At 48.1% G+C, this 57479-nt stretch carries 58 protein-coding genes and 3 tRNA genes (2 of these 61 cut by a window edge); 12 read left to right on the top strand and 49 right to left on the bottom strand.

Annotated features, from left to right (window positions below; all coding sequences use genetic code 11):
* The 6 genes from EST55_RS00570 to bfr (EST55_RS00545) form a co-directional block, all read left to right on the top strand.
* Positions 1–687 carry the 3' portion of a CorA family divalent cation transporter gene (locus EST55_RS00570; protein ID WP_129496141.1) on the top strand. 255 nt of this gene lie to the left of the window's left edge, so 687 of the gene's 942 nt are visible here — the last part of the coding sequence; its start codon lies beyond the left edge, outside the window; the stop codon is at positions 685–687.
* Between the two features lie 102 nt (positions 688–789).
* Complete coding sequence (locus EST55_RS00565; protein WP_129496140.1) at positions 790–2664, top strand: acetate--CoA ligase; 1875 nt, start codon at positions 790–792, stop codon at positions 2662–2664.
* A gap of 42 nt (positions 2665–2706) precedes the next feature.
* Positions 2707–3681 carry a calcium/sodium antiporter gene (locus EST55_RS00560; protein WP_129496139.1) on the top strand — a complete coding sequence of 325 codons (975 nt, stop codon included), beginning with the start codon at positions 2707–2709 and terminating at the stop codon, positions 3679–3681.
* Between the two features lie 85 nt (positions 3682–3766).
* A complete protein-coding gene (locus EST55_RS00555; RefSeq protein ID WP_088768595.1) occupies positions 3767–3991 on the top strand; it encodes a bacterioferritin-associated ferredoxin in 225 nt (74 codons plus the stop codon).
* A gap of 34 nt (positions 3992–4025) precedes the next feature.
* Complete coding sequence (gene bfr, locus EST55_RS00550; protein ID WP_100690518.1) at positions 4026–4502, top strand: bacterioferritin; 477 nt, start codon at positions 4026–4028, stop codon at positions 4500–4502.
* Positions 4502–4969 (top strand): bacterioferritin, encoded by a 468-nt coding sequence (gene bfr / locus EST55_RS00545; RefSeq protein WP_088768597.1) that lies wholly within the window; start codon positions 4502–4504, stop codon positions 4967–4969. Before bfr (EST55_RS00550) ends, bfr (EST55_RS00545) begins: the two co-directional genes overlap by 1 nt.
* Positions 4970–5028: 59 nt before the next feature.
* Here the strand turns inward: bfr (EST55_RS00545) and EST55_RS00540 are convergent, their stop codons facing one another.
* The 7 genes from EST55_RS00540 to EST55_RS00510 form a co-directional block, all read right to left on the bottom strand.
* On the bottom strand, positions 5029–5367 hold the full coding sequence (locus EST55_RS00540) for a hypothetical protein (RefSeq protein WP_129496138.1): 339 nt from the start codon (positions 5365–5367) through the stop codon (positions 5029–5031).
* Between the two features lie 179 nt (positions 5368–5546).
* Positions 5547–5634 (bottom strand) — tRNA-Ser (locus tag EST55_RS00535).
* A gap of 46 nt (positions 5635–5680) precedes the next feature.
* Positions 5681–7312 (bottom strand): methyl-accepting chemotaxis protein, encoded by a 1632-nt coding sequence (locus EST55_RS00530; protein WP_129496137.1) that lies wholly within the window; start codon positions 7310–7312, stop codon positions 5681–5683.
* A gap of 120 nt (positions 7313–7432) precedes the next feature.
* The gene (locus EST55_RS00525; RefSeq protein WP_129496136.1) at positions 7433–8095 is read right to left on the bottom strand and encodes a type 1 glutamine amidotransferase; all 663 of its coding nucleotides are present in this window, start codon (positions 8093–8095) and stop codon (positions 7433–7435) included.
* On the bottom strand, positions 8068–9045 hold the full coding sequence (locus tag EST55_RS00520; protein WP_129496135.1) for an amidoligase family protein: 978 nt from the start codon (positions 9043–9045) through the stop codon (positions 8068–8070). The genes EST55_RS00525 and EST55_RS00520 overlap by 28 nt, the downstream gene beginning before the upstream one ends.
* Entirely contained in the window at positions 9038–10423 is a 1386-nt protein-coding gene (locus EST55_RS00515) for a M28 family metallopeptidase (protein ID WP_129496134.1), read from the bottom strand. Before EST55_RS00515 ends, EST55_RS00520 begins: the two co-directional genes overlap by 8 nt.
* Before the next feature lie 72 nt (positions 10424–10495).
* Positions 10496–12415: a PilZ domain-containing protein gene (locus EST55_RS00510; protein WP_129496133.1), complete on the bottom strand. Its 1920-nt coding sequence runs from the start codon at positions 12413–12415 to the stop codon at positions 10496–10498.
* Between the two features lie 71 nt (positions 12416–12486).
* Between EST55_RS00510 and EST55_RS00505 the strand changes: the two genes are divergently transcribed.
* Positions 12487–13329: an SDR family oxidoreductase gene (locus EST55_RS00505; protein ID WP_100690525.1), complete on the top strand. Its 843-nt coding sequence runs from the start codon at positions 12487–12489 to the stop codon at positions 13327–13329.
* On the opposite strand, the gene EST55_RS00500 is transcribed toward EST55_RS00505, so the two are convergent.
* The 18 genes from EST55_RS00500 to EST55_RS00415 all read right to left on the bottom strand — a co-directional run bounded on the left by EST55_RS00500 (position 13296) and on the right by EST55_RS00415 (position 32578).
* Positions 13296–14732 carry an FAD-dependent oxidoreductase gene (locus EST55_RS00500; RefSeq protein ID WP_100690526.1) on the bottom strand — a complete coding sequence of 479 codons (1437 nt, stop codon included), beginning with the start codon at positions 14730–14732 and terminating at the stop codon, positions 13296–13298. The two genes, EST55_RS00505 and EST55_RS00500, sit on opposite strands and share 34 nt — an antisense overlap.
* On the bottom strand, positions 14732–19198 hold the full coding sequence (gene gltB, locus EST55_RS00495) for a glutamate synthase large subunit (protein WP_129496132.1): 4467 nt from the start codon (positions 19196–19198) through the stop codon (positions 14732–14734). Before gltB ends, EST55_RS00500 begins: the two co-directional genes overlap by 1 nt.
* A 132-nt stretch (positions 19199–19330) precedes the next feature.
* Complete coding sequence (nadA, locus tag EST55_RS00490) at positions 19331–20371, bottom strand: quinolinate synthase NadA (protein ID WP_129496131.1); 1041 nt, start codon at positions 20369–20371, stop codon at positions 19331–19333.
* 96 nt (positions 20372–20467) lie between these two features.
* Positions 20468–20543: transfer RNA gene (locus tag EST55_RS00485), tRNA-Lys, on the bottom strand.
* Positions 20544–20572: 29 nt separating this feature from the next.
* A tRNA-Lys gene (locus tag EST55_RS00480) sits at positions 20573–20648 on the bottom strand.
* Between the two features lie 134 nt (positions 20649–20782).
* Positions 20783–21541, bottom strand: a complete 759-nt coding sequence (gene ybgF, locus EST55_RS00475) for a tol-pal system protein YbgF (protein WP_129496130.1) — start codon at positions 21539–21541, stop codon at positions 20783–20785.
* Between the two features lie 22 nt (positions 21542–21563).
* Positions 21564–22100, bottom strand: coding sequence for a peptidoglycan-associated lipoprotein Pal (gene pal, locus EST55_RS00470; RefSeq protein WP_088768609.1), 537 nt, complete (start codon positions 22098–22100; stop codon positions 21564–21566).
* A 48-nt stretch (positions 22101–22148) separates the two neighbouring features.
* Positions 22149–23498, bottom strand: coding sequence for a Tol-Pal system beta propeller repeat protein TolB (gene tolB, locus EST55_RS00465; RefSeq protein ID WP_100690530.1), 1350 nt, complete (start codon positions 23496–23498; stop codon positions 22149–22151).
* A gap of 12 nt (positions 23499–23510) precedes the next feature.
* Entirely contained in the window at positions 23511–24407 is an 897-nt protein-coding gene (gene tolA / locus EST55_RS00460; protein ID WP_232506947.1) for a cell envelope integrity protein TolA, read from the bottom strand.
* Positions 24408–24409: 2 nt separating this feature from the next.
* On the bottom strand, positions 24410–24838 hold the full coding sequence (gene tolR / locus EST55_RS00455) for a protein TolR (RefSeq protein ID WP_100690531.1): 429 nt from the start codon (positions 24836–24838) through the stop codon (positions 24410–24412).
* Positions 24835–25545 carry a protein TolQ gene (gene tolQ, locus EST55_RS00450; protein WP_100690532.1) on the bottom strand — a complete coding sequence of 237 codons (711 nt, stop codon included), beginning with the start codon at positions 25543–25545 and terminating at the stop codon, positions 24835–24837. The genes tolR and tolQ overlap by 4 nt, the downstream gene beginning before the upstream one ends.
* Before the next feature lie 3 nt (positions 25546–25548).
* Entirely contained in the window at positions 25549–25959 is a 411-nt protein-coding gene (ybgC, locus tag EST55_RS00445) for a tol-pal system-associated acyl-CoA thioesterase (protein ID WP_100690533.1), read from the bottom strand.
* Between the two features lie 387 nt (positions 25960–26346).
* A complete protein-coding gene (gene ruvB / locus EST55_RS00440; RefSeq protein WP_100690534.1) occupies positions 26347–27366 on the bottom strand; it encodes a Holliday junction branch migration DNA helicase RuvB in 1020 nt (339 codons plus the stop codon).
* A 9-nt stretch (positions 27367–27375) separates the two neighbouring features.
* Positions 27376–27993 (bottom strand): Holliday junction branch migration protein RuvA, encoded by a 618-nt coding sequence (gene ruvA, locus EST55_RS00435; RefSeq protein WP_129496129.1) that lies wholly within the window; start codon positions 27991–27993, stop codon positions 27376–27378.
* Positions 27994–28014: 21 nt separating this feature from the next.
* Positions 28015–28551, bottom strand: coding sequence for a crossover junction endodeoxyribonuclease RuvC (gene ruvC, locus EST55_RS00430; RefSeq protein WP_100690536.1), 537 nt, complete (start codon positions 28549–28551; stop codon positions 28015–28017).
* A 6-nt stretch (positions 28552–28557) separates the two neighbouring features.
* Entirely contained in the window at positions 28558–29307 is a 750-nt protein-coding gene (locus EST55_RS00425) for a YebC/PmpR family DNA-binding transcriptional regulator (RefSeq protein ID WP_129496128.1), read from the bottom strand.
* A 34-nt stretch (positions 29308–29341) separates the two neighbouring features.
* Positions 29342–31111 (bottom strand): aspartate--tRNA ligase, encoded by a 1770-nt coding sequence (gene aspS / locus EST55_RS00420; RefSeq protein WP_129496127.1) that lies wholly within the window; start codon positions 31109–31111, stop codon positions 29342–29344.
* A gap of 69 nt (positions 31112–31180) precedes the next feature.
* Positions 31181–32578, bottom strand: coding sequence for a diguanylate cyclase (locus EST55_RS00415; RefSeq protein WP_240665216.1), 1398 nt, complete (start codon positions 32576–32578; stop codon positions 31181–31183).
* Positions 32579–32744: 166 nt separating this feature from the next.
* Between EST55_RS00415 and cmoA the strand changes: the two genes are divergently transcribed.
* Both cmoA and cmoB read left to right on the top strand, forming a co-directional pair.
* The gene (gene cmoA / locus EST55_RS00410) at positions 32745–33476 is read left to right on the top strand and encodes a carboxy-S-adenosyl-L-methionine synthase CmoA (protein ID WP_129496126.1); all 732 of its coding nucleotides are present in this window, start codon (positions 32745–32747) and stop codon (positions 33474–33476) included.
* A gap of 17 nt (positions 33477–33493) precedes the next feature.
* Entirely contained in the window at positions 33494–34465 is a 972-nt protein-coding gene (cmoB, locus tag EST55_RS00405) for a tRNA 5-methoxyuridine(34)/uridine 5-oxyacetic acid(34) synthase CmoB (protein ID WP_129496125.1), read from the top strand.
* A gap of 14 nt (positions 34466–34479) precedes the next feature.
* On the opposite strand, the gene galU is transcribed toward cmoB, so the two are convergent.
* The gene (gene galU / locus EST55_RS00400) at positions 34480–35370 is read right to left on the bottom strand and encodes a UTP--glucose-1-phosphate uridylyltransferase GalU (protein WP_100690541.1); all 891 of its coding nucleotides are present in this window, start codon (positions 35368–35370) and stop codon (positions 34480–34482) included.
* Positions 35371–35473: 103 nt separating this feature from the next.
* On the opposite strand from galU, the gene EST55_RS00395 reads away from it, so the two are divergent.
* The gene (locus tag EST55_RS00395; protein ID WP_100692249.1) at positions 35474–35785 is read left to right on the top strand and encodes a DUF6170 family protein; all 312 of its coding nucleotides are present in this window, start codon (positions 35474–35476) and stop codon (positions 35783–35785) included.
* Here EST55_RS00395 and EST55_RS00390 read toward each other — a convergent pair.
* The 11 genes from EST55_RS00390 to ccmA are packed head-to-tail and all read right to left on the bottom strand — an operon-like array spanning position 35754 to position 44490.
* The gene (locus EST55_RS00390; RefSeq protein WP_129496124.1) at positions 35754–36743 is read right to left on the bottom strand and encodes a response regulator; all 990 of its coding nucleotides are present in this window, start codon (positions 36741–36743) and stop codon (positions 35754–35756) included. The genes EST55_RS00395 and EST55_RS00390 overlap by 32 nt on opposite strands.
* Positions 36744–36798: 55 nt before the next feature.
* Positions 36799–37560, bottom strand: a complete 762-nt coding sequence (locus EST55_RS00385; RefSeq protein ID WP_129496123.1) for a VacJ family lipoprotein — start codon at positions 37558–37560, stop codon at positions 36799–36801.
* Positions 37557–38765, bottom strand: a complete 1209-nt coding sequence (gene ccmI / locus EST55_RS00380; protein ID WP_129496122.1) for a c-type cytochrome biogenesis protein CcmI — start codon at positions 38763–38765, stop codon at positions 37557–37559. The genes EST55_RS00385 and ccmI overlap by 4 nt, the downstream gene beginning before the upstream one ends.
* Positions 38758–39216 carry a cytochrome c-type biogenesis protein gene (locus EST55_RS00375; protein WP_129496121.1) on the bottom strand — a complete coding sequence of 153 codons (459 nt, stop codon included), beginning with the start codon at positions 39214–39216 and terminating at the stop codon, positions 38758–38760. Before EST55_RS00375 ends, ccmI begins: the two co-directional genes overlap by 8 nt.
* Positions 39213–39764, bottom strand: a complete 552-nt coding sequence (locus EST55_RS00370) for a DsbE family thiol:disulfide interchange protein (protein ID WP_129496120.1) — start codon at positions 39762–39764, stop codon at positions 39213–39215. The genes EST55_RS00375 and EST55_RS00370 overlap by 4 nt, the downstream gene beginning before the upstream one ends.
* The gene (locus tag EST55_RS00365; RefSeq protein WP_129496119.1) at positions 39757–41709 is read right to left on the bottom strand and encodes a heme lyase CcmF/NrfE family subunit; all 1953 of its coding nucleotides are present in this window, start codon (positions 41707–41709) and stop codon (positions 39757–39759) included. The genes EST55_RS00370 and EST55_RS00365 overlap by 8 nt, the downstream gene beginning before the upstream one ends.
* On the bottom strand, positions 41706–42188 hold the full coding sequence (gene ccmE / locus EST55_RS00360; RefSeq protein ID WP_088768628.1) for a cytochrome c maturation protein CcmE: 483 nt from the start codon (positions 42186–42188) through the stop codon (positions 41706–41708). The genes EST55_RS00365 and ccmE overlap by 4 nt, the downstream gene beginning before the upstream one ends.
* Before the next feature lie 9 nt (positions 42189–42197).
* A complete protein-coding gene (ccmD, locus tag EST55_RS00355; protein ID WP_240665215.1) occupies positions 42198–42401 on the bottom strand; it encodes a heme exporter protein CcmD in 204 nt (67 codons plus the stop codon).
* A complete protein-coding gene (locus tag EST55_RS00350) occupies positions 42401–43138 on the bottom strand; it encodes a heme ABC transporter permease (protein WP_129496118.1) in 738 nt (245 codons plus the stop codon). The genes ccmD and EST55_RS00350 overlap by 1 nt, the downstream gene beginning before the upstream one ends.
* Position 43139: 1 nt before the next feature.
* Positions 43140–43823 (bottom strand): heme exporter protein CcmB, encoded by a 684-nt coding sequence (gene ccmB, locus EST55_RS00345; protein WP_129496117.1) that lies wholly within the window; start codon positions 43821–43823, stop codon positions 43140–43142.
* Positions 43816–44490, bottom strand: a complete 675-nt coding sequence (gene ccmA, locus EST55_RS00340; protein WP_129496116.1) for a cytochrome c biogenesis heme-transporting ATPase CcmA — start codon at positions 44488–44490, stop codon at positions 43816–43818. The genes ccmB and ccmA overlap by 8 nt, the downstream gene beginning before the upstream one ends.
* A 78-nt stretch (positions 44491–44568) precedes the next feature.
* Here ccmA and EST55_RS00335 point away from each other — a divergent pair, with 78 nt between their 5' ends.
* Positions 44569–46284 (top strand): flagellar hook-length control protein FliK, encoded by a 1716-nt coding sequence (locus tag EST55_RS00335; protein WP_129496115.1) that lies wholly within the window; start codon positions 44569–44571, stop codon positions 46282–46284.
* A complete protein-coding gene (locus EST55_RS00330) occupies positions 46281–46562 on the top strand; it encodes an EscU/YscU/HrcU family type III secretion system export apparatus switch protein (RefSeq protein WP_053952938.1) in 282 nt (93 codons plus the stop codon). The genes EST55_RS00335 and EST55_RS00330 overlap by 4 nt, the downstream gene beginning before the upstream one ends.
* Here the strand turns inward: EST55_RS00330 and EST55_RS00325 are convergent.
* The 12 genes in view from EST55_RS00325 to flhA are tightly spaced (at most 56 nt apart) and all read right to left on the bottom strand, a layout consistent with a single transcriptional unit that may run on beyond the window.
* Positions 46559–46996: a DUF2802 domain-containing protein gene (locus EST55_RS00325; RefSeq protein ID WP_129496114.1), complete on the bottom strand. Its 438-nt coding sequence runs from the start codon at positions 46994–46996 to the stop codon at positions 46559–46561. The two genes, EST55_RS00330 and EST55_RS00325, sit on opposite strands and share 4 nt — an antisense overlap.
* Positions 46997–47017: 21 nt before the next feature.
* Entirely contained in the window at positions 47018–47521 is a 504-nt protein-coding gene (locus EST55_RS00320; protein WP_088768635.1) for a chemotaxis protein CheW, read from the bottom strand.
* An 18-nt stretch (positions 47522–47539) separates the two neighbouring features.
* The gene (locus EST55_RS00315; RefSeq protein WP_129496113.1) at positions 47540–48412 is read right to left on the bottom strand and encodes a chemotaxis protein CheW; all 873 of its coding nucleotides are present in this window, start codon (positions 48410–48412) and stop codon (positions 47540–47542) included.
* Between the two features lie 3 nt (positions 48413–48415).
* Positions 48416–49192: a ParA family protein gene (locus EST55_RS00310; protein ID WP_129496112.1), complete on the bottom strand. Its 777-nt coding sequence runs from the start codon at positions 49190–49192 to the stop codon at positions 48416–48418.
* A gap of 12 nt (positions 49193–49204) precedes the next feature.
* A complete protein-coding gene (locus EST55_RS00305) occupies positions 49205–50365 on the bottom strand; it encodes a chemotaxis response regulator protein-glutamate methylesterase (RefSeq protein ID WP_129496111.1) in 1161 nt (386 codons plus the stop codon).
* Positions 50366–50380: 15 nt separating this feature from the next.
* Positions 50381–52549 (bottom strand): chemotaxis protein CheA, encoded by a 2169-nt coding sequence (locus EST55_RS00300; protein WP_129496110.1) that lies wholly within the window; start codon positions 52547–52549, stop codon positions 50381–50383.
* A 13-nt stretch (positions 52550–52562) separates the two neighbouring features.
* Positions 52563–53312, bottom strand: coding sequence for a protein phosphatase CheZ (locus EST55_RS00295; protein WP_129496109.1), 750 nt, complete (start codon positions 53310–53312; stop codon positions 52563–52565).
* Positions 53313–53325: 13 nt separating this feature from the next.
* Positions 53326–53709 carry a chemotaxis response regulator CheY gene (cheY, locus tag EST55_RS00290; protein ID WP_053953012.1) on the bottom strand — a complete coding sequence of 128 codons (384 nt, stop codon included), beginning with the start codon at positions 53707–53709 and terminating at the stop codon, positions 53326–53328.
* A gap of 36 nt (positions 53710–53745) precedes the next feature.
* Positions 53746–54471, bottom strand: a complete 726-nt coding sequence (locus EST55_RS00285) for an RNA polymerase sigma factor FliA (protein ID WP_129496108.1) — start codon at positions 54469–54471, stop codon at positions 53746–53748.
* The gene (locus EST55_RS00280; RefSeq protein WP_053952947.1) at positions 54464–55336 is read right to left on the bottom strand and encodes a MinD/ParA family protein; all 873 of its coding nucleotides are present in this window, start codon (positions 55334–55336) and stop codon (positions 54464–54466) included. Before EST55_RS00280 ends, EST55_RS00285 begins: the two co-directional genes overlap by 8 nt.
* A 56-nt stretch (positions 55337–55392) precedes the next feature.
* Positions 55393–56748 carry a flagellar biosynthesis protein FlhF gene (flhF, locus tag EST55_RS00275; RefSeq protein ID WP_129496107.1) on the bottom strand — a complete coding sequence of 452 codons (1356 nt, stop codon included), beginning with the start codon at positions 56746–56748 and terminating at the stop codon, positions 55393–55395.
* Positions 56749–56765: 17 nt separating this feature from the next.
* Positions 56766–57479 carry the 3' portion of a flagellar biosynthesis protein FlhA gene (flhA, locus tag EST55_RS00270; protein ID WP_129496106.1) on the bottom strand. 1434 nt of this gene lie beyond the right edge of the window, so 714 of the gene's 2148 nt are visible here — the last part of the coding sequence; its start codon lies off the right edge, out of view; it ends in the stop codon at positions 56766–56768.

Raw genomic sequence — 57479 nt, 5'->3', positions numbered from 1 at the left:
TCTCCTGAGGACATGCTGAGTCTGCGTCTACTGTATTACAAAGGTGCTCTATACACCTTCAGAAAGCGCCCTTTTAAGTCTATTGCTCACCTGCGAGAACAACTGCAGAGCCAGACAGGTCCAGAGTCGTTAATGGACTTTCTCGTCAGCTTGATTGAACAAATTAATCTTAAAATTGAAGATGTAGTCTCGGCTGCTGAAGAGAAGCTCGAGCAAATTGAAGGGGAAAGCTTCGACAATACGGCTCAAATGCAATTGCAGTTAACGACATTGCACCGTCGTTTATTACGCCTAAATCGGTTTATTCGTCCACAGCTTGCCGCTTTAGAAAAGCTAACAACGGAAGCCGAGCGTATTATGCCGGTCGAGTTACATCAGTGGCTGATTAACGAGCGAGACACCACCCAGCGACTGTTCGAGCAAATTGACTTAATGCTTGAGCAAATTTGGATGCAGCGCGAGCAAATACAACAAGCAATAGCCGAAAAAATGAACAGGAATACCTATTGGCTGTCAGTTATTGCCGGAGTTTTCCTGCCATTAAGTTTTCTTACTGGTGTTTTTGGCATCAATATCGGCGGTATGCCTGGTGTTGAACACGAAGATGCGTTTCTTATTTTCTGTGTCGCACTGGTTATTATTGCGGTTGTCGAATTTTTACTGCTTCGACGACTCCGGTTTTGGTAAAACTCTGTAAAAGTAACTCTAGTTAGACCTAAGTCGAATGGGAAATTGCGGGTAACAGAATAAGCTTGAAAGCATGAACATTTAAGAAGTAAGGACAGTGTCATGCAAGCTTATAAAAAGCTTTATTCTGAAGCCCAGCAAGATCCCGAAGGATTCTGGCTTGAACAGGCTCGTCGCCTGGATTGGTTTACCCCACCGAAGACTGCCGCCAACGTGCGCAAAAACGGCATGGCCGACTGGTTTCCAGACGGTCGGGTTAACATTAGTCACTTAGCATTAGACGCCCAAATTAATGCAGGTCGAGGGGACCAGGTTGCACTGTACTACGATTCTCCCGTCACCAATACGCAAGCGAATTACACCTACAGCCAACTCAAAGAAGCAGTCGCCGACTTTGCCGGAGCACTTAAAGCGCAAGGCGTTAACACCGGCGATCGGGTCGTTATTTATTTACCAATGATTCCGCAGGCTGCTATAGCCATGCTGGCTTGTGCTCGTATTGGCGCGATTCACTCGGTGGTCTTCGGCGGTTTTGCGGCCCATGAGCTGGCCGTTCGAATTGACGATGCCAAACCCAAAGCCATTGTCACCGCTTCTTGTGGTGTTGAGGTCAGTAAGGTGCTGGAATACAAACCGATTGTTGATAAAGCCATTGAAGAAGCCACTCATAAGCCAGATGCTGTCATTGTTCATCAGCGTCCTGAATGTGAGGCTGACTTAAGCAACCCTAGTGATATTGACTGGCAGGATGCCGTTAAAAATGCAGAACCAGCAGACTCCGTCGCACTACCGTCAACTCATCCGCTTTATATTCTCTACACCTCAGGCACTACCGGTAAACCTAAAGGGGTCGTGCGAGACCACGGTGGTTATGCAACTGCGTTAAACTTCTCCATGGACTATGTGTACGGATTAAAACCCGGCGACACATTTTTTACCGCCTCGGATGTCGGCTGGGTGGTTGGACACTCCTACATTGTTTACGGTCCGTTAATTTTCGGTTGCAGCACAGTTTTGTATGAGGGTAAACCCGTCAACACCCCAGATGCGGGGGCGTTTTGGCGTATCATCGAGCAATACAAAGCCAAAGCCGTATTCTCAGCACCAACCGCATTCCGGGCGATTAAAAAGGAAGACCCCAACGGTCAGTTTCTAAAAGAGTACGACCTTAGTTCATTAGAGCGAATTTATATGGCGGGCGAGCGGCTTGATCCTGCCACCTATGAATGGACCACTGAGCTAACGGATAAGCCGGTTTACGATCACTGGTGGCAAACAGAAAGCGGATGGCCGATGTGCGCTAATCCAGTTGGCATTGAGCCGGCAAAAGTAAAACCCGGTTCCTCTACCTTCCCCGTACCCGGCTATGAAATATCCGTACTTGATCCACTGGGCAAATCGGTCAATAGCAGTGAAGAAGGTGCTATTTGTGTTCGGTTACCACTGCCACCAGGCTGCCTGACAACGGTTTGGGGAGACGACGAACGCTTGCACAACAGCTACCTGAAAGCTTTCCCTGGGTATTACTGCAGTGGCGACGGTGGCTACATCGACAAAGACGGTTATGTCTTTATTATGGGACGTACCGACGATGTGATTAACGTCGCTGGTCATCGGCTTTCCACTGGAGAAATGGAAGAAATACTGGCCAGTCATCCAGCCGTTGCGGAGTGCGCCGTTGTTGGACAACCTGACGAGCTGAAAGGTGAATTACCCATTGGTTTTGTCATACTCAAAAACTCTGTCGACATTAGCCAAGAGCAGTTACAGGAAGAACTCATTCAGTCGGTCCGCAGCAAAATTGGCGCCATTGCGTGCCTGAAAACCCTACACATTGTGCCGCGTCTGCCCAAAACACGTTCAGGAAAAATTCTGCGGCGTATTATCCGGCAGTTGGTACAGGGAAATGAAGTAGCGGTACCATCAACGATTGACGACCCAACAAGTATTGATGCGTTAAAACAAACACTGAGTTAAACTACGACCCATTGTTTCTTAATGGGTAAAACGTGGATTTCTATGGTGTTATCAATCGTTGCAGTTATTATTGGTCTGGCGGTTCTGGTTTGGAGTGCTGACAAGTTTGTTGAAGGAGCCGCCGCCGTTGCTCGTCATTTAGGCATGGCGCCCTTAGTTATCGGCATGGTGATTATAGGTTTTGGTACCTCGGCGCCGGAAATGGTGGTATCAGCTTTAGCTTCTCTTGATGGCAACCCTGCATTGGCTCTTGGTAACGCTTATGGCTCTAACATTACGAACATCGCGTTAGTGTTAGGTATCACAGCTGTCTTAGCACCTATTGCGGTCAAATCAGTGGTTATTCGCCGGGAAATGCCGGTACTTATTGGTATCACCTTACTCAGTGCTATCTTCCTGCTCGACTACCAAATTACTCGCTTCGAAGCCGGACTGCTGTTACTCGTTTTCTTTGCTTACATGGGGTGGTCCGTCTGGATTGGCTCGAGAAACAGTGACGACGCACTCGCCGCCGAATACACTCAAGAGCTCGACTCACACCCTATTCCCATGAAGCCCGCCGTTATTTGGCTAATAGTCGGTCTTTTACTACTTATTGTCAGTTCCAGAGCATTGGTTTGGGGAGCTATCAATATCGCGACCTCTTTAGGTGTCAGTGATCTTGTCATCGGCCTGACTGTTGTCGCTATAGGTACGTCATTACCCGAGCTCGCCTCCGCTATTGCAGCTACGCGTAAAAACGAACATGACCTAGCGCTGGGGAATGTGATTGGCTCCAATATGTTTAACACACTAGCCGTGGTGGGTATTGCCGGTGCTATTAAGCCAATATCGCTTGAACCACTCGTGCTTAGCCGCGACTGGATAACCATGGCAATTCTGACGTTGCTACTAATGGCTTTTGGCATACGCAAAGCCCGTCAGGGAAGAATAAACCGAGTGCACGGGGCTATTTTCATCGTCTTGTACATTGCTTATACGCTTTACTTACTTAAGACCGGCTTTATTAACCCTTAATAAGTAAAATAAGTACCACTCAAAAGCTATTGCAAATAGTTCGCATTTGAAATAGACTATCACTAACTCGTTGAGGTGATAGTCTATGTACGTATGTCTTTGTAAAGGAGTCAATGATAAAGCCATCCACCAGGCAGTAAGCCGTGGAGAGGTTTCGTCAATGCGTGATCTGCGCCAGCAGTATGGTGTCGCGTCGCAATGTGGCTGCTGCAAAGACTGCGCTAAAAGTGTTCTTAACGATGCTCTTCAGGAAAACTCTCCGAAAAAATCTCAAGAAACTTCGCTGCCAGTATCAGTATGCTACACTTAGTTCATACATTATGAATTAAGAGGTAGCTTAAACTATGAAAGGTGATGCAAAAGTTATTCAGCAGCTCAACAAGGTGCTGACCTTAAAGCTGACCGCTATCAACCAGTATTTTCTGCACGCCCGCATGTACCAGAACTGGGGCTTCAATAGCTTAAATAAAGCGGTATATAAAGCATCCATTGAAGAAATGAAGCATGCTGATGTTATTATCGAACGCATTTTATTTCTTGAAGGTATTCCTAATTTACAAGAGCTAGGAAAGCTGTACGTTGGCGAAGAACCTCGGGAAATGCTCGAGTTAGACCACAAAGTTCAGTTTGGCGATGTCAGTGCCATTCGTGACGCCGTAAAAGTGTGCGAAGAGCACAAAGACTACGTCAGTCGTAAGGCATTAAGAGACATTTTAGACTCTCAGGAAGAACATCTTGACTGGCTAGAAACTCAAATTGATCTCATTTCTCGTCTTGGTAACGAGGTGTATTTACAAACAAAAATGGATGAGGCCGAATAATGCGCAGAGATAACAATGTTGTAGAGCAATTAAACCGTTTGCTTGCGTTTGAACTGACATCAATTGACCAATACACCTCTCACTCTCGTCAGTACGAAGACATGGGCTTGATGAAGCTTTACGAGCGTATTAACCATGAAATTGATGACGAGCGCGGTCATGCTGACTTACTGATTCGCCGCATTCTATTTTTAGAAGGCGAGCCAAACATGAAAAATCGAGAGCCACACACCATTGGCTCAGACGTTCGTGAAATGCTGGAAAACGATTTACAGCTTGAGTACAACAACGCGAAAACGCTTCGTGAGGTTATTGAATACTGCGAAGAAGTTGACGACTACGTTACGCGCGATATGCTCGTTGGTATTTTAAAAGACACTGAAGAAGACCATGCTTACTGGCTTAAAATTCAGTTGGGCTTAATGGACAAATTGGGTGAGCAACTTTACTTACAGAAAATGATGTAAGTGCAGTTACAGAAAAACAAAAGGCGCCATTTGGCGCCTTTTTTAATTTCCCAATAACGTTATAAGCCATAGACAGTGACGTAGAACTCGTCGTTATCGTCCGTTGACTCAACGGTATATTCTACCGGCACATTGCTCTCACCACCCGGGCCAGACATAATTAAATCAGCCGCGCACTGGTAAGTATCAAGCTTTTCATCGTGTCCTTGAGTGCGAATCGCGTCTAATGACATATCAATTACGCTCGCAAATTCGGTTCCGAGTTGCGCAACCAGCTCGTCGTTACTAATTTCTAAAACCAAATCGACGGTTTCTGAATCACTGCACGTGGGCGTACCGCCGCTGCATGCTGATAATATCATTGCGCCTGCCACTACCGGTAAAACTCGTTTAAACATAACTATCCTTATTGGTCTTATTACTTGGCAGGAAAGCGCCAGAACAAAATGCCATATCACACCTTCCCTGGTACTTACCCATTAAACGAATTTTAAAACTACCACCCGGGGGGATTATTGCAATAGAAACAAGTATTGCAGACACAAAAAAACCGCCACAAGGGCGGTTTCTTTATATCTGGCGGAGAGAGAGGGATTCGAACCCTCGATACGTTGCCGTATACACACTTTCCAGGCGTGCTCCTTCAGCCACTCGGACACCTCTCCAGAACGGCCGCTATGGTAGGGGTTTTAGCCGTTCTAATCAAGGGGTTTAAGCAATTTTAAAGCGTTTCATGCCTTTATTTAATCGTTTTGCCAGCTCTCGCAACTCGCGGCTGGCTTCACTGATTTGTTCAGAGCCGGCAGCAGTTTGCTCTGCGGCTTCGGTAATAGAGGTAAAGTTCTGATTAATTTCTTCGGCAACGGCAGTTTGCTCCTCAGCGGCCGTTGCGATTTGGGCGTTCATATCGCTCATTTTCGCAACTGAGGTGTTAACAGACTGCAGTGACTCCCCGGCTCTGCGCGCTTGTTCAACACTTTCTGCGGCTTTCTGACGCCCCTGTTCCATAACATCAACCGCATTCGTTGCACTACCACGCATGGTTTCAATAAGGCTTTGAATGCTGCGCGTTGAGTCCTGAGTTCGATTGGCCAGCGCACGAACTTCGTCGGCCACGACAGAGAAACCACGGCCATGCTCGCCCGCTCGTGCCGCTTCAATAGCCGCGTTCAGTGCCAGCAGATTCGTCTGGTCAGCAATGCCTTCAATAACCTCAAGAACTTTATTAATTTCAGCGGTATTGTCAGACAATTCACCGATAACGGTAGAAGCACTTTCTACTTGCTTCGCCAATTCTTCAATAGAACGCACCGTCGCTTCCACTTCACGGCTGCCGTTCATGGTTTCCTTGTCGGTATCGTTAGCCAGTTGCGCGGCTTCTTCAGTATGTTGTGCGACTTCTCGCACCGTCTGCGACATCTGATGAATAGCAGCGGCGCCTTGGGTCGTCTGCTCCTGCTGCTCAACAACCAGTTTTTGATTGTTATCAGCGGTTTCTGAAAGTTCAGAAGACGCATCCACCAAGGTCGTTGCCGACTCGTTCACTTCTTTCAACAGCCCTTGCAGACGACGAACCATGGTATTAACGTCATCCATCATGCTGCCTTTGTACTTGGAGCGAGTCTCAACGGTTAAATCACCGTCGGCAATCTGCTGCAATACTTCAGCGGCTTCTTCGGGTTCACCACCAATTTTGTGAGTTAAACGGACCACAATTCTCCAGGCCACTAAACCACCGGCAATAATGGCAAAGGCCGTTATCCACCACATTAGTGTCGCAAAGCTTTCGCTTCGCTCCATAACGCCTTGAGTGCCCTTAGAAATACTCGCTTCCTGATAATCAATGAAATCGTTAATTCGATTCAGCCATTCCGCATAAATAGGGCCCAGCTCACGAATGACATAATCCTGCGCTTGCTGACGTCGGTCAGACTGCAGCAAGCGTTCAACCTCAGCAGCAGACTCTAAACCTTGTTGACGTATTTCCGCTATTGCAGCCAGTAAGGACTTTTCCTGACTATTAACAAGGCTCGCGTCAGAAGTGATGCGCTGCATCCCCTGCAGCGACTCTGCGTAGTCATTTTTCAGCTTCGCTATAAGCTCCCTAAGCGGCGGTCGTTCGCTTGCGCGCTCCACCAACACTAAGTCGCGTAACGCAATGGCTCTGTCATGCACGCTGCCACGGTAGTTGATAGCAAACCGTTGCTTCTCGCTACCTACCTCGTTCACCCGAACCAGGGTTTTATCAATTTCGCCTACTTGGTAGGTGCCTATAATGGTGGTTATTGCAAGCAATAACAGAATAAACGCAAAGCCTGCGTATAACCGATTCGCTATCGTCATCTCATACCTCGAAACTGCGGGGCTATATTAACTTGAATGGTTATACAGAATAACTGAGAGGAAGGATCAGAAAGAACGAATAAAATGAGATGAAATTAATCGATTTTTGCGTTTAATAATTTAACGGCTTAATAACCAACGAAAAATTCTTAACTGGCTAGGAACGTAAAACATGTACTCGGGGTGCCACTGTACGCCAATAACGGCTTGTTCTCGCCCGTCACTCTCAGACGCTTGTATAAAACCGTCTAAATCCCAGCCTGTCGCACGCATGCCCACACCAACCCGTTTAACAATTTGGGAGTGCAGGCTATTCACCCTCAGTTTGCGCTTTTTACACACTTCAGACAATAAACAGTCTTTTTCCAAAAACACTTGTTTGGTTGGCAACAAACCGGGACGGTTATACGTTAATTTTCGAAGCTCTTTAATATTCTGATTCAGCTCACCACCAAGCACGACGTTAATGAGCTGAGAGCCTCGGCAAATACCTAACAGCGGCTTTTTATTCTCAAGCGCCCATTGTATCCAGCGAATTTCAATATCATCGCGCTCAGGGTCGTATTCGCCATCTGGCTCAGCCGGCTGATTATAATGAGACGGGCTGATGTCATCGCCACCACCAATAATCACGGCATCAACAGACTCGGCTTCACAACGGTGTCTGACACTCACTCGGATAGGACGCGCACCAAGCAGCCTAAGCGCCAGCCAGGTACACCACCAAGACGGCGACCACTTGCGCGCCGTCCCGGTTACCACCACCCGCGATCGCTGAGCCATTGCGTTAACCTCTTTTTCCAATCATTCTCAGCAACGCCCATAATAGGACGCTCCGCCTTGCGAAAGGCACTTCGCCAGTAACCCAAAGCCTCTTCGTCATTCGCTAAAGCTTCTATCACCCACCATAAATTCCACTCTTCACTGAGCTGCCAGTCCGGGTGCTCGATTTGACAGTTGGGCAAACGGTAGTGAAACGTTGGTCGTGCCTTAATCTTACTGTCTTCAACGGCTTCCATCACCTTATTTTCATCCACATGAGCGAACAGAGGCAGCATATCCAAAGCCCGGTTGCGGGTCGCGTTAAACGATAAGTAATCATCGATGAGGGTCGACATATCAACGTCGTCTTGTGCCATCAGGCGATGCAAATAGTCTTCTGGGTATTTATCAATATAAGGGCTTATCTTTCTGGTGGTATCAACCTTATGTTTCTCAATAAGCCACCATTGCAATACACCATAAGCCTGCATGTATCGCAGTATGGTTGGTGCGTCGACTTTAGGGATTTCCGCGTTAATATGAACACCATAAGCGGCTATCCAGGACTCATCAGTGCCCTTTGCGCCAGCCTGACGAAGCTCATTTACCAGAGGAATAAGTACCTTGCACTGCTCTAATGTTAACGGCGGGCAAACAATTTCAATCGGCACCCAGCGTTCGGCTAAGTTGCCTAGCTCGTTTAACAGACTGGACTCATCAGCATCTTCTGCTTTAGCTTTTTTCTTTAAATAGTCCCAGTCAATTTCAACATTAAAAGTGCCGAGATCAGACGTCCTGACTTTGTGCTCAGCCTTCGATTCACGAACGCATTCTCCGTCCACAACCGAACACAAAACCGTCGAGGCCTGCTCTAAAGTTAAGCCACTGAACTCCAGTTCAAAACCAATGGTTCTCGGCTCGTCACTGTCATTCAGTGGTACAGGTAGTTCTTTAAAGTCCGTCTCACTCAATCGAAAACTGTCCTGCTGGTCCTGGAAAAACAACCGGGCTTTCAAAACCGTCTTTGCTTACACTAGCTACACCAAAAATGTAGTTATCGATCACAATGTTTTCCAGAGTGTACTCATTCACATTGCCAACGTAACGGCTAAACTGCCACTGCGGTGCGTCAGTTAAACGCCAATACACTTTATAACCGGCAATGTTTTCTTCGTCCTGCTCTTGAGAATTCCAGCTTAACGTCGTGTCTGGTTTCACAGCTCCTTCTATTTCAACGTTGGCCGGTGGTCTTGGTGCCCAAGCCATGCTTGCCAAAGACGCCGCATTTAATGCCGTCAATTTAGCTGCGTAGTCAAAATTAACTCCGTCAATGGTATCACCGTATGTAATACCATTTTCGGTGCGTAAGTCCTGATGCTGACGGTTATAGTTTTCGTTGGTTTCCATAATACGGATGCCCGGATACCCAAGATCGTTAAACGGTCGATGGTGACCGCCCCGACCAAAGCGGTCCAAACGATAAATAACCATGGTATCTAAGTTAGGTACATAACGGTCCGCTACCCAGTCAATATAGCGGGCTAAATTGCGCGACGGTGAGTCAACCTCACCACCGTAAAAGCGACGCATAGTCGCTTCCCGATCAGACTCGTTCATGCGAGTGCCTTCCGCGAAAATCCGAGCTGTTGAGTTATTGATAACCCCGTTGATGCCCTCGATATTGCCAATCATGTCATTGTTCAACACGGCGGTCAGGTGCCAGTCTTCATCCTTGGCTTTCTTCGCTAAAATTTTACCGCCAAACAAGCCTTGCTCTTCCCCGGCTAAAGCGGCATATACGATAGACCCATCAAATTCATATTGACTGAGCACACGAGCCGCTTCCAGTGTGCCGGCAACGCCTGAGGCATTGTCATTCGCACCGGGAGCGTCTGAGGTAGAGTCCATAACGTCACTAACGCGCGAATCAATATCGCCTGACATCATGACATAACGATTTGGGTCAGTCGTTCCCCTCTGGATAGCAATAACACTTTTTACTTCTACCGGATCCGGAATGCGTTTCTCACCAGAAATCACATCGCTCACATACATCACTTCCAGACAACCGCCACAGGCTTCTGAGATTTTCTCAAACTCTGAATAAATCCAGCGGCGTGCCGCCCCAATACCACGAGTATCAGACTCCGTTTCTGACAGCGTATGACGCGTACCGAAGCTCACTAATTTACGAATGTCTTTTTCAATGTTGTCGGCTTCAACCGCCTGCACAATGTCGTGCAACTCGTCTTTGTCTTCATAACTCACCGCATCTTGAGCGCTTGCGCTAAATGAGAATGCAGCTCCCAACCCAAGCAGCACCATAGGCGCTAGCCATTGTTTGGTCATAACAAAATCCTTATCAATTATTGCAATAACGTCGTTTGATTATGCGGTAAGACAACTCAGATGAAAAGGTGCTCAATTAGCTTGTTGGAGCATGTTGTTTGGCTGTTGTACAAGCGCAGCAAGCGCAATAACGCTTTCGGTCACGTCCGACACCGTGAGCACCGCTTTACACTGTAAAAACTCTGCTTCAAACTCACTTGCCCGGTGCGGTAAGTAGCGACTTATATACGATAATTCACCACGCACGGCATCGCTCAGGCAGGCATTAGAGCGAGAGCCACTGATATGTAACGCGAGAATGTCGCCATCATCGTTTAAAAAATTCACGTACTCAGCCGCTTCGCTAAAGGTTTTGTAAGTGTTTAAGGAGCGCCCTATAACGGTCTCTTTACCGGGTAAGTGAGAGATCCGCAACACAACAATAGCGGGTAAATCTACCTGCTCATTTGTCCGTTTTAAATTATCCATTAGCTGCCGCTGCAGCTGCCGACCGCCCAGCACTTTTTCGCTGTCACTCAGCCAGAAACCGGCGTCTTTAAAAGCCGTTGGCAACCCCTCGCTAAACGGCATAAGCCCGGCGACTTTAGGCAGCCACTTGGTGCCATCTTTATGAACAAATAGCGCATTCGATAATGCGTTGCCGAACTGCTCTTCCAGGTTACTATCGTCACTTGGGACAACACACAGTTTGCGCTCAGACCGCTCCTCCAGTTGATACGGTTTCAACTTTGACAGCGCCAGCTTATCAACCTTAACCTCATTAACCATCGGTAGCGCAAGTTTTTGCAGCTCTGCAAAAGTACTCATACGATGCCGATCATAAGTTATCGTGAGTGCATAAGCTTGCACTGGATACCCCGCCTGCTTCAATGCAAACAGAGAAGGCAACCAACCGTCTTCGTTGCTTAAATCAGTGACCGGAATAAGGTATTCATGCCAACGCTTATTGAGCGGCAAACTCAACCGGAAAAAGCACAACTGACGCCGACTTTGTTTACGTTCTAGTTTTAACGCATCGCGCTCTTGCCTAACCCAAGGCAATGCCATGAGTTGAGATAATGCGTTTGGGGCATGTTTTTGCCAGCTGTTCAGTAGCGTTCGGTTCGCCTCGCTCGCCAGCGCACAACAGGTTGGCTTATTGTCAGCTAGTACCAATTTAAGCCCACTGTACGCATTTGCCCAAAGCGCTTCATAAGCACGGGCTTTTACTCGCTGCAAACTGTGATCAATATTAACTTTATAACGGTGCTTATATTGACCAATGAGCTCATCAATAAAGATGCGAAATGCCTTGTTATTGTCAGTTTCTAATCGCTTGAGCCGCAAATACACGTATGGCTCACTATTCTCGATGGCTACCACCCGGTATTGGACGCTGGGTTCACCACTAATAACGAAATTCTCGGCGAGGCCGGAAAAGCGAACATCGAGCTGAGCGAACAGTAACGACTTTACTTGCTCATCTGACTCCACCTTAAGCTGTAAACCATTGGTTGATATATCCACGGTACTTGCCTTGAACAATTGCCCGTCGGCCAACGTAAAAGACACCGGCGACACAAAGTTCATGCGCTCTTCGCGGCGCGCGTAGGGGTGTCCGGCAATAAAGCTGTCTAAAGACGTTGCCGGCGCATTAACAGTACCTGTCTCATTGTATTGATTTTTCAATGCCAGAATTTGTTGCTTTGTATCTTCGGTGAAAACGCCTTTATACGCTTTAAGACCCTGTTCAAACAGTTGCTGTGCGCGATTGTGAAAATAGTGCGTGCGACCCTGAAAGGGGTAAGGGAACACGTCATACGGAACTTTTTTACGTAAGTCGACAACGCCTAGTGCCGGTTTCGCTAATTCGGTAATCGCCATTTTCACTTTCAGCTTTTCAGGTCCGCTGAGGTGTTTTGTTTTGCGCTTAAATACAGACTCAAACTGCGAGCGATGGTACTCTGTTTTTAACTCGTCAACGAGTGTCTGCAAGGCGGCATCGAGGGTCATTGTGGCTACGTTTGTCGTGGTTATTTAAGTTGTGGATACATTTTATTTACATTAACGCTAAGGGGTTGATCATGCAAACGCTTTTACTCGGCTACGGAGACATCGCACAACGTACCGCACGTTTGTTGGCGGCAGAAGGTCATCGTGTCACCGGACTTTGCCGCCACCCCGACAACAAGCCCGTTATTGAGGGGGTGCAGCTTGTTGCTGGTAACTACGATAACGAGCAGGACTTACGGCATTTATTCGATACTCAATGGGACGCTGTTGTTGTTACTCTGACGCCTTCTGCCTCAGGCTCACAACGCTACCACGATGGCTATGTCGTGCCTTGCAGACACTTGCAGCAAGTGCTGGCACATAGCGCTCAAGAGCCTTACGTTATTTATGTGTCCAGTACTGGTGTTTATGCTCAGGAAAATGGTGAGTGGATAGATGAAACCAGTGAAACAGCTCCGACATCAGAATCTGGCAAAGCGTTGTTACAGGCTGAGTCGTTAATCGATTCGCTGCCGAGCCAAACCACGATATTGCGTTGCAGCGGTATTTACGGAGAAGGTCGGGACTATTTATTAAAACAATTGATTGCCGGTAACATGAGTTTACGTGACAGCTGGACGAACCGAATTCATCAAGATGATGTCGCCGGGTTTATTCATGCGTTATTAACCGATATTGAAAACTCACAGCCGCTTTACCTTGTCAGTGATAATAAACCCGTTAAACAGTACGAAATGTACCAATGGTTAGCGCAGCAACTTAACGTCAGTATTACCTCTGATGTTGAACCCGGCCCAGGTCCCAGAGGCTCAAAGCGCTGTGACAATAGCCGCTTGCACAATAGCGGCTATACACTTAAGTACCCGACGTTTGTTGAAGGCTACGAAGCTTTTATTGACAGTTGGTCGAAGTAATCGAGTATTCCCTCGGCGGCGGAGCGGCCTTCAGCAATAGCGGTAACAACCAAGTCAGCTCCGCGAACCATATCACCGCCGGCAAAAATTTTGGGGTGACTGGTCTGCATCGCAAATTCCCGATTCGAGTCAGTAAGCACTGTACCCCAGTCGCTTAGCTCTACGTTATGCTGTTTCAGCCATTCCGGCGGACTCGCCTGATACCCAAAGGCGATGATCACCGCTGTTGCCGGTAAGGTGAATTCTGAGCCTGCAACAGGCTCAGGCCGTCGGCGGCCGTCACTATCAGGCTGTCCTAATGCGGTTTTCACCATTTTCACACCAGTAACCCGTCCAGATTCGCTCGCTTCTATTTCCACCGGCTGAACATTATATAAAAACTCTCCGCCCTCTTCTTTGGCATTTTCCACCTCGCGACGCGAGCCGGGCATATTGCTTTCATCTCGTCGGTAAGCGCAAGTCACCAACATCGCACCTTGTCTAATTGAGGTGCGTACGCAGTCCATTGCGGTATCACCGCCGCCCAGCACCACCACTTTCTGTCCTTTAAGATCAATGTGTGGGTATTGCGGCATGGGTTGATGAGGCATCAGGGTTTGCGTATTGCCAATAAGAAACGGCAATGCCGGATACACGCCGCTATGCTCTAACCCTTTTAAGCCGCCATCCAGTGCTTTATAAGTACCTAACGCCAAAAACACCGCATCGTATTGCTCCAGCAGCTCAGAAAACTCAATGTCTTCGCCAACCGTTACGCCCAACTTGAACTCGACGCCCATTTCGCTGAATATCTCGCGACGCAACTTCATGACCGATTTATCGAGCTTAAACGGTGGAATACCGTAAGTCAGCAACCCGCCAATTTCAGGGTAACGGTCATACACCGTTGCAGTAACACCGTTACGAGCCAGTACATCGGCACAAGCCAAACCGGCAGGACCTGCACCTATAACGGCAACTCGCTCCACTCGTTGTGCGACCCCGCTTAAGTCGGGTCGCCAGCCGTTGGCAAATGCCTCATCAACAATTTGCTTTTCAATGCTGCCGATAGTTACAGCACCGAAGCCATCGTTAAGTGTGCAAGCCCCTTCACAAAGCCGATCTTGCGGACACACTCGCCCACAAATCTCCGGTAAGCTATTGGTTTTATGCATAAGCTCTGCAGCTTCGGTTACACGTCCCTGATTCGCTAACTCCAGCCATTGTGGAATATAGTTATGAACCGGACACTTCCATTCACAATACGGATTGCCGCAGTCCAGGCAGCGATCTGCCTGCCCCTGCAACTGCACGCCCGACATGGGTTCATAAATTTCAGTAAACTCAATGCGACGCTCATCAGCGGCCTTTTTCGGCGGGTCAATTCGCTGAACGTCGAGAAATTGATACACATTTTTATTCATTACATCACCTGTACCCGAAGTTCAGCTGTAGAGCGTGCACGATGCCCCAATAAATCGGACACATCCTGAGATTTAGGCTTCACAATACGGAAGCTTTTCAAGGTTTCGTCAAAAGACGCAAGCAATTGTCTGGAGTAGCCACTGCCGGTAGCCTCATGATGCTCATGAATAAGCCCGCGCAGATGCTCTTTAATAATGGAGGTTTCTATTTCTAACGCTTCAACCAGCTCATGGTTTAAACGGCGGTGTAAGTCTCCGTCGATGTCTCGCAAATAGGCAAAACCGCCTGTCATGCCGGCGCCAAAGTTGATGCCACAATCGCCTAGTACCGCGACAATTCCACCAGTCATGTACTCACAGCCATGATCACCAATAGACTCAACCACAGCAGTAGCACCTGAATTACGCACGGCAAATCGTTCGCCGGCACCGCCTGCTGCATATAGCTTGCCGCCGGTAGCGCCGTATAGGCAAGTATTCCCCATGATGGCAGCTTTATGAGTTGGGTAATTCGCACTAAGCGGTTGCTTTAATACAATTTCGCCACCAGCCATGCCTTTCCCCACATAGTCGTTGGCATCGCCAGTCAACCTAAGTTTTAATCCACCGGCATTCCACGCACCGAAGCTTTGACCAGCCGTGCCTTTAAAGCTAAGAATAATGGGTGCAGTCGCCATACCCTGATTACCATGCCGTTTCGCAATATAGCCCGATAAACTGGCTGCAACAGAGCGGTCATTATTTTTTATATCGAAAGACCACTTGCCGCCGGATCTATTGTCGATAGCTGACTGTGCGGCCGAGAGTATTTGCTGATTCAGATCGCCTTTATCAAAAGGTGAATTCTTTTCTGTGCAATACAGTGGGTACTCAGATTCAATACCCGAGGACGCTAGCAACATATTTAAGTCTACAGCTTGCTGACGTTTCGTTTCACCGGGTAAACGCTCAAGTAAATCGGTGCGCCCGATAACATCGGTAAGCTCTTTTACCCCCAGGTAAGACAAAATGTTGCGCACTTCTTCTGCCATAAACTCAAACAACCGGATGACTTTTTCCGGTAAGCCAGAGAAATGCTTTTTCCTCAGCAGCTCGTCTTGTGTTGCAATACCGGTCGCACAATTATTTAAGTGACAAATTCTTAAGTACTTGCAGCCCAGAGCGACCATTGGCGCAGTACCAAAGCCAAAGCTTTCTGCTCCTAAAATCGCCGCTTTGACAATGTCTTTGCCGGTTTTTAAGCCGCCATCAACCTGCAGGCGTATTTTGTGTCTTAGCTTATTCGTTACCAGCGCTTCATGAACTTCCGCCAGACCTAACTCCCAGGGCGAGCCAGCATACTTTACAGAAGTGAGCGGACTGGCACCGGTGCCTCCGTCATAGCCGGACACCGTAATAAGGTCCGCATAGGCTTTTGCTACGCCCGTAGCGATAGTGCCAATACCCGGCGTAGAAACCAGCTTTACCGATACTAACGCCTCAGGGTTTACCTGTTTTAAGTCAAATATCAACTGAGCGAGATCTTCAATTGAGTAAATATCGTGATGCGGTGGCGGTGATATTAATGTCGTACCCGGTACCGCGTAACGCAATTGGGCAATTTCTGCCGTGACCTTTTCTCCTGGGAGCTGCCCACCCTCTCCGGGTTTCGCGCCTTGTGCGACTTTTATTTGAATAACATCAGCATTAACGAGGTAGTGCGGTGTCACTCCGAAGCGGCCTGACGCGACCTGTTTAATGCGCGAGTTCTTTTCAGTATTGAACCGTTTAGGGTCTTCGCCCCCTTCTCCCGAGTTCGAGTGACCGCCAATTCGATTCATCGCTATCGCCAATGCTTCATGGGCTTCTGAACTGAGCGCACCAATCGACATCGCCGCTGTGTCAAAACGCTGGTATAAACGCTCTTTGGGCTCAACCTCATTGAGGTCAATCATAGGCGTATTTGGAAGCTTTAAGTCCAGCAAGTCGCGAATATGAGTCACCGGCCGCTCGTTAACGTATTTAGCGTAAACCTTGTAAGCTGATTCATCCCCGGTATTAGCTGCTTCTTGCAATGCAACCACGACATCGGGGTTATAAGCATGGTACTCACTGCCATGCACATATTTTAATAAGCCTCCCTGAGCTAGCGGTTTGCGCTTTAACCAGGCTTTTTGAAAGCGTTGCAGTAAATCCTGCTGAATATCATCAAAACCGGTACCGTTAATACGCGCCGGCATATTGCAGAATGATAACTCTCTGACATCCGAATTAAGCCCAACGGCCTCAAACAGCGATGCACCGCGATAACCGGAAATTGTCGATATGCCCATTTTCGAAAGTATTTTTAATAAACCTTTGTTCAGCCCTTTACGGTAATTCAGTAACGCTTCTCTGACTGGCAGGTCTATTTTCTGCTGCCCGGCTAACTGCTCAACCGTTTCATATGCGAGGAATGGATAGATTGCCGTGGCCCCCAGACCCAGTAGAACCGCCATGTGATGTGAGTCACGCGCAGAAGCAGTTTCGATAATAATATTAGAGTCGCAACGCAGGTTTTCATTGACCAACGCCTGCTGAACCGCACCAACCGCCATTGGCGCCGGAATAGTGATATCATCTTTTTCAAAATGGCGATCGCTCAGAATGGCAATAACCACACTTTGCTTTCTTACCGCCTCAACCACTCTTTCAACAAGCTCATTAAGCGCCTGCTGTAACGATTTATCCGCTGGATTAAATGCCAATGAAAAGTCCATACTGCGGTAATGTTTTTCGTCTAAGTCCCGCAGTTGTTTAACGTCGGTATACATTAAAATGGGCGACTCAAATACCACCCGATCAGCATCACCTGAGGCTTCGTTAAAGACATTATGCTCGCGGCCAATAATGGTGCTTAAGGACATGACGTGACGTTCGCGAATTGGGTCAATTGCCGGGTTGGTAACCTGCGCGAACTGCTGCCGGAAATAATCGTAAAGCAGTCTGGGCTGTTTGGACAAAAAAGCTTGGGGCGTATCATCACCCATTGAGCCAACCGCTTCCTGCCCATCTTTGGCAAGAACACTAATAACTTGTTGCAACTCTTCTTCAGAATAGAGAAAGGCTTTGTGGAATACGGCCATGGTCTCGTCACCGTAAAGTCGCTGGCCGATTTTGTCGGCGTGACTATGCTCAAACGGCACTAAGCGGCGGCGGTTTTGCGACAACCACTGTTTATAAGGGTGACGCTCTTTAAGATCCGTTTCAATATCATCGTTATACCAAATCTTCCCCGTATAGGTGTCAACCGCCATCATTTGACCCGGACCTAAACGTCCTTTCTCTGTTACCTCTGCCTCATCGTAGTCCCAAATGCCGACTTCGGACGCAATAGTGAGTATGCCGGACTCAGTGAGCACGTAACGCGCTGGGCGTAAGCCATTTCTGTCAAGACTACAGGCAACATGCCGACCGTTGCTCAATACCACGCCTGCTGGGCCGTCCCAGGGCTCCATATGCAGCGCGTTAAACTCATAAAATGCCCGCATCTCATCTGACATGGTCGCATCGCCCTGCCAGGCAGGCGGAATTAATAAACGCATAGCGCGGAATAAGTCCATGCCACCAGCAAGCAGCAGTTCGAGCATATTGTCCAACGACGCTGAGTCTGAGCCACTCATACCGACCAAGGGGGCTGCACGTTGCAGGTCGGGTAATAGTGGCGTGTGAAATTTGTAAGCTCGGGCTCGCGCCCACTGACGGTTACCTCGTATGGTATTAATTTCACCGTTATGAGCGAGGAAACGAAATGGCTGTGCTAATGGCCAACGGGGTTCAGTATTCGTTGAAAAGCGTTGATGAAACACACAAATGGCAGTGGTCATACTCTCATTTGCCAAGTCATGGTAATAACTGGCCAAATTCCTCGCCAATACCAGTCCTTTATAAACAATCACCAGACTCGATAACGAGGCTATGTAAAGCTCATTGTTGTCTGTGTAATGCTGCTCTATTCGGCGGCGCGCCATGTAAAGGCGCCGCTCAAGATCTTTTTTTCGCCACCCCGGTGGCGCCGACACGATGACTTGTTCAATAGCTGGCTCTGACTGGGCGGCCTGCGTGCCCAAAATGGTCGGATCCGTTGGAACCTTACGCCATCCATTGACGGTTAACGTTTCCTGCTTTAACTCTTCTTCAATAAGCTGTCGCGCGGCTTCCTTTTTGTCATGATTTTTACTGAAAAATACCATGCCGACGGCAAACTTTTTGCTGAGAGACCAATTTTGAGATTTAGCGTAGTCTTTGAAAAACTGCTCCGGCAGTTGAAGTAATAGTCCACAACCATCGCCAGTTTTACCATCGGAGCCAATGCCACCGCGATGCTGCATTCGGTCTAAACCATGCAAAGCAGTCGTTATTAAGTCATGCTTGGCCTGACCGTTAATATTCGCTATCAAGCCAAAACCACAGTTATCCCTTACGTCTGCATTTTGATACAGTCCCATGCACTAATCCTGAATAAATAATCATTAATTTTAGATTAGCATGCAGTTGTGAAGTTCGGTAGGAAGCTTGTTTATTATCGTTATAAACGGGTTGTATAAAGCAAAAAAGGCCTCGTAATGAGACCTTTGGGGTTATTTTAGTGTCGCAGCAAATGCCAACATTCTATCCAGCGGCACCATCGCCTTTTCTCCAAGCTCTGGATCGACATGAATTTCATGCTCTTCCCCACTCGTTTCAAGCGCTTGCTCAATCGCTTTAAGACCGTTCATCGCCATCCACGGACAATGCGCACAGCTTCGGCATGTTGCGCCATTACCGGCTGTTGGTGCCTCAATAAAGGTCTTGTTGGGTTGCAGTTGCTGCATTTTATAGAAAATGCCTTTATCCGTCGCAACAATAAAGGTGTCGTTAGGCAGTTCCTGGCTCGCTTTAATAAGCTGCGATGTTGAGCCAACAGCATCGGCCATTGCGACAATATTTTCTGGAGACTCTGGGTGTACTAAAATAGCCGCATCAGGGTGCAACGCCTTCATGTCTTTGAGCGCTTTGGCTTTAAATTCGTCATGCACAACACAGGCACCTTGCCATAACAGCATATCTGCGCCCGTTTCACGGGCAATATAGCCGCCTAAATGCTTGTCAGGCGCCCATAAAATTTTCTCGCCTTTGGCATCTAAGTGATCAACCAGCTCTAACGCCATGCTTGAGGTAACGACCCAATCAGCTCGCGCTTTGACAGCTGCTGAGGTATTTGCGTAAACCACAACCGTGCGATCCGGATGCTGGTCACAAAATTCTGAGAACTTTTCCGGAGGGCAGCCTAAATCTAGTGAACACTCGGCATCTAACGTAGGCATTAACACCTGTTTATTCGGTGTCAGTATTTTCGCCGTCTCTCCCATGAAGCGAACACCCGCAACAATGAGCTTTTTCGCCGGATGGTCACGACCAAAGCGCGCCATTTCTAGCGAGTCAGCAACACAACCGCCTGTCTCTTCAGCCAGCGCCTGAATGTCAGGGTCAGTGTAGTAATGTGCCACTAAAACCGCATCTTTCTCTTCAAGAAGCGCTTTAATGTGTTCAACCGTTTCCTGTTTTTCTTCAGGCGTCAACGGCTTGGGTTTTGGTGGAAACCGATAGTCAAGGGTATCCAGCGTTTGAATCTCAGTCATGGTATTACAGCTTATGTCCAAGTGTTCGTTATAACGTGGCGGCTAGTATAGTCGAATTCAAGAGGGGGTTGTAGTTAAGTTATCAGAAAGAAGAGGTGGTGGGTTGTGCAGGATTCGAACCTGCGACCAATTGATTAAAAGTCAACTGCTCTACCAACTGAGCTAACAACCCATAATTCTGATTTTTTTAGCATTAGCGAGTGGTGGGTTGTGCAGGATTCGAACCTGCGACCAATTGATTAAAAGTCAACTGCTCTACCAACTGAGCTAACAACCCAACGCTAATTATTCGTTACCAGTTCTGCTTGGCAACGGCGGCATAGTTTACTGAAATAACGCGCTTATGCAACTTAAAATTGAAAAAAACTGTCTGACTGATTAATTCACGAACACATGTTGCGCTCGTGTTAGTTAATTCAGTCGTTGCTTGGCTAAATTTGCTTCAGTACTATCCGGGTACTCACTAATGACTTGCTCGTAATAACGCTTTGCATCAGCGGTGTTACCCTGGTCATTTGCGATAGCACCAAGCTTCAATAAACAGTCACCACGCTTATTACTGTCAGGGTAGTCTTTTACTACCGTCATGAACTGTTGTTCAGCTTTATCATATTCTTGCTGAGCAAAGAAAAGCTGTCCAAGCCAGTAATGGGCGTTTGGCGCATAAGTAGAGTTAGGGAAGCTCTCCAAAAAGGACTGGAAAGCAGGAATGGCAGCGTCATAACGCTTATCTTCCAAAACCAACGCAATGGCTTTGTCGTAAGCATCATTTTCGCTCAAGCTTGCTGAATAACTGCTGCCATCAGCTTGCGTCGGTACCTGCTGCATATTGGAATAACCTGCGCCGGCATCATTACTCTGGCTATTGTTGTCCTTTAACTGATTAAAGCGACGATCAATTTCCTGATACAGCTCGCGCTGGCGTTGTAAAAGTTGTTCCAATTGATAGGCATGCTCTTCAGTTATCCCTCTTAATTCTGCAACATCTTGTTGAACGGAATTAAGCTGATCCATCATGTTGAGTTGTGCACTGGATCGAGCCTCAAGCATGCGCTCGATTTGATCCAGACGCTTTTCAACGTCACCTGAAGAAGAAAGACCCGAAACAGGCGCCTGGGCTAAAGCAAGCCCAGGCACCAACAAACTGACAGCTAACAGCGTTTTTTTCATGAACTATCCGTCTAATTTAGGATTAGTACACTAAAACCGCACGACGGTTTTTCGCGTATGCACTTTCAGTTGACGCATCAACTAAAGGCTTTTCTTCACCGTAAGATACGGTTGAAGTTTGAGAGTCCTGAACTCCTAAGTTGTGCAAGTAGCTTTCAACCGCTTGTGCACGACGCTCGCCAAGTGCGATGTTGTACTCAGGCGTACCACGCTCATCAGCGTGACCTTCGATAACCACTTTCACAGACGGGTTCTTAACTAAGTAATCTGCGTGCGCAGCTAATAGCTCTGCGTATTCAGATTGTACGTTAGACTTATCGAAAGCAAAGTAAACAATGTGTTCTTTGCGCAATGCTTCCATTTTCTCTTGACGTTGTTCTTCAAGCGTTTTTTGACGCTCAGCCGCACCAACTTCAACACCAGAATCTTGTTCTGCTTGTTGATTCGTTTCCTGACCTGAGCCCATACCTGAATCGGTTTCCTGGTTTGAGCTACATGCGGCCAGAGTTGCCATTGGTACAACGATTGCCAGAGCTTTAAAAAGTTTATTAAGCTGCATCCTTTTCGTCCTTATCGTTTAATCGAACAATTCAACCATTCAGGCTATTTACATAAATGGCGACCAAGAGGGAGACTTAACTTCCCCATCAGACGCCGGTAACCGCGCTTTAAAACGTCCATCGGTTGATACCAATGCTAGTACTTGCTTGTTATTGTGCGTTGTACTGTATATCACCATACTACCATTCGGTGCGATACTTGGTGACTCATCCAAAGACGTTTTTGTTAAAACCTGCATTGTTCCTCTTGGGAACTCTTGCTTAGCTATATGATAGTTCCCTCTGGTACGGTTTACCAGAATCATGTCTTTACCAGACGGAGCTACCGTACCACCTAAGTTCTGCTCACCTTCGAACGTCAGTCGGCGAACTTGACCTGACGACAACTCTACATTGTAAAGCTGCGGTCTACCGCCACGCTCTGACGTAAATACTAGCGACTTTCCGTCAGGTGTCCAACTTGGTTCTGTATCAATCGTACGATTCCGCGTAACTCGTTGCAAGTTTTTCGTTTTTATATCGAAAACATAGAGTTCCGGGTTACCGTCCTTTGACAATACCATGGCCAATTTTGAGCCGTCTGGTGAGAACACAGGATTACCATTGATCCCCGGAAATGACGTCAGTTTTTCACGGCGAGTGGTGTAAATATCCTGCATGAATATCTCCGCCGTTTTATTCTCAAAGCTCACGTAGACCAGCTTGTTACCGTCTGGTGACCATGACGGGGACATTAATGGCTCAGGGCTGCGCAATAAGATTTTTTCATTCGCACCGTCGTAGTCAGCAACTGCCAACTTATAAGGGTAACGGTCATCATGGTTAACAGTGACGTAGGCAATTTTTGTCATAAACGCGCCTTTTTCACCAGTCAGCGCTTCATACACAACATCCGAAATTCGGTGCGAATAGCTACGAAATTGATCACCATCAATAACACTTGAACGAGAATCAAGCACATGGTCATTGCTTTGCACCAGTTCGCCATTACGCAGCATTTGGGCATTACCCCCCGTAATTTGGCCGCGTAACACATCAATCAGTTCAAATTTAACCATATAGCGGTCAACTGAATACGGTTCAACCGAACCAACTAATACGGCTTCAACCCCCATTTTGGCCCAGGCCGAATAGTCAATATCACCGTCTTTTGTTGGACGCTGAGGCATTGCCGTTGTGGGAATAGGGTTAAACCGACCACTGCGTCTTAAGTCAGCAGCAATAACGTCAGTTAAGTTACCGGGCGGTTGCCCCTCACCTTTCCATTCAAAAGGAACCACAGCAATAGGTCGCGCCGTGTCGATACCTTCAGTAATGACAATTTCCAGCACGCCGGCGCGGGCGGAACTCATCACTACAAACAGTAAGGCTATGGCTTGAAATACGATTTTTTTCATTGGTCACCCTAATTACAACTGTGGCTTAACAGTCAGTTTGATTGTACTCATCTGCTGATAAATTTCCGGGTCTTCAGACACCGGTAACGTATTTGCTTTCAGCACCGCATTGCGAGCCGAGCGGCATACACTGGCATCACCGCTTCCGGTATCGACCGACTTAACAAACCCGCTCGGCGCAACACTAATAGTTAACTCGCATGACTTACCCTGCATGGAATCATCGACGGTCCAGTTACGCTGAATGGTCTGTCTTATAAGCGCTTGGTACTTTTCAATTTCACTCAGCACTTGTTGACGTCTTGCCGCCTGACGACGCGCACGTTCTTCTTCCATTTCTTTTTTCAACTGAGCTTCTCGTTCAGCGGCACGACGCTCTGCTTCTTCGCGTTTGCGACGCTCTTCAGCCGCTCTTCGTTCAGCTTCTTCCGCTTCTTTTCTTCGACGCTCTGCCTCTTTAGCTGCCGCTTCTGCTTTTGCTCGCTCTTCCGCTAAGCGCTGTGCTTCTTTCTTAGCTTGTTCAGCTTCTTTGCGAGCTTGTGCCGCTTCCTGACGTTCGATTTCCTGCTGCCGCTCTATTTCTTTTTGACGCTGCTCTTCGCGTTCTCTTGCTTTACGTGCTTCCTCAGCTCGACGTTCTAAACGCTCAATTCGACGTTGTTCAGCAGCCTCAGCTTCCGCCTTTTGACGTTGAATTCGCTCAACTTGTTCCTGAACTTTTGACTTATCTACCGAAACCGCACTGACAATTTCTTCCGAAGGCTCTAACTCACTTTGATTCAAGTTAACTTCCATCGCCTCCGGAGTCGATGGGGTAAACTCAAAGCTAATGAGCAACACACCGGCTATAACAGCGTGTATTGCTATCGAGTATATGAGCGGTAACGTTAAGCTCTCCGATTTATCCACAACTACTCTTCCGACGAATCTGTCATTAAACCAACTGACGGCACACCTGCTCGCTGCAGCAGAACCATGAGTTGTACAATTTGATTATAAGATACCGCACCATCGCCATTCACCATAACCGGCGTATCAGGCTCCACCTGTAAATGGGCAGCCACCAAGGTTGCAAGCTCGTCGGCCCGCATTGGCGTATCCTGGCTATCCCCTTGGTTTAGATAATAACGACCTTCGGCATCTACCGAGGCAACCAACGGCGGTTTACTGTCCTCTGACAGTGGCTCTGCCGTCGCTTTAGGTAAATCGACCTTTACCCCTTGAGTAATTAACGGTGCCGTTACCATAAAAATAATAAGAAGAACGAGCATCACATCAATGTATGGCACCACGTTTATCTCAGCAACCGGCTTACGCCGTTTGCGCGGCATGACCATCATAGTGACTCACCTTCCACTTTCTCTTTTGATGACTTTGCCAATGCCTGACGCTGCAGTATAGAAGTGAACTCATCAATAAAGTTCATGTACTGGCCATCTATTTTTTCCGCACGCGTCGTAAAGCGGTTAAATGCGATCACCGCTGGTATCGCCGCAAATAAGCCCAAAGCGGTTGCTATAAGCGCTTCAGCGATACCCGGCGCAACCATAGCAAGCGTTGCTTGTTGCACGGCACCTAATGCGATAAACGCATTCATAATACCCCATACTGTACCAAACAAGCCGATATAAGGGCTGATAGATCCAATGGTTGCCAGCGTTCCTAAATGGCTGTCGAGCTTTTCCATTTCTCTGGCATGCGCAACGCGCATTGCGCGGAAGGCACTTTCCAGCATGGATTGGTTGTTTCCGCCCGATTGATTTCGCAGACGAGCAAACTCTTTAAAGCCTGAATGAAACATCAGCTCCATACCCCGGGCGTTTTTTGCACGCGCAGAAATTTCTTGATACAAGCGCGCAAGGTCTACCCCAGACCAGAAGCGATCTTCAAATTTTAGCGCATCTTTTTGCGCCTGGTTGAGCACTTTTCGGCGTTGAAATATCAATACCCAGCCCCAAACCGACATGGCGAGTAAGATAACCATAACCAGCTTCACTAATAAGCTGGCTTGCAAAAATAAGTCAATAAAAGATAGCTCTGCTTGCACGCTCTAAACCTCTGTCTCAATACGCGATAAAATAGATGTCGGAATAGCTACAGGTTTCATTACCGAGTTATCAACACACGCAGCAGTTACAACCGCCGAGCAATGAACACTGCCATCTTTTCCCAAAACATTTTGTTTAAACATTAACGACGCTTTTTTCTTTTTTATAACGTCAACAGTTACTGTTAGCTCTTCGTTGAATCGAGCTGCTTTTTTTAAATCAAGCTCAACCTTACGCACCACAAAGGCTATATTGTGAGCTAACCAAGTGTCCTGTTCAATCCCTAAAGAGCGTAACCATTCTGTTCTGGCCCGCTCAAGGAATTTGAGATAATTGGCATAATAAACAATACCACCTGCATCGGTGTCCTCATAGTACACACGAATAGGCCATTCAAACTGATACTGAGACATTATCACCTCGGGTAAAGTTCTGAAAAGTTACGGTAATGTAATAATTTGTAAAGAAAGCGCCAAAAGTGTCGCTGGTTAAATTATCAACAGACTTTTTTTTATGACAGAACTGAAACATAAAAACAAAAAACCACTGTTTTATATGCTATTTTTAATTTTGTTATAATTATGTTGCGCTTTTTTTGAGCAGCTTCACCTTACTGCGAATTAGTTTTTCTAATGCGAGAAAGCAATTTTTCTTGTTTGATCAAGCGCCTATAATACTTATAATACGCCACATATCACAGACGAAGAGATTGGTTGTCACTTCTTCTTAGATTGTTCCCTGGATTTAACTTCCTTCTTGTTGTTCTATTTGCCCGTACTTTTGTGCGGGCTTTTTTTTACCTATTTATCAGGTTTCAATCCGAAGTGCTGGTAAGCTCTTGGCGTTGCCAGGCGGCCTCGCGGCGTTCTTTGTAAAAACCCCTGTTGAATAAGGTAAGGTTCCAGCACATCTTCAATGGTATCTTTTTCTTCACCAATTGCCGCCGCAAGATTATCAAGCCCGACAGGACCACCCATAAATTTTTCCATAATGGCTAATAAAAGTTTGCGATCCATGTAATCAAAGCCAGCGTGATCAACATCGACCATCGTGAGTGCTGCGTTTGCGGTTTCCTGGTCAATTTCACCATTACCTTTAACTTCGGCGTAGTCGCGCACCCGACGTAACAGGCGATTAGCAATTCTTGGTGTTCCTCGCGAACGTCGTGCAATTTCTTTAGCGCCGCCCTCTTTCATTGTCACGTTCATAAAATGGGCTGAACGCGACACAATATCGGTTAATTCTTCTACGTCATAAAACTCAAGCCGCTGCACAATACCAAAGCGATCGCGCAGTGGTGATGTCAAAGCACCAGCTCGAGTGGTGGCCCCCACCAACGTAAAAGGCGGTAAGTCGAGCTTAATTGACCGGGCTGCTGGCCCCTCGCCAATCATTATATCCAGCTGGTAATCTTCCATTGCCGGATACAAAATTTCTTCAACAACGGGGCTTAACCGATGAATTTCATCAATAAAAAGAACATCGTGCTCGTCTAAGTTCGTCAACAATGCCGCTAAATCGCCAGCCTTTTCCAGAACAGGTCCTGAAGTTGTTTTAATATTAACGTCCAGTTCATTAGCAACAATGTTTGCCAGCGTAGTTTTCCCCAGTCCCGGTGGACCAAAAATTAATAAATGGTCAAGCGCTTCCTGCCTTTTCCGAGCAGCCTCAATAAAAATCGCCATTTGTTCAACGACGTGTTTTTGACCCGTATATTCATCCAGCTTTTTCGGGCGAATAGCACGATCAATGGCTTCATCGTCACCCTGTACATCGGCTTCAACAATTCGGTCAGTTGGAATGTGGTCGGCTTCTATCATCGCTTTACCTTAAGACAGCTCTTTTAATGCCAGTCGTATCAGAACTTCACTGCTATGTTCAGCAGAGTACACTTTCTGAATGGCTTTTTCAGCTTGATTTTCTTTATAACCAAGAGCCACTAAGGCACTCACCGCATCGGCTCTGGTATCAGCCGGATGAATACGAGCGTCAACGCCCTTATTATCAACCGGCATCGCATCCGTAGCGGGTGTTGCAGAAGCCCAGTCTTTCAGTCGGTCACGCATTTCAATCACTAACCGCTCGGCGGTTTTTTTGCCAACGCCCGGCAGTTTCACCAACCGGCTGACGTCATTCTGCTTCACTGCAAATACAAACTCGTCAGCGGACATCCCCGATAAAATGCCAAGCGCCAACTTTGGCCCCACGCCTTGCGTTTTTATCAACAGCCGAAATAAGGAGCGCTCTGAGTTCGAGTTAAAGCCATACAGTAGTTGAGCGTCTTCCCGAACCACAAAATGCGTCACCAGTGTCACCGGTTCGCCTGTGGCTGGCAGGTCGTAAAAACAGGTCATGGGTAACTGGACTTCATAGCCGACGCCATTCACATCAACCAAAACTTCTGGTGGTTGTTTGGCTAGCAGCGTACCTCGAATTTGTCCTATCACAAGAGTCCTCTCCCTATAAAATTAACGTAGCCGACCACGAACGGTTTTCTTCGCTGCCCCTGACATTTTCAGCAAACTTCCTGCGCTTTGCGCATGACATAGTGCAACGGCGAGCGCGTCTGCAGCGTCCGCCTGGGGTGTTTTCTGTAAGTTGAGTAGCGCAACCACCATGTGCTGTACTTGTTCTTTTTCTGCGCCACCATTACCGACAACGGCTTGTTTTATTTGTCGCGCTGAGTACTCCGCCACCGGCAGTCCTGCCCTTGCGGCCGCTACTATTGCAGCGCCTCGCGCCTGCCCCAACTTCAGTGCTGAATCAGGATTTTTCGCCATAAACACTTGTTCAATAGCAAATTCGGTGGGACTAAACTGAGTGATTAATTCACTAACACTGTCATGAATCAAGCGTAACTTATCGGCAAGCGACAGCGGCTTTGTCGGCGAGCCTGTCGCACGAATACAACCACTGCCTAAATAATGAAATTTACGACCATGCTTTTGAATAACGCCATATCCAGTTAACCGTGAGCCTGGGTCAATACCTAATATGACGCTCATGAGTCCTTAATTGTCCAACTTAGCCAATACATCATCAGAAATATCAGCGTTATGGTAAGCGTTTTGAACGTCGTCTAAGTCTTCCAGCGCATCCAACAGCTTTAAAAACGAACGTGCACTGTCTTCGTCCAAATCGACTTTGGTGTCGGGTACCTGTGTGACCTCCGCGTTGGACGCTTCCAGCCCTCTAGCGTCTAGCGCGTCTTTAACGGGACCAAAGTTCTCCGGTGACGTCATAACATCGAGGCCGCTGCCCGGATATTTTACGATGTCTTCTGCTCCGGCTTCCAATGCTGCCTCCATCACATCCTCTTCGGTCACATCGGTACCGTAGCTAATAACGCCCATTTTGTTAAACAGGTAAGCCACCGAGCCGTCGGTGCCCAAGTTACCACCGTGTTTGCTAAACGCATAGCGTACTTCAGAAACCGTACGGTTTTTGTTGTCTGTCATGCATTCCAGTAAAATGGCAACGCCGTTAGGGCCATAACCTTCGTAGGTCAGCTCCTCAACGTTGTCACCTTCCATTTCGCCGGTACCACGTTTGATAGCTGTATCAATGGTGTCGCGCTTCATATTATTCGATAGCGCTTTATCAATAGCGGCCCGCAAACGCGGATTGGTTTCAGGATCGCCGCCGCCTTCACGGGCGGCGACATTAATTTCGCGAATCAATTTTGTGAAAATTTTGCCACGCTTAGCATCCTGCGCGGCCTTTCGGTGTTTTATGTTCGACCACTTCGAGTGACCTGCCATGTTTCACCCCACAAAGTTTAATCGTTGAATGTGTTTACTCTTTGTCTTCGACGGTGCTCTTCACGCCAAGTTCATTCAGCGCTTCCGGGTTCGCTAACCCAGGGGCATCCGTCAGTACACAAGCTGCGGTGGTGGTTTTCGGGAATGCAATCACATCACGAATTGAGCTTGCTCCCACCATCAGCATCACCAGCCGGTCCAACCCGAAAGCCAGACCTGCGTGCGGAGGGGTACCGTACTTAAGCGCCTCAAGCAAGAAACCAAACTTCTCTTGTGCTTCTTCTTTGCCAATGCCCAGAACTTCGAATACCGCCTGCTGCATTTCGTTGTCGAAAATACGTGTTGAACCGCCGCCCACTTCAACACCGTTTAGAACCATATCATAAGCGTTAGACAGTGCCTTTGCCGGGTTCGCACGAAGTTCATCCGGTGTTACATTAACTGGGGCTGTAAACGGATGGTGCAAAGCCGCCAACGAGCCATCGTCGTCTTCTTCGAACATTGGGAAGTCGACAACCCATAATGGTTTCCACTGGTCACTGACCAAACCAAATTCCTCACCCAGCTTCAAACGCAACGCGCCCATTGCTTCGGCAACCGTATTGGCTTTGTCTGAGCCAAAGAACAGAATGTCACCCGTTTCAGCTTCTGTCCGCTCAAGAATTGCGTTTAACGCATCGTCCGGAAGGAACTTAAGAATGGGTGATTGCAAGCCCTCACGACCTTGAGACAAGTCATTGACTTTTATCCACGCAAGGCCTTTCGCGCCGTAAATACCCACGAAGTTGGTGTATTCATCAATCATCTTACGCGACACATTTTCCGCCTGACCCGGCAGGCGAATAACAGCAACGCGTCCTTTTTCGTCGTTCGCCGGACCGGAGAACACTTTAAACTCTACGTCTTTCAATAAGTCAGCAACGTCAACCAGCTCAAGCGGGTTACGTAAATCTGGCTTATCTGAGCCGTAACGCTTCATTGCTTCATGCCACGTCATGCTTGGGAAGTCACCCAAATCAATACCCAGCAAACTATCGAATAACTCTCGGGTCATTTTTTCGGTGACTTCCATGACTTGCTCAGCGGTCATGAACGAGGTTTCGATATCGATTTGAGTAAACTCAGGTTGGCGGTCGGCGCGCAGATCTTCGTCGCGGAAACACTTTACGATTTGGTAATAGCGATCAAAGCCTGACATCATCAGTAGCTGTTTAAATAGCTGTGGACTTTGTGGCAACGCGAAGAAGCGCCCTTTATGTGTGCGGCTTGGTACTAAGTAGTCGCGCGCGCCTTCAGGTGTCGCACGCGTCAGCATTGGCGTTTCAATATCTAAGAAACCGTTGTCGTCCAGAAAACGTCTGACGGCGCTAGTAACTTTTGCACGAAACTGAAGTTTTTCGTTCATCTGCGGACGACGTAAGTCCAAGTAACGATAGCGCAGGCGGGCTTCTTCACTCACCTGGCTGTTAAAGTCGATAGGTAACGGCTCAGAGCGACTTAAAATATTGAGCTCAGAGGCCAACAGTTCAACTTCGCCGGTTTTCATGTTGGCATTTACCTGGCTTTCAGGGCGACGATTTACTGTGCCGGTAATTTGCACACAAAACTCTTGGCGTAACTTTTCAGCTTGCTCAAACAGTGCTTGTTGATCCGGGTCGAAAACGACCTGAATTAAGCCTTCTCTGTCACGTAAGTCAATGAAGATTAAGCCACCTAAATCACGGCGTTTATTGACCCAGCCACATAAAGTAACTTGTTGCTCTGCGAGTTCTGCGTTTACTTGTCCACAATAATGCGTGCGCATGTACTTTTCCTACTACCGACGAATTCGTTAAAAGTGAAGCGCTACATTATAGCTAACTAGGGCTGAATGTCATCCATCGGTGCTGGCTAAACGCACATCATTTTTGCCAGCGGCTTTGGCGGCATACATGGCTTTATCGGCGGAACGCAGCAACGTGTCTACATCGTTGCCATGGGTGGGGTACATTGCGACACCAATAGACACACTGACTTCCAGCTGCTGCTTTTTTACTTTGTAAGGCTTGGCCAACTGCACAACTAACTTGCGAGCAACGGCAAGAGCCGAACCGACAGCAATGGCTGTCGGCAAAATAACCACGAACTCATCGCCACCGTGGCGGCAAACAGTATCGGAGCGACGCAGTAGGTTTTTCATACGTTGAGCCGCCTGTATGAGTAACTCGTCGCCATAATTGTGGCCAAAATCGTCATTAATTAGCTTAAAGCCGTCAAGGTCTAAAAACAGCACCGCAAATGGCTTTTGTGTTCTTTCGCTCTGACGTAGCGACTGCTCGAGGCGATCCTGCATTAAATTCCTATTCGGCAACCCCGTCAGCTCGTCATGGGTGGCAATATGACGAATACGACGCTCAGCTGCTTTACGGGCTTTTATTTCTTTACGAAGACGACTGTTCCATATACCAAAGCTAAGAATAACCAAGAGTACAACAGAGCCTATTTTCATTCCCAACTCAAGCAACTCTTCGTCACTCCAACCCTGTTCTAATTCGTACCCATACCATTTGCGCTTTAAGGCATCACGCTGCTGTGGAGTTAGCGAATTAATACCTCGGTTTAGTAAAGTCACCAGCGGCTGCCAGTCATCACGCACCGCAAGATATAAGGCGTTCCCCTGAGTCGAATCCAGCACCGACAGCTTCGACCCAGGTAATGGATATTCCTGAAGTTCATCAACTAAAATAGGTAAGCTATCGACATAAGAATCCACCATACGGTTACGCAATCGGTCAATACCTTCATCAATATCGGACACACTGACCACTTCGATTCGTCCCGTATCAACCAGCTGGGACTCAATGCTGTATCCTTTAACAACGGCAACCCGCTGACCGTGTAATGCGCCCATTCTCACGCTACTACCCGAACGCATATCTGAATCCAGCGTCAGCACTGCCCAGGGCATCGACCAGTAACTTTGGGTGAAATCCATGCTTTGGTTACGCTCAACAGAATAGGAAACGCTGGTCAGCACATCAATATCTTTATTGGCTATAGCCTCTAAGCATTCCTGCCACTGTCCACACGCTGTCCAAACCAATTCAACATTCATTGATGCGGTAAATTGCTTCAGTAAGTCAACGTCGAGCCCGGCGGCACCATTTTCGGTTTGATAAATAAGCGGTTGCAACTGGTTTGGTACACCAACCCGAATGGTTGGGTGTTGCTCTAACCACGTATCAGGCGCATAGGCATAGGTGGGCGCAGGCATTAGTGTCCCAAGCGACATAGCCAGGCTCATCACGGAACAAAAATACAGTGTTTTATGCCAAATACGGGTCAACAACAGTTTCCTCCAACTAAGACGGCGATATATTAATCAAAACGCGGCTGTCCGTCAGCTCTAATTATCGGTAAAATACACGATATGTTTACTTTATTTATCAAGTTGCCCTATGAGCCAACACGACACTATTTTTTCTAAACCTCTGCCGAGTGTGTCTGACTTTTGCTTTGACCAGCAGGTTGTTGAAGTGTTTCCCGATATGATTAATCGGTCAGTTCCCGGCTATTCAAGTATTTTACAGACCTTGCCGCAGTTGGTTCGCCGTTACGCGAAAAACAATACCCATCTGTACGACTTGGGCTGTTCACTGGGTGCAGCCACACTGGCTATGCGAAAGGGCTGTGAACACCTGGACAACTGTAACATGATTGCGGTTGATAATTCCGAACCAATGATTGAGCGCGCCGGTTTGCATTTAGGTGGCTTTAAAAGTCAGGTTCCCGTTGAGCTGCGCTGCGAAGACATTAACGAAACGCGCATTGAAAACGCATCGGTAGTGGTGTTGAACTTTACCTTGCAGTTTGTCCCACCAGAAAAACGCGAGACCATGATACAACACATTTATGATGGCATGACTGACGGTGGTGTTTTGCTCATCGCGGAGAAGTTCCGCCATACCGACGACACCATGAACGATGTGCTGATTGATTTGCACCACGACTTTAAGCGAGCCAATGGTTACAGCGAGCTGGAAATTAGCCAAAAGCGAGCGGCTATCGAAAATGTCATGAAAGTTGATACTCTGGAAGCGCATGAGCAGCGTTTTCAAAAGGTCGGCTTTGAACATCACACGGTATGGTTTCAATGTTTCAACTTCGCGGCCATGCTAGCGGTTAAATAAAGGATTACCAATAACCAATGATTGACTTTAGCAACGATCTAAAAGCGCTTATCAGTAGCCCTCACAAGCAGTGGCTGGATACACTGGCACCGCAGCTAACCGCCTTTAATAATAACCCCCACGGCAATTTAAAACGCTGGCAACGCGTGGTTGAACAGCTGCCCCGGCTCAACACGGAAAAGGGGCACTTAAGCGACACAGTAACGGTTGGATCTCCGGAAGAAGCCTCAGATTCCGATCGAGCCCGCATAACAGGGCTATTGCAGCAATTGCAGCCCTGGCGCAAAGGCCCTTTTGATCTGTTTGGTGTCTTCATTGATACCGAGTGGCGTTCGGACTGGAAATGGCAGCGGGTACAACCGCATATCGATGACTTAAGCGGTAAGCAAGTGTTAGATGTTGGCTGCGGCAGTGGCTACCACCTATGGCGTATGTTGGAGGCGGGTGCTGAGCAAGTTTGGGGAATTGACCCGGGCGAGTTGTTTTTAATGCAGTTTCAGGCGATTCGTAACATGATGCCGGCAAAATACCAGAAAAAAGCGCATTTTTTCCCAGTCGGGATTGAACATATGCCAGAGCTTAAAAGCTTCGATACGGTATTCAGCATGGGCGTTTTGTATCATCGCCGCTCGCCATTGGCCTTTTTGCAAGAGCTTAAATCGTTGCTAAAACCCGGTGGTCAGCTCGTGTTAGAAACCATAGTTGTCGAGGGCGACGAAACCACCGTGATGTTACCCGGCGAACGATATGCACAAATGCGCAACGTTTGGTTTTTACCCAGTGCAAAAGCCTTGGCGGTTTGGCTTGAGCGGTTGGGCTTTAAAGGTATTTCCATTGTTGACCACAACACAACGTCACTTGAAGAACAACGTCGTACGGAGTGGATGACCGGTGAGTCGTTAGCAGACTTTTTAGATGCGGAGAACCCAGACTTAACCGTGGAAGGTTATAAAGCGCCTATTCGGGCCGTATTAACGGCCCGTGCTTAGCGTTTTACTGCCATTTAAGCGCCTTTTAGCGACTTAATGTATTGTTTCATGTCGCTGCCCAACTCCGGGTGGCGCATGGCATGCTCAATGAAGGCTTGCGCATAACCAAGTTTATTACCACAGTCATGGCTTTTGCCTTTCATGTAATAAGCATTCACCGACTGCTTTTCAAGCAACATTGCCATTGCGTCCGTTAGCTGTATTTCATTACCTGCACCCACTGGCGTTTTCTCCAATAGAGGCCATAAGTCTGCAGAGAATACATAACGGCCCACTACGGCAAGATCCGATGGCGCTTCTTCTTTAGACGGCTTTTCAACCAGTTGAGTAATGGGCGCTTGCTCACCCGGCTTTAATTCCTCGCCACCAATGTCCGCAATACCATATTTGCTGACGTCTTCGTGAGGTACTTTCTCAACCATCACCTGCGAGTGACCGGTTTCATCAAAGTTTTTCACCATTTCCGCTAAGTTATCGCGGTTTAAACTGCAGCTGGCTTCGTCCACTAATACATCTGGCAATACTACGGCGAATGGCTCGTTGCCAACGAGTGGCTGTGCACATAACACGGCATGACCTAAACCTTTTGCCTGGCCCTGGCGCACATGCATAATGGTGGTGTTTTTCGGACAAATCGCCTGCACTTCGGCTAATAATTGTCGTTTAACGCGCTGTTCAAGCGTGGTTTCCAGCTCAAAACTGGTATCAAAATGGTTCTCAATCGAGTTCTTACTCGAATGTGTGACCAAAATCACATCGGTAAGGCCTGCTGCCGCACACTCTTCGACAATATATTGAATAAGGGGTCTGTCGACCAGTGGTAACATTTCCTTTGGAATGGCTTTGGTTGCCGGTAACATCCGGGTTCCGAGACCGGCGACCGGTATTACAACTTTTCTGACCATAGCAGCTGTCCTTACAATTAATTCATTCGAAAAAGAGGGCAAGTTTATAACCGTTAAGCATGTTATAATGCAAGCCATTCAGTAAAATTCAATGAAACAAATTATGGCGTTATATTTTTCTTCTCGCAGTATCCCACAACTTAAGGCATACAGTTTCACTGAGCGTGCAATGATTCTATCAATCGCTCAGGAGAAAATGCCAGTTCCACGCCGCTTAATTTGCAATTTAGCGAAACTGGTGCCTATCTGTGTCATCTTTTTTTTAGTTGTAGAAGTTGAAGGATGGTGGAAGTTGTTAGCGCTATTGGTGGCCGGTATCGGTTACCCATTATTCACACAGCCCATTAATATCAATATGTCGATGCCTTATATTGATAAAGCTGTTAAGCAGTTTGAGGCTCAGCGCTCACAATAAGCTCTTTGCCATAGCAGCGGCAATGCAAGCGATGCAGCGACTCTAAATGATGCGTGCGATAATTTGCGTGCTTCCAAATACCCAAGGCTAAGTCTGGCTTGGCACTGGGCGATGGCTCTAATTTGTCGCCAGCCTGCGCCCATTGCCAATGACCGGTTTCTGTATCAAGTACACCTACCATGATATCGAAAGCGGTTCTTACCTGAGAGTGGCAGAGTTCAATATTCAGGTGCTCTAACAGCATTCCCGGCTGCACCAAAGTATTGTCCATACCTGATAAGTACTGCCGTATGACCGGGTCTACCAAAGTTTTCAGTACCAACAGCGGTACCAGGTTTTGCTCGGTTGCATTTTGCGCCGCCGCCATAACCACCAGCGCTTTGCCATTTCCTAAAGACCGATAATCGACCCAGGCAGGTGTTGTGTCTGCCGGATGAGTTGCACACTCAAAGTTATACGCACCAACTCTCAACGGGCTTTTAGGCAGTAACTCTTCGGTTAGCTTCCCGGCTATCATGTCGTCCTGATAAATGACATCAATGTGCGCATCAAGCTCCCAAATGTCGTGCAAATAGGAAGTTTCGAGTTCATGTCGCTCCAGACAATGTCCGATGGCACTGTCCAACACATCAAGACTTTGTAGAGGTTTAACGAGATAATCCCAGGCACCAAGGCGCACTGCTTCACGAATGTCTGACATTTTCTCTGATGCGGAGATAACTATAATAGGCAAGTGGGCACAAACTTTTAGAAGTCTTTCTATGACTTCCAGACCATTAATGTCCGGTAAGTTTAGGTCACAAAGTACAACATCAGGGCACTGTTGCTCGCAAAGTTCAACCCCTTGTCGTCCAGCATCAGCGCAGCACACGTCATAACCATGCTGGCAGAGATACTCTTTCAGCATGGACTGGAATACTAAGTCGTCTTCAATAACCGCAACGTGCGCTTTCGGCATGGCTCAATTCTCTTTGCTCACCATGTCTTAAGCATTGTTCAGGAATAGAGATCCGTCAACGTGACTCGTCGTCAAAATCCTCAAAGTCACCGTCGAACTCATCATCAAATTCTTCGAAGTCACCGAAATCATCTTCCGGTAAGGGGGGATTCCCATCGTAGACCTGATCTTGCCAACGTTGATAATAAACGTCTTTCACGAAAGAATATGGGTCGAGCGAGTTCTCCAATACCTGTTCCTGGTCACGTAAGCGTATACGCATTTCGAGACCTTTCACCGTGTAGCGAAGCACATCGACCGGCCAAGTCAGTGACGGGTATGGGAAATATTGTCCGTCAGCGTAGTCACCACCGCGATCAACAATAACGGTCGGCCCCAGTAACGGCAGCATAACGTAAGGCCCTTCAGGCACCCCCCAAACGGCCAGCGTCTGGCCAAAGCTCTCTTCTTTTTTCTCCAGACCTATTGGTGTAGCCACGTCAAACAGACCGACCAGCCCTACTGTAGAATTAATTAAAAAGCGCCCCAGTGATATGCCCGCATCACCCAGTTTCCACTGCAGGATGTTATTCACAAAAGACGATGGCTCTTCTAAGTTCTCAACGGCGTTATACAGTGACGTGCGGATAGGCTGAGGTACGTCATCATAAACATTTGCTGCCGGTTGAATAACCACTTCGTCAACATCGCGGTTAAACTCCCACATGCCGCGGTTAAAATCCTCAAATGGGTCACGAGGGTCGGCATAAGGATCTTCCGGAGTGGAAGAGCACCCAACTAACAATACTGAGAAAAGTAACAATCCGTATTTTTTCATTCTTGAATCCGTGTTGATAAAGTCACTGTCGCTGTTTGATTCGCCTTAGCTTTAATAGTCACTGTCGACGCTTCCAGATCACCCGACTCTGCTTCAATATTCTCATCTTGTGAAACACGAGCACGAACTGTCCATTCATCTAAGTCAGACAATTTATGGTCCGGTAACATGGCGTTGTCGTTTGATAAGGTATAGGTCACAGGAAAGCCTTTGACCGCCTCGCGAACCACTGCCGCCGGCATAGGCGTGTCGTTCCCGGTGACATAGACAAACAGCGTTGCGTTTTCAGGGAGAAACTCGCGAACGGCAGAATCAATATTCACCGTAACGGTTAATGTAATTCCTGCACTGGCTTGCTGTTGCTTCGCGTCTGCTAACGCATTCTGAACAGCCACGTAACGCTCTGAGCCGGGCGATAATTGTTCCTGCAGCAGTTCCCAGGCTTGAATCGCCTGCTCCCAATCCTGTTGTTCATACGCCACGAAACCCAGTAGCGACAATGCTTCTATATTCGCGGGATTCAACTTTAAAGCGCGTGCCAATAAGTTAGCTGCTTTCGCTTTATTTTGTGCTGAACCAGACATAAGTAGGAAGCGACTATAACTCACCAGCGTGTTGAGTCGTTCAGGCTCTAAATCCAATGACTTTTGAAACGCCTCGTCCGCTTCTTCCGGAGCGCCAATATCCACCATTAGACCAGCATATATCCACCAGGCAATAGCATCATCCGGATCGCTCATCAGCTTCTGACGAAGACCCAACGCGAACAGGTTAAGTTCTTCAGGCTCAGCTGCCTGAGCTTGTTCACTTAAAAGCTTTTTGCCCAGTTCAGGCAAGCGCTCGCGTGCTTCTGACGCTTGTTCCTGTAACTGCCAACTACCAAAACTCCAATACAAAACAACCGATATAAAAACGACAATGGCAGCGGGCAAAACAACCGGCGCGGGACGCCAGTCGACACTTTCTTCAATGTCTTTACTGTCATTCACAAAGGTTTTATCGAGTTCCTGTTTGGAATAGTCGAACTCTTCGTCAGATAAGCCGTGCAAAGAACGCTCTTCTTCAAGCTCAGCTAAACGTTGCTCGTACCAGCGCCTGTTCTCATCCTGTCTTTTTTGAATACGACGCTGCTTCCCTGTCGCCAATAAAACAAAAACGACAGCAACTAACAGCATCAACAACATTACGATGATTAAACTAGTCATTGTCGTTATTCCTTAACCGTTCTAATTGAGCACGTTCTTCTGGGGTCAGAGCGGCTTGCTCTTTTTTCTGGCGAGTCAACACAACCGCAACGCCAATACCGATAATTACAATAACCAAAGGCCCAAACCAAAGCACAGCTGTCGCGGCCGTAAAGGGGGGCTCATAATGCACAAAGTTACCGTAACGCTCGACCATAAAGTCGATAATTTCCTGCTTGGACTTACCTGCCTTCAGCATTTCATAACTTTTATCCCGCATGTCTTCAGCCAGCGGCGCATTAGAGTCAGCAATGTTTTGGTTCTGACACTTCGGACAGCGCAACTCCTTAATTAACTGTTGGTAGGTTTCCCGCTGTTGCTCGCTGTCAAACGAGCGCGTTAGAGTATCTTGCGCTGTTGCACTAAAAACAAGGACGCTTAGCAGAGTAGCCAAAAGGAGTAGTCGACTCATTGCGCCTCCCGCTTCAGCTGTTCATAAATGGGCTTCAATGTGCTCTGCCAGTTACGCGCATTCACATCGCCAACATGGCGATACCGAATAACGCCCTCTTCATCAATAAAGTAGGTTTCGGGAGCGCCATAAACACCAAACTCAAAAGCCACATTCCCTTCTGGGTCAAACAAATTAATGGTGTACGGGTCGCCTAAGGTGTTCAGCCAGTTCACCGCTTTCTCACGCGAGTCGTCTTTATAGTTTAAGCCGACAATGGGTATGCCTTCTGACGCCAGCTGATTCAAAAACTCATGCTCTGCACGACACGTCGGACACCAGGTTGCCCATACATTCAACAACATGGGTTCACCTTTTAACACTGACTCATCATAAGCAATGCTGGTGTCATAAAGATCAACTGTCTTAAACGCCGGCACCGGTTCATTAATTAAAGCTGAATCGAGCTTAGTCGGATCACTGCCCAGCCCTTTTAGTAAAAAGGCCGCTAATGCGATAAATAAAACGAGCGGTGCAAATAAAACTATCCAGCGAAGGTTCTTATTCATTTGCCCCTCCGTTTTTGCGCTTACGATAGCGTTTATCCGCCATAGCAAAGACACCGCCTATTGCCATAATAATCGCACCAAGCCATATCCAGCGAACAAATGGTTTAACATAAAAGCGTATCGCCCATGCGCCATCTTCTAGCGGCTCACCCATAGCAATGTAGATATCTCTTAACAGGCTGGCATCGAGCCCCACCTCTGTCATACTGGTTCGCTGAACGCGGTAAAAACGCTTTTCACTGGTGACTTCGGTGACAAGATTACCATTTTTAGTCACCGTAAACTCTCCGGAGTCAGCGTCGTAGTTCGGCCCCTCCCGGTGGTCTAAGGAATCAAAGCTGACGTTGTAGCCGATAATTTCAACCGACTCTCCCGGTGCCAGAGCAATGTCACGCTCTTGTTCATAATGCGACACTAACGTAATACCAATTAAAGTCACGGCGAAACCAATGTGACCCAGTACCATGCCCCAATGACTCCCCGATAACCGAGTTATGCCGTACAGACCCTGCTTACGTTGCTTGACCGTTTGCTGTACCTCGGTCAACGTGGCAAGGCCGACCCAGAATGCTAGAAATAGTCCAATAACGACCATGGCCGGTAGCTCATCGGCCCATATTTTCGGGAGTGCGTAAGCAAGGACAATGGCAAGACTAAGCGCCAACGCAATCGGTTTTAATAGCGGCTTAAGTGCCTGTCGACGCCAGCGCAACAGAGGCCCCAGCCCTACCATCAGAGCAAATGGAATGACAAGCCAGCTGTAGACACCATTGAAAAACGGTTCACCAACTGAAATGCTACCCAAACCAATTTCTTTATGAATCAAAGGCAGCATAGTCCCCAGAAAGACGACTGCCATTGCCGCCATCAATAATACGTTGTTCCCCAGCAGCATGACTTCGCGGGAAAATAATTCATATCGGCTGTAGCTTTGCATTTGTCCCGCTCGCATGCCGTATAAAATTAAAGAGCCGCCAATAACCAAGGCTAATAGCACCAGAATAAACAAGCCACGGGTTGGATCAGATGCAAAAGCGTGTACTGAGACCAAAACGCCGGAGCGAACCAGGAAAGTTCCCAATAGGCTCAAACTAAAGGCCGCTATTGCCAGTAATACCGTCCAAGACTTAAAGCTGCCTCGCTTTTCGGTAACCGCTAACGAATGCAACAAAGCGGTTCCAACCAGCCAGGGCATAAAACTGGCGTTTTCAACAGGGTCCCAGAACCACCAGCCGCCCCAGCCAAGTTCGTAGTAAGCCCACCAGCTGCCAATAGCAATTCCCAGCGTCAGGAATATCCATGCCGCTAATGTCCAAGGGCGTGACCAACGCGCCCAGGCCGCATCAAGCTTACCCGATATAAGCGCCGCAATGGCAAACGCAAAGGCCACCGAGAAACCGACATACCCCATATACAGTAACGGAGGATGAATGATCATGCCCGGGTCTTGTAACAATGGGTTTAAGTCACGCCCGTCCACGGGAATCAACGGTAAGGCGCGATCAAACGGGTTCGACACCGCCAACATAAACAAGTAGAAGCCAATGCTGATTAAACCAAGAATCGCTAACACCCGCGCCACCATTGGCAAAGGCATAGAACGTGAAAACAGTGCTACCGCCGCAATCCAGCCGGCCTGCATCAGCATCCAGAGGAGAAATGAGCCCTCGTGTGAGCCCCATACCGCCGTTACCCGATAAGCAACCGGCAAGTCTGAGTTAGAATTAGCTGCCACATAAGCAATACTGAAGTCATTGCTGACAAAACCCCACACTAATAAGCCAAACGCCACAGCGGTAAAGAAAAATTGGCCCAGAGCAAAAGGTCTTGCCAGTGACATCATGCCACCGTGGCCTTTTATTGCCCCCCAAAGCGGGTAAAACGCCAGCAAACAAGAGAATGCCAGCGCGATAGCAATCGCGAGATGGCCTGCTTCCGCTATCATTGCTCACCATCCTCGTAAGGTTTATTTGGGTTTACGTGCTTAATGCCTTTCATTTTTTCAGCCAGCTCTGGTGGCATATACTCTTCGTCGTGCTTTGCTAATACTTCCGAGGCTTTTAAAACCGTCGGTTCAACGAGCTCGCCTTGCGCGACAATACCCTGCCCTTCGCGGAATAAGTCTGGAAGAATACCTTGATACAGCACCGTAATTTCGGGGCCTGTATCCGTAATATTAAACGACACTTCCAGGGTTTTCGGATCGCGCTCAACCGAGCCTTCAACGACCATTCCGCCCACTCGCATGCGTTGCCCGACTTGCGGTTTTTGTTTGCCGTCATCGGCACCTTCGACGATTTCACTCGGTGTATAAAACAAGTCAATACTTTGGCTTAGCGCGTATAGCATCAGCCCTGTCGCTATAGACACCCCGAACACTAAAATCAGCACCCAGGTTAATCGTTGTTTACGTCTTGGATTCATACGTCTCTCCTACTGCGACACAGACCGTTGGCGCTTGGCCAAACGCTGCTGACGATTTTGCAATTGCTGACTCTTTTTCTTCAGGGATTGACGAGCGATAGCGGTTTCCAGTGCGACCAGCGCGATAACGACAAAGCTCAAGAAAAAAGACAACCAAACATACAAGCCGTAGCCACCCATAGTAATAAAGTCCTGAAAACTGTCGAATGCCATCAATTTTTCTCCAGTTCATGTTGCGCCCAGGGGCGGCCTAATTCGTGTCGTAGTATCTCATTTTTTAACCGCATCATCACCAGTGAAATGGTTAAAAACAGGAAGCCCGCCAAGCATATTAATAACGGAATAAGCATACTGGTCGCTATCGAAGGTCTCTCAAACTTGGTAATGGTCGCTCCCTGATGCAAGGTGTTCCACCACTCGACGGAGTAATGAATAATAGGCAGGTTAATCACCCCAACAAGTGAGAGTATGGCTGCGGCTTTCGCGCCCGTTCTGGCGTCATCAAACGCAAAGTACAGCGCCATAACGCCAATGTATAAAAACAGGAGAATCAGTTCGGAAGTGAGACGTGCATCCCACACCCACCAAGTGCCCCACATCGGCTTACCCCAAATGGCTCCGGTTAGTAGTGCGACAACCGTCAACGCAGCGCCAACCGGAGCTATCGCCGGAATTGCCCACTCCGCTGTTTTAATTTGCCATATCAGTGCTATACCACCCATTATCGCCATACCTGAGTAGGCGCCCATCGAAAATATAGCCGCGGGCACATGCAAAAATATGATTCGATAACTGTCGCCTTGTTGGTAGTCAGACGGCGCAAAAGCGAGCCCCCAAACCACACCAACAGCCAAAGAGATAAAGGTTAATGCTGCAAACCAAGGCAGTAACTTGTCCACCAGTCGGTAGGTCGCTTCAGGCTTTGCATAAGGGTGTAACCATCGCCACATATTAATTCACACTCATTTTTATGCCCGCTGCTATCGCCAGCGGAGACAATGTTATGGTTAAAACAGAAATAGCCGCCAGAATAGCCAACTGGCCGTGGACTGCAAGCCCCATAGAGGCATTTTCAACAGCGGCAGTGGCAAAAATCAGTAGCGGAATAAATAATGGAATAAGGATAAGACTGATAAGGGAGCTGCCTCTTTGCACCTGCAGTGTCAGTGCCGCACCAATTGCTCCAAGCGCACTCAGCGCTGGCGTGCCTAGCAGCAGGCTGAGCGCTAGCGCCCACCAACCTTGCAGTGGCAAACTCAACAACAGCGCCAGTAGTGGGGACAAAATAACGAGAGGTAATCCAGTCAACAACCAGTGCGCCATCACCTTTGCGGTTGCCGTAAACGCCAATGGCTGAGGCAATAAACACAACTGCTCCAGTGTGCCGTCCTGAAAGTCATCTTTAAATAAGCGTTCTAAGCCAAGCAAGCTGGCCAACAGTGCCGCCACCCAAATAATTCCCGGCGCAATACGCGCAAGAATATCAGGTCCAGGCCCGACGCCCAGAGGGAACAACGTCACCACCATCAATAAAAAAAGCAGCGGATTCAAGGCGTCACTGCGTCGACGTGCGGCTATACGCAAGTCACGCTTGAGTACCGCAAACCAAACCTGTCGCATGGACGGATTAATCATAAGCCACCTCATTGTCCACTTGTGAGGTCAGGCTTAAATCAATCAGTTTGGGAGACAAGTTCGGCAGCGTCAGTGACTGATGTGACGTAAAGATAATACAGCCGCCGTCACTCAAATGCTCTGCGAAACGCTTTTGCAGTAACCCAACGCCTTGCACATCTAAGGAAGTAAAAGGTTCATCCAGAATCCACAGCTTTGCCTTATTCGCCCACAGCCGGGTTAAAGCAACACGTCGCTGTTGGCCAGCTGATAGACGGCCCGTAAGCTCATCTTCCAGCCCCAGCAAACCGAGCTTTTCCAATAAGTCCCAGCCATCAGTGTTAGGGCTTGCGGTAAGTTGCTGTTGCCAATAGAGGTTTTCTAATGCGGTAAGTTCGCCTTTTACAGCGGCTTTATGACCAATAAACAGCAATTGCTGACAGTAATCCTGCCAAGCGTCGCGCAAATCAGAGCCGTTAAACTGAATACGGCCCTCTGTGGGGTCTAAAAGCCCGGCCAGCATTCTCAATAACGTCGACTTGCCCGCGCCATTCGGGCCAGTTACCTGCCATAACTCACCAGGGTGTAACTGGAAGCTCAGATCATCAAACAATACTCGACCACCACGCGTTGAGCTAAGCTGCTCGGCATGCAACAGTGGCACTTTAGCGGTAGTTTCTTGTGTCATGAGGATTTTACTACTGAGCCCTTACTGGTAAGCTGACGCAAATGCCACCGAGTCTACCATAAAATTTGAGTAAAGCGCATGGCTGATATCACGCAACTGTTACAACAAATGCTGAACGCTCCAGAGCGCTCTATAGCTCGTATTGATAAGCAAAACATCGCAACACTTGCACGCATTTTAACAGGCGCGAATACTGCAGGTAGCAATTCAGCTTCAACCGCCAGTAAGCCAACCTTGCAAATACCCGCGTCTATACTCACGCCTCAAACCGAGAATAAAGCCCAGCAAACTTCGCCGCCGCAGATACAAGGCGCTAGCTGGCAATGGCCGAACCCGCCAAAGGCACTGTTAACGCAACTGCCCGCTAAACTGGCAAGCAGCACACAATTGCAATTACAAATATCCATGCCGCAGGGGAACAAGCCGGTTGTACAAATCGTCATTAGCCAACCGACACCCACTGAGCCAGCACAGCCGGGACAACAGAAGCAAGTCACGCAAGCACCTCAAGGCAATACAGTAAACACACAAATTGGCAAAGTTGAAATACCGATTACCCAGCTGCCGCCCAAGCTTGTTAAAGCGTTGGTCGATAGTCCGCAGGCTTCGCAAATACTCAAAATAACTCAAAGTGCCAGAGCACCACAGCCAGCAGACAAGGCGCCGCTCAACGTAGCCCATCCAATTCAGCTTTCGCGTGGTATCGCCATTAAACAGGCGCATCAGTTGAGCCCGCAGCAGTTTCAGCAGGCACTACAAACACTGCTCACTCAAATAAAAGCACAACTTTCTGCGCAACCTTCCGTGCCCCCCAGTAATGCTGCAAACACGTCATTGAAGATTCCTGAATTGTCTGCGCTTATTGCCAAAATAAACACCAGTGTCAATACAGCGACAACGTCAGGCGCTAGTGCAACCAATACGGCGTCTACGACTCAAGCAGCACAGACCGCCGCAACCTTAACAGCGGCTTTGCGTTCCCCCTCTAATGCCATTGAACAGCTCATAAAAGTCGTGTTGCAACAACAGCCCTCTGGCGAATCCATGCAGCGCCCGGAAGCGTTACAGCGTTGGATTAACGACTGGTTTGCGGCGCGTCCGGTCAGTGTGCAGTCAAGCCAGCAAATGGGGTCACTTGGTCAAATGCTAATGACGCTGCTGGGGCTGAGCTTACAACAGAACAGTCAACAACAAAGCACCGCACAAGCAAGTTTGCAATCTTTGCCAAAGCAATTCACTCAAGCACTAATACAACAGGTGTTAAACCCGTCCCCTGACGTTGCGGGTGATGTGCGTGAGCGCATTAATCAACTGTTGCTGCAATTGCCTCAGCAGCAATTGCAACGACTGCTACAGTTATTCACTGGCGTACTAAATTCAGCCCAAAGCGCTCAGGCACGGCTACAAGACTCGCCGGTGCAGCAGCCTGAGTATTTCATTTTGCTGCCGACCGACCCACAAAAGGCCGGACAAAACGAGTTGCTTATTCGCCCGGAGCGAGAGCCCGATACGCCGGAGCAGGAGGGTCGCACGTTATGGCTTTTCACCTTACGCTTTGAGTTAGAAGCAACAGGCGCTTTACTGGTTAAAGGCCGGTATCATCCGCAGGGCTCGTCAGTCGATTTTTATGCCGAGTCACCTTCAGCGCAAAGCATTATCGAGAAACACCTGGAGCAACTGGAGAAGCGGTTGTCCGATTTAGCGGTTAACAGTGTGAAGTTTCGCGTTCAGCAAGGGCGAATTCCGGAAACCCTGGCGACACAACAAAGTGGCATTATTCGGGTGAAAGTATGACGGACAAAAAAGAGAAGCAAGCCATTGGGCTGTCGTATGACGGCTTTAACGCCCCCAAGGTTATCGCTCGCGGGTTTGACGAGCTAGCGGAAGAAATTATCGCCGTTGCCAAAGAGCATGGCGTGTTAGTTCATGAAGATCCGCTCTTGTCGGACTCACTTGCCAAACTCAATGTTGGTGATGAAATTCCGCGTGAGCTTTACATTATTATTGCGGAAATTATTGCTTTTGCTTATTTGTTGGACGGTAAGTTTCCGCGACAATGGGAGGAAGGTTAACCTTTACGCTGGTGCAAGGATACCAACAATTCTGCTTCTGCCTGAGGTAGCTCACACTCGTGCATCAGCTCTTCAACCGTTGCGCCACTGGCTACTAACTTACTTGCTCGATGATATAATTTTGAGCCCGGATCCTGCTCAGCCAGCTCCTGAAGCTTTTCCTGTAATCGACGTTGCTCGTCATTAAGTGTGGCAACTTGCTGTTCTAACTGCGCCAGTAACTGCTTTTCGGCGAAGTTAGTCTCTGGTTTCGTCTCATTCAACTGCTCTTTTAAGGAAAGCACTTCGGTCGCCGTCTCAGTGAGCATTAACAAGCGTTGTTGCTGACGCTCAATAAGCTCGGCCTGGCGACGCGATGTCATAATAACAGCAACCAACGCAATCAGCGCCAGCCCAAGAGCCAGCGCTGATATTGCAATAAGCCAAAGTGTCATGGTTAAACCACCCGCTCGCGATTAACCCAAACGAGAAATTTCATCCCACTCGTCATCCGTCAGCATTTTATCCAGATCAACCAAAATCAGCAGTTCGTCATCCCGGTTGCTGACGCCTTGAATGAAACGAGCACTTTCGTCGGTACCCACATTCGGTGCGCTGTCTATTTCAGAGGTTTTCAGGTAAACCACTTCGGCAACGCTGTCAACCAAAATGCCGATAACCTGCTTTTCAGACTCGATAATAACAATACGTGTGTTATCGGTTACTTCGGTTGGTTGTAGACCAAAACGAAGACGAGTGTCGATAACCGTTACTACATTACCACGCAGGTTGATGATGCCCAGTACATAGTTAGGCGCTCCGGGTACTGGCGCTATTTCGCTGTAACGAAGCACTTCCTGAACCTGCATGACATTAATGCCATAAGTTTCATCGTCAAGCTGAAACGTGACCCACTGCAATACTTTATCGTTACTGTCAGCGTCCGTTTCATTTTTGATAGCGCGATTATCTTTACTCATGTTTCACTCCGCCATGCGTTATTTGTCTTGCTGGATATGTCCCAGGCCGTTATCCAGAAGTGTAATCAATGCGTTTACATCGAGCAACGCACACATTCTGTCACGAACCACTCCGGCCAGCCACGGCCGCTTATTAGTGCCTTCTTTACGCCATTGAATGGCTTCGGGTTGCAATGGTTCGCTGGTTACCAATTCTTCACACAACAGTCCCCATGGACTGTCATTTAACGTTATAAGATACTGGTAGTCTAATGATTCTTCCAGCTCTTCCGTGTATTTCTCCGGCATAACCCAACGAGCGGTATCGACAACCTGCAGCTTGTCTTCACGCTCTGTCATTATGCCTTTAAACCATTTTGGCTTACCCATCAGCGGGCTGATTTTCCCAACTTGATGAATGCCGCCTAAACTTTTCAGTGGCACCGCCAGTGTTAAACCAGCCACTTTAAAAAACAGCGCCTGGAAATCGTCTTCCATGTACTCAGACATGGCATCTGGCTGCGCGTCTTCCGTTGGCGCCATTTCGTCAATATCTGTATGCGTTGCGACGTCTGTCTCATCGTCAACCTCAACGCTCTCTTCAGTTTCTTCGACTTGTTCAGTGACAACATCCGGCTCAACCTGAGTATCCGCTTCTACCTCGACCTCAGTCTTAGCAAGCGCCTCTCTAGTATCAGTATCGTCCGCTTTTACAGAAACTAAAGGCAATAAGTCTTCATCTCTGTTCAAAGTCACCGACTCTTGTTCGGTCACTTGTTGTATTTTCGGCGCCGCCTGCTCGAGCAGTTTCTTCACAGGCTCGTTATCAAACTCAACCACCTCATCCTCAAGCAGTAACGCATCGAGGTACTCGGTCATTGCCTGTTCACTGCTGGAGTGTTTGCTGTTCATAACTTAGCGAAGCTCCATTTGTTGTAAGTGAATAAGCAATGACTGATAGGCCAGCACACCTCGCGACTTCGGCGCATAAAGTGATGGTGGTGTCTGTTCATTCGACGCATCGCGGAATTTGGTGTCGATAGGGATCATGCCGTTCCAAACCGACTTACCGTACCGGCCAACAAGCTTCTTATACGTCTGTAATGACGCATTGGTTCGTTTGTCGTACAAGGTTGGAATGATAGTATATGGTCGCTCTTCGCCACGTGACTTCTGAATGAGCATAAGCGTACGCATCATTCTGTCCAAACCTTTCAACGCCAGGAATTCCGTCTGCACCGGAATAAGCACTCGATTACAACAGGCTAATGCGTTTACCATGAGCACACCAAGCACCGGCGGGACATCAATAAGCACATAATCGTACTCATCAGCAACAGAGGCTAAGCCTTTTTTTAACACCAGACCCATTCCGCCTTGCGTACCAAGCTTTCGATCCAGTGTCGCTAACGCCATGGTCGCAGGCATAATATTAAGGTTGTCAAACTCAGTCGGCAAAATGCATTGGCGCATCAGTTCGCGGTTAACGTCTTTACCAGCGCTGAATACATCAAAAACACTGTGAGTCAGCTCTTCAGAATCAAAACCAAAATAATAGGTCAGTGAAGCATGAGGGTCAGTGTCAATACATAAAACTCGCTTACCTTGTTCAGCCAATAGCCCCGCCAGAGCGACTGTTGTGGTGGTTTTCCCCACGCCACCTTTCTGGTTAGCTACCGTCCAAACAATCATATACGCACCTTATTAAACGCCGCTGTATCCGACTTCTTTCATGATGGAGCGCGCCATATTATCCAAACTAATACTTTTCGTTGAAATACCCTCTGAGGCAACCGCTTGCGGCATGCCATAAACAACACAGCTGGCCTGATCCTGAGCCCAGATAGTGGCGCCTTGTTGTTTCAACATACGTGAACCTTCACGACCATCAGCCCCCATCCCCGTCAAAATAACGCCCAACACCTTGCCCATATACACTTTTGATAAGCTGGCAAAGGTTAAGTCGACACTGGGTTTATACGTAACGCGGCCACTGGTGTCCTCTTTGACTCGCAGCCGGGCACTGCCGGATCGACCTTCTACCACTAATTGCTTGCCACCCGGCGCCAAGTAAGCCGTGCCAGGGGTTAATACATCGCCATCCTCAGCTTCTTTCACGCGTATCTTACACAACCCGTCCAGGCGCTGAGAAAAGGCTTTAGTAAAAGCCGCTGGCATATGTTGCACCATAACAATGGGGTACGGAAAGTTGCCCGGCAATTGCGTTAGTATTTTCTGCAATGCAACGGGCCCACCGGTCGATGTCCCAATCGCCAAAACTTGATACGCACGATTAATGCTCAAAGAGCCGGCGGCATCTGCTAATCGAGACGATGCTTGACGCTGGCTTTGCCGTTCTTCATTACGTTGTCGAATACGATCCAGCGCCGACACGGGCTCTTTCGGTTTCGCCGGCTCAGCGGTTCGACTTGTTGGTGTACGCGTTATTGTCGGCGTTCTGGCTGAGGGTTGCTTGGCAATGGCCAGTACGCGATCTTGCAGCGTTTTAACCGCTTCATCACGGTTACGAGCGATATCTTCAAACTTCTTAGGTAAGAAGTCCGCAGCGCCAGCTTCTAACGCATTTAGCGTTGCCGTTGCACCTTCGTGAGTCAGTGACGAGAACATTAAAATGGGGCAAGGGTTGCTGCCCATAATGGTTTTTACCGCATCAATGCCGTTCATCACCGGCATTTCAATGTCCATGGTAATAACGTCAGGCTTTAACGCTTTTGCTTGCGCTACCGCCTCCTCGCCATTATTGGCCGAGCCAATGACTTGAATATTTGAGTGTGCTTCCAGAATCTCGGTTACCCGGCGTCTGAAAAACGCCGAGTCGTCCACTACGAGAACTTTAACTGTCATGAACGGTGTGTCCCGTTATCGTTTAGCGTAATACTTCAGCATGCTTGGTACGTCAATAATCAGCGCAATACCACCATCACTGGTAATGGTTGCACCTGCCATACCTGGCGTGCCCTGTAACAGTTTATCCAATGGTTTAATAACCACTTCTTCCTGACCAATGAGCGCATCGACCACAAAACCAACCTGCTGATTGCCAATCTGTACAACCACAACATGGCCGTTTTCATTGCGGCTTGAGCGGTCTGGGTTTCTCACCAGCCAATGCTCAAGGAAGAACAGCGGTATAGCACGGTCACGTACAATCAGTGTTAACTGACCATCGACTGTATTGGTGCGTTTCATATCCAAATCGATAATTTCGCTAACAACCGCCAGTGGCAATGCAAACGTCTGCTCTTTTACTGCCACCATGAGGGTCGGCAAAATAGCTAAGGTTAACGGCACTTTTATCAGTAACTCAGTACCTTTACCCAGCTCTGACTGAATTTTGACACTACCATTTAGCTGGCTGATTTTGGTTTTTACCACGTCCATACCAACGCCACGGCCGGAAATATCAGACACTTGCTCTTTGGTCGAAAAGCCGGCGGCAAAAATCAGGTTGTAAGCGTCTTCGTCGCTTAAGCGTGCGGCTGCGTCGGCATCTAAAATACCTTTGTTAATAGCAATGCCTTTAAGCTTTTCAGCGTCCATACCGGCGCCATCGTCTTTGATCGACAACATGATATGGTCGCCCTCCTGAGAGGCTGACAGTGTCACCGTACCCGCCCTTGGCTTACCGTTGGCCTCACGAACGTCCGGCATTTCAATACCGTGGTCAACCGAGTTGCGCACTAAGTGAACCAGCGGATCAGCCAACGCTTCAACGAGGTTTTTATCCAAGTCGGTGTCTTCGCCGAACATTTCTAAGTTAATTTCTTTTTTCAGGCTGCGTGCTAAGTCACGAACTACCCGAGGGAAGCGACCAAAGACTTTCTTAATTGGCTGCATACGGGTTTTCATGACGGCGCCCTGTAAGTCGCCAGTGACAACATCCAGGTTTGAAATGGCTTTGCCCATTTCGTCATTATCAGAGTCGTCCGAATTGCTCAGACTCAATAAACGGTTGCGCACCAAAACAAGCTCACCAACCATGTTCATAATGTCGTCCAAACGTTTGGTATCGACTCGAACCGTGGTTTCCGCAGCCGGTTGCTGTGGTGCTGCCGGCTTCTTGTCAGCCGGTTTCTCTGCAGCTTTAGGCTTGTCTTCTTTTGCAGCAGGTTTAGGAGCTGGTTTGGCTTTTGGCTCTGGTTTAGGCGCCGCCTTTTTCTCAGGCTTAGGCGTACCTTTTGGCTTTTCTTCTTTGCCGTTATCCACACTCTTCGTCGGTGCCTTGCCAGAACCATGCAGTTCATCTAACAGGGACTCAAACTCATCATCGGTAATTTCATCGCTGTCGGCTGGCTCTTCTTGTTTCTTCTCAGCGCTTTTCGGCGCTTTTCCTGAGCCATGCAGCTCATCTAACAACGACTCAAATTCATCATCGGTAATTTCGTCGTTGTCATTATCAGCCGCAGCTTTCGGCGCATCGGCTTTCTTATCTGATTTGCCAACACCTGGGCCTTTGCCCTCACCGTGCAACTCATCAAGTAAAGCTTCAAATTCATCATCCTGAATTTCGTCTATGCCGCCATCGCCTGAGCTTTTGGTCGCTTCCGCTTTGGGTGCTTCTGGCTCTGGTTCTGGTTCGGGTTCCGGTTCTGGCTCAGCTTCTTCAGCCTGTGCTTCGATAGGCGCCTCGTCTTCAGACTCTGGCTGGCTAAGCTTATGCAATAACTCAAGTAATTTGTCATCGGCTGGGCTAATGTCTTCACGAGCTTGCACCTGTGCAAACTGAGCATTGATAGTATCCAGCGCTTGAAGGATCACGTCCATTAAGTCTGACGTAACCGTGCGCTGACCATTACGCAAAGTATCAAACACGTTTTCAGCACCGTGGCAGGTATCCACTAAGGCAGTGAGCGACAGGAAGCCTGCGCCACCCTTCACGGTATGGAAACCACGGAAAATCGCGTTTAATAAATCTTTGTTTTCTGGGTCGTTTTCTAGCTCAACTAACTGCTCAGACAACTGCTCGAGGATTTCTCCCGCCTCGATCAAAAAGTCCTGCAGTATGTCTTCATCCATATCAAAGCTCATGCGACTGATGCTCCTAGAAACCTAAACTGGACAATAAATCGTCCACTTCGTCTTGCCCACCAACAACGTCATCACGTTTATCGGCATCAATAATTGGGCCTTCTGCCTCACTAGCACTTTTCTGCTTTGAAGATTCAGCTTTTTCCGCTTCTCTGCGTGCTTCTTCTTTGCCGAATATTTTTAACAGTTCAATGAGGTTTTTCTCGACGTCTTCAACCAATTGAATGACTCGTCGAATGACCTGCCCGGTAATGTCTTGATAATCCTGAGCCATAAGTACTTCGGTCATAAGCCCATGCACTTGTGGCATATTTTCACCACAGCGCTTAAGTACATCATCGACCTCATGACACAAAGACTTGAATTCATTTATCTCAATATCGTTGCTCATCAACCGATTCCAAACCGGCATGACACTTTCAACGCGCTGGTGCATGTCGTCAGCCATCGGCAAACACGCCTCTACCGCATCCATTGTTCGGTTCGCGGCATCTTCTGTTTTTTGAATAACGTACTGTAAACGGTTTTGCGCATCAGGAAGATCATCTTCTGTCATTTGCACAATGCGAGGGTCCAGTTGGAAGTCCTGCAATGCTTCGTGGAGGTCTCGCGTCAGCTGACCCACTGAAGTAAACAGTTTGTCGTTGCGACGGTTGTATACGTCTTCCAGAAGTTGATTGGCTTGTTGCTGCTTTCCCTCTTCCAGCAAAGACACGAGTTCTTTAGCCTGCTCGAGGGAAATATCATGGGCTTTATCAGACATGGTCATAGCCCTTTTAGCTAATGCGTTCGAAAATCTTGTCGAGCTTTTCTTTTAACGTCACAGCGGTGAATGGTTTTACGATGTAGCCATTAACACCTGCCTGCGCTGCAGCAATGATTTGTTCGCGTTTTGCTTCCGCCGTTACCATGAGTACCGGCAAGTGCGACAGATTATCGTCTTTACGAATTTCTTTTAGCAGATCGATACCTTGCATGCCCGGCATGTTCCAGTCGGTCACGACAAAGTCAAAATCGCCGTTTTGCAACATAGGCAGAGCCGTGTTGCCGTCATCGGCTTCCTGAATATTCGTAAAACCAAGGTCACGAAGTAAGTTCTTAATGATTCGTCTCATTGTAGAAAAGTCATCTACAACGAGAATTTTCATATTTTTATCCAAAGCACCCTCCACTGAGGCTCTCGATTACCACCAAAATTATTCAACCCAATTCTGCATTCGCGACTTGAGCCGCACCATTGCCTGACTGTGAATTTGGCTGACGCGAGATTCACTCACACTCAGCACTTCACCTATCTCTTTCAAGTTCAATTCTTCATCATAATACAATGAAAGCACTAAAGCTTCACGCTCTGGTAACGAAGAAATTGTCGATACCAGGGCTTTATGAAACGCTGCGTTTTCAACATCTCGCTGCGGCTCGTACGCTGAGCCTGTCACTTGCTCGGGCATTAGAGCGTCTTCTGAAACACCTAAATCTTCAATACCTATAATGCGTCCCGAACTCACATCTCTTAAAATGGCGTGATATTCATCCAGACTCATGCCCAGCTTACTGGCAACTTCTGTATCTTTTGCGTCACGACCGGTGTCATTCTCTACCTGCCGTATGGCCTCTAGTACGCGGCGATGATTTCTGTGAACTGAGCGCGGAGCCCAGTCACCACGTCGAATTTCATCCAACATAGCGCCACGAATACGTATTCCGGCAAAGGTCTCAAAACTGGCGCCTTTGCTGTTATCAAAATTCCGTGCCGCTTCTAATAAGCCTATCATGCCCGCTTGAATTAAGTCATCGACTTGCACACTGGCGGGTAGTCTCGCCATCATGTGATGCGCAATTCGCTTAACCAGCCCCGTATGCTGCTCAATAATAGCGTTACGGTTGTCGGCTGTTGCGGTATAAGCGGCGGCTTTATTCATTGGCAACATCCCGCTTACTCCCGTTATCGGCAGAAGTTATCAATTGCTCAAGGAAAAATTCTAAATGCCCTCCTGCCTGAGCAGGAATTGGCCAATCCAGAGCCTTCTTCGCTAATGCTTTAAACGCCAGTGACGCCGGCGATTTGGGATACGCCAACACCATTGGTTGTTGTTTTCTAACGGCCAACCGCAAATTTTCGTCGTGAGGAACTATCGCTGCTAACTCTAATGCCACATCGAGGAAACGATCCGTGACCTTAGTCAACTTATTGAACAGTACTTGCCCTTCGCGCATATTGCGAACCATATTGGCAACCACTTTGAATTTAAACAGTCCTTGTTCACGACTTAACACTTTAATAAGTGCGTAAGCATCGGTGATTGAAGTAGGTTCATCGCAGACAACCACAAGGACATCCTGCGAAGCGCGGGCAAAGCTGACCACGGTGTTTCCAATACCCGCCGCCGTATCGACAATAAGAACGTCGTAGTTTCCCTGCAGTTGGCTAAACGCCCGAATAAGACCGGCGTGCTCTGACTCGCTCAAGTCAACCATAGAGCGGGTTCCTGAGGTCGCTGGGACAATTTTTATGCCACCTGGCCCTTCAATTAAAATATCTTCCAGTTCGCATTGGCCGCTCAGTACATGAGACAGGTTGCGCTCAACACGCAAGCCCAGCATGACGTCGACATTAGCCAAGCCAAGGTCGGCATCAAGTACCAGTACTCGTTTTCCCTGCTTCGCCATAGCAATGGCCATATTCAGTGAGACGTTGGTTTTACCCACGCCACCTTTACCACCTGTGACTGCTATGACTTTTACTTTTGACTGTTTCATTCTTCGCAGACCGCTTGCTTGATCCATCGGGCGTATCTCTTATTTTACATCTTCGACAACAGCGTCATTGTATAACGGCTCACTCAGCGAGAAAACGCCGCATTCCAGTACGATTTTGGCACGTCTGATACCGAGGAACAAATGCTTTTGTCCATTAACCGCTCGGCTTCAGATACCAGGTAATTTGCATCGGCAACTTTAATGTCTTCAGGTACTTGCTGACCGTTGGTGACATATCCAACCGGCAGGCCGTACTCAATTGCCACACTGATACTTTCTCCTAAACTTAAGCATTCGTCCAGTTTGGTAAAAATGCAACCCGACAAAGGTAGTGTTTTGAATTGTTTAACGGCGTCATTTAACACTTGGCTTTGTGAGGTTGCCGACAATACCAGATAAGGTCGAATTCTCAGGCGGGTATTCTGGATAAGCTGACCCAATTGCTCGCTTAAGCGCTTGTCGCGCTGACCCATACCTGCCGTATCAATTAAAATCAGGCTCTTATCACGTAGCGACAGTAATGAATCCGCTAGCTCTTTTGCATCTTTTGCCACTTTTACCGGACAGCCAATAATACGTCCGTAAGTCTGTAATTGTTCACTGGCACCAATTCGGAAGGTGTCAGTGGTAATTAAAGCAACTTTGTCAGAGCCATGACGCTGAGCGTAACGGGCCGCCAGCTTAGCAATAGTGGTGGTTTTACCAACGCCGGTAGGACCAACTAGTGCCACTGCACCGCCGCGTGTCAAAATATCGTCATTGGTGGTATTCAACTGACCTTCCAACAGATGCATGGTTTGCTCCCAGGCATCCTCGTCTGAGCTGCTTTCAGGAATAAAACAAGCAATCTGATCCGCGATGCGTTCACTCAACCCCATCGTCATAAGTCGTTGCATCAACATGGCGCGCACTGGCTCTTCGCGATCCATCTCTTGCTTCATGAGACCGCTTAACTGGTGCTCTAACAACTGGCGAATACCTTTCACTTGTGAGCGCAGCTCTGCGATTGCTTCCGAGTCGTTGCTGTCCGGCGTATTCACTTGCTCAGGAAAGACATCCGCTTGTGAAGGCTCTTGTTGAGCCGATGCTGCCTGATGCGCCATTTGGTGATAAGCGTCGTGCTTTGCTGCCGTTTCAGGTTGACCGGTCATCTGTTCTGCCGCTTGCGAAGACGTTTGCGAAGGCGCGGCATTTTGACGCTGCAACAATTCAGCCAACGACTGAGCCGGTGCTTCCGACTCTTGCTTTGGTGCCTGAGTATTTGCGGAGGTCTCTGGAGCCGCTTCTGGTGCTCGTGCGTCCGGGTCAACAGCCGCCACTAATTCAATACCACCGTTCACCTTTTTATTGGATAGAATAATCGCATCAGCGCCTAAGGTTTCTTTAACCTGCTGTAAGCCTCGACGCATATCCTCTGCAAAAAAGCGTTTAATTTTCACAAGCGACTCCCGTTGTCTTAGGTAGCGGTTTGTTCACCACTGTTTTGTTGTCCACCAATTGAGCTGACAATGCGAATTTGTTTGTCATCCGGAATTTCCTGATACGACAACACTCGCATACCATCGGTAGCGTGGCGCGCAAATCGCGCCATCGTTGAGCGTAGTAGCCCGGATGTCAGCAACACAGACGGCTCTCCGTTCATTTCCTGCTGCTGATGCGTTTCGCGTAACGACTGTTGCAAGCGTTCGGCTAAACCTGGTTCAATGCCTGCACCTTGCTGATTTCCGTCGTTACCAGCCATCTGCAGTGACTGATGCAACATCTGTTCCAACTCTGGCGCCAAAGTTATGACAGGCAGTTCGGTTTCGCCTTCTGAGATATCCTGAACAATCAAACGGCGCAGAGAAATTCGTACGGCAGCCGTTAATACATCCGGATCCTGACTGCGTCCAGCGTACTCAACCAAGGTTTGTACAATGGTGCGCATATCGCGTATAGCAATGCCTTCATCCAGCAAGTTCTGCAGCACTTTGACAAAATTACCCAGTGACAATAAGTCAGGAATAAGTCCTTCCACCAATTTCGGATGCGTGCGACCCAGGCGATCCAACAGCTCCTGTGCTTCTTCATGACCAAGTAACTGCGATGCGTGATTCGTGACAATTTGACTTAAGTGAGTGGCCACTACCGTTGCAGCATCCACCACGGTATAACCTAAGGTTTGCGCGTG

Origin of the sequence: Idiomarina sp. 29L, from assembly GCF_004123135.1 — a bacterium.
Classification (GTDB): domain Bacteria; phylum Pseudomonadota; class Gammaproteobacteria; order Enterobacterales; family Alteromonadaceae; genus Idiomarina.
This window is presented reverse-complemented; position numbering and strand designations above follow the sequence as displayed.

What these genes read in the sequence shown, in the direction of transcription:
- ruvC (WP_100690536.1), bottom strand. Translation starts at nt 28,551, where the DNA reads ATGAGCGTCATATTAGGTATTGACCCAGGCTCACGGTTAACTGGATAT.
- EST55_RS00510 (WP_129496133.1), bottom strand. Translation starts at nt 12,415, where the DNA reads ATGACCCTCGATGCCGCCTTGCAGACACTCGTTGACGAGTTAAAAACA.
- EST55_RS00300 (WP_129496110.1), bottom strand. Translation starts at nt 52,549, where the DNA reads ATGAGCTTTGATATGGATGAAGACATACTGCAGGACTTTTTGATCGAG.
- bfr (WP_100690518.1), top strand. Translation starts at nt 4,026, where the DNA reads ATGAAAGGTGATGCAAAAGTTATTCAGCAGCTCAACAAGGTGCTGACC.
- ruvB (WP_100690534.1), bottom strand. Translation starts at nt 27,366, where the DNA reads ATGATAGAAGCCGACCACATTCCAACTGACCGAATTGTTGAAGCCGAT.
- EST55_RS00315 (WP_129496113.1), bottom strand. Translation starts at nt 48,412, where the DNA reads ATGAACAGCAAACACTCCAGCAGTGAACAGGCAATGACCGAGTACCTC.
- bfr (WP_088768597.1), top strand. Translation starts at nt 4,502, where the DNA reads ATGCGCAGAGATAACAATGTTGTAGAGCAATTAAACCGTTTGCTTGCG.
- gltB (WP_129496132.1), bottom strand. Translation starts at nt 19,198, where the DNA reads ATGGGACTGTATCAAAATGCAGACGTAAGGGATAACTGTGGTTTTGGC.
- EST55_RS00310 (WP_129496112.1), bottom strand. Translation starts at nt 49,192, where the DNA reads ATGATTGTTTGGACGGTAGCTAACCAGAAAGGTGGCGTGGGGAAAACC.
- EST55_RS00350 (WP_129496118.1), bottom strand. Translation starts at nt 43,138, where the DNA reads ATGTGGCGATGGTTACACCCTTATGCAAAGCCTGAAGCGACCTACCGA.
- EST55_RS00370 (WP_129496120.1), bottom strand. Translation starts at nt 39,764, where the DNA reads ATGAATAAGAACCTTCGCTGGATAGTTTTATTTGCACCGCTCGTTTTA.
- EST55_RS00390 (WP_129496124.1), bottom strand. Translation starts at nt 36,743, where the DNA reads ATGCCGAAAGCGCACGTTGCGGTTATTGAAGACGACTTAGTATTCCAG.
- EST55_RS00305 (WP_129496111.1), bottom strand. Translation starts at nt 50,365, where the DNA reads ATGACAGTTAAAGTTCTCGTAGTGGACGACTCGGCGTTTTTCAGACGC.
- EST55_RS00335 (WP_129496115.1), top strand. Translation starts at nt 44,569, where the DNA reads ATGGCTGATATCACGCAACTGTTACAACAAATGCTGAACGCTCCAGAG.
- EST55_RS00280 (WP_053952947.1), bottom strand. Translation starts at nt 55,336, where the DNA reads ATGGATCAAGCAAGCGGTCTGCGAAGAATGAAACAGTCAAAAGTAAAA.
- EST55_RS00505 (WP_100690525.1), top strand. Translation starts at nt 12,487, where the DNA reads ATGCAAACGCTTTTACTCGGCTACGGAGACATCGCACAACGTACCGCA.
- EST55_RS00540 (WP_129496138.1), bottom strand. Translation starts at nt 5,367, where the DNA reads ATGTTTAAACGAGTTTTACCGGTAGTGGCAGGCGCAATGATATTATCA.
- EST55_RS00295 (WP_129496109.1), bottom strand. Translation starts at nt 53,312, where the DNA reads ATGTCTGATAAAGCCCATGATATTTCCCTCGAGCAGGCTAAAGAACTC.
- EST55_RS00285 (WP_129496108.1), bottom strand. Translation starts at nt 54,471, where the DNA reads ATGAATAAAGCCGCCGCTTATACCGCAACAGCCGACAACCGTAACGCT.
- EST55_RS00385 (WP_129496123.1), bottom strand. Translation starts at nt 37,560, where the DNA reads ATGAAAAAATACGGATTGTTACTTTTCTCAGTATTGTTAGTTGGGTGC.
- ybgC (WP_100690533.1), bottom strand. Translation starts at nt 25,959, where the DNA reads ATGTCTCAGTATCAGTTTGAATGGCCTATTCGTGTGTACTATGAGGAC.
- EST55_RS00325 (WP_129496114.1), bottom strand. Translation starts at nt 46,996, where the DNA reads ATGACACTTTGGCTTATTGCAATATCAGCGCTGGCTCTTGGGCTGGCG.
- EST55_RS00555 (WP_088768595.1), top strand. Translation starts at nt 3,767, where the DNA reads ATGTACGTATGTCTTTGTAAAGGAGTCAATGATAAAGCCATCCACCAG.
- nadA (WP_129496131.1), bottom strand. Translation starts at nt 20,371, where the DNA reads ATGACTGAGATTCAAACGCTGGATACCCTTGACTATCGGTTTCCACCA.
- EST55_RS00560 (WP_129496139.1), top strand. Translation starts at nt 2,707, where the DNA reads ATGGTGTTATCAATCGTTGCAGTTATTATTGGTCTGGCGGTTCTGGTT.
- tolR (WP_100690531.1), bottom strand. Translation starts at nt 24,838, where the DNA reads ATGATGGTCATGCCGCGCAAACGGCGTAAGCCGGTTGCTGAGATAAAC.
- pal (WP_088768609.1), bottom strand. Translation starts at nt 22,100, where the DNA reads ATGCAGCTTAATAAACTTTTTAAAGCTCTGGCAATCGTTGTACCAATG.
- EST55_RS00415 (WP_240665216.1), bottom strand. Translation starts at nt 32,578, where the DNA reads ATGTCGCTTGGGACACTAATGCCTGCGCCCACCTATGCCTATGCGCCT.
- aspS (WP_129496127.1), bottom strand. Translation starts at nt 31,111, where the DNA reads ATGCGCACGCATTATTGTGGACAAGTAAACGCAGAACTCGCAGAGCAA.
- tolB (WP_100690530.1), bottom strand. Translation starts at nt 23,498, where the DNA reads ATGAAAAAAATCGTATTTCAAGCCATAGCCTTACTGTTTGTAGTGATG.
- cmoA (WP_129496126.1), top strand. Translation starts at nt 32,745, where the DNA reads ATGAGCCAACACGACACTATTTTTTCTAAACCTCTGCCGAGTGTGTCT.
- EST55_RS00500 (WP_100690526.1), bottom strand. Translation starts at nt 14,732, where the DNA reads ATGAATAAAAATGTGTATCAATTTCTCGACGTTCAGCGAATTGACCCG.
- EST55_RS00525 (WP_129496136.1), bottom strand. Translation starts at nt 8,095, where the DNA reads ATGGCTCAGCGATCGCGGGTGGTGGTAACCGGGACGGCGCGCAAGTGG.
- EST55_RS00530 (WP_129496137.1), bottom strand. Translation starts at nt 7,312, where the DNA reads ATGACGATAGCGAATCGGTTATACGCAGGCTTTGCGTTTATTCTGTTA.
- ccmE (WP_088768628.1), bottom strand. Translation starts at nt 42,188, where the DNA reads ATGAATCCAAGACGTAAACAACGATTAACCTGGGTGCTGATTTTAGTG.
- EST55_RS00375 (WP_129496121.1), bottom strand. Translation starts at nt 39,216, where the DNA reads ATGAGTCGACTACTCCTTTTGGCTACTCTGCTAAGCGTCCTTGTTTTT.
- ccmA (WP_129496116.1), bottom strand. Translation starts at nt 44,490, where the DNA reads ATGACACAAGAAACTACCGCTAAAGTGCCACTGTTGCATGCCGAGCAG.
- EST55_RS00565 (WP_129496140.1), top strand. Translation starts at nt 790, where the DNA reads ATGCAAGCTTATAAAAAGCTTTATTCTGAAGCCCAGCAAGATCCCGAA.
- ccmB (WP_129496117.1), bottom strand. Translation starts at nt 43,823, where the DNA reads ATGATTAATCCGTCCATGCGACAGGTTTGGTTTGCGGTACTCAAGCGT.
- ybgF (WP_129496130.1), bottom strand. Translation starts at nt 21,541, where the DNA reads ATGAAAAAAACGCTGTTAGCTGTCAGTTTGTTGGTGCCTGGGCTTGCT.
- EST55_RS00515 (WP_129496134.1), bottom strand. Translation starts at nt 10,423, where the DNA reads ATGACCAAACAATGGCTAGCGCCTATGGTGCTGCTTGGGTTGGGAGCT.
- ccmI (WP_129496122.1), bottom strand. Translation starts at nt 38,765, where the DNA reads ATGACTAGTTTAATCATCGTAATGTTGTTGATGCTGTTAGTTGCTGTC.
- EST55_RS00365 (WP_129496119.1), bottom strand. Translation starts at nt 41,709, where the DNA reads ATGATAGCGGAAGCAGGCCATCTCGCGATTGCTATCGCGCTGGCATTC.
- cmoB (WP_129496125.1), top strand. Translation starts at nt 33,494, where the DNA reads ATGATTGACTTTAGCAACGATCTAAAAGCGCTTATCAGTAGCCCTCAC.
- EST55_RS00330 (WP_053952938.1), top strand. Translation starts at nt 46,281, where the DNA reads ATGACGGACAAAAAAGAGAAGCAAGCCATTGGGCTGTCGTATGACGGC.
- EST55_RS00425 (WP_129496128.1), bottom strand. Translation starts at nt 29,307, where the DNA reads ATGGCAGGTCACTCGAAGTGGTCGAACATAAAACACCGAAAGGCCGCG.
- EST55_RS00320 (WP_088768635.1), bottom strand. Translation starts at nt 47,521, where the DNA reads ATGAGTAAAGATAATCGCGCTATCAAAAATGAAACGGACGCTGACAGT.
- EST55_RS00395 (WP_100692249.1), top strand. Translation starts at nt 35,474, where the DNA reads ATGGCGTTATATTTTTCTTCTCGCAGTATCCCACAACTTAAGGCATAC.
- ccmD (WP_240665215.1), bottom strand. Translation starts at nt 42,401, where the DNA reads ATGGCATTCGACAGTTTTCAGGACTTTATTACTATGGGTGGCTACGGC.
- galU (WP_100690541.1), bottom strand. Translation starts at nt 35,370, where the DNA reads ATGGTCAGAAAAGTTGTAATACCGGTCGCCGGTCTCGGAACCCGGATG.